The following is a 51,111-nucleotide window of genomic DNA, read 5'->3' on the forward strand; positions in this document are numbered from 1 at the left end:
CCTTGGGAATCAAGATTTATTGCAAAATATTGAGGAAGGAAAAGCCTTCTTTGGCGAAATTTATTACTGGTACAAATCGAAATTGAACGAATATCTTTTGACAATTCCGTTTAAAGATTTGAACTTTGATGAATTGTTCAAACAGTTTAGAAATCTTTTCTTGAAAGAACTAAAAAAATTAGACAGCGCAACCTATCCGATAACTTTTGAATGGTTAGATGGTCAGTTTAAACGAGTTGTCTATGATCCAATCTTTGTTCAGGCGATTGAGCGAATGACTGAAGTGAATCAAGAGCGATCCTACTTTATGAACTATGTCAAAAAAAGACAATGGAATGTGACAGAACAATTTTGGTCATATCTTCAAGAATATGGTGAAGTTCGTGTAACGGAAATCAACTCCCCATATGCTGAAAAGCTAATCCCAATCGATTTTGTAGAAAAGTGTCATTTGAAAATTGTTAAATAGTGATTGTCTAAAATTGAATAAATGATTTATAGCAACGTCCTAAGAAGTCCCATTCATAGAACGTTGCTATTTTTTGTCTAAACAAGGTGGTGAGCGCCTTTCATCAGGTAAGAAATCGAAGTCCCTAAGTGAACTCGAATGGAAAAATACCAAATATTATTGGAGGATGTTTATGAAAACGAAAATCAGTAGAATCATTGTTTCGCTCGTGATGATCGTCACGCTGCTTACGCAAATCACTCCAATTCAAGCGATCACGGCTTATGCGGAAAGCACCAGTGCAACTCAAGTACAAAAGAATGAAGCGAAACCAAAGTCCACAGAAGCCTCGAAAGCTGATCCGGTTGAATCAATCAGTGAATCAAGCCAAGAAACCTCGGAAAGTACCAGCAGCACGGAGTCTTCTGAAAGTACAAAAGAACAAGAGAATGTGGAATCTGGGGATAAAGAAGAGATACAAAGAGAAGTAGCCTTGGATGGGAGTGTCTATGGTTCTGGAGCTGGTGTTCCTGGTGATCCGGTTCTTTTCCGAAGTGTGAGAGCATTATCGGCAGATTTACCCACGTTTTTCGGTATTTCTACAAAAGCAATTAACGCTGAATTGACTGCTCACCAAAATGATTCCTTCTATCTGGGGACCCCTTATCGTGGACTGTATTTAAATCCAGACGAAGCCTATTGTTTGAGTCCAAACGGGGCACCGACAAGCTATGGACCTGGGATGAACTGTACCGGATTTGTGGCTACCGTTATTCGTAGAGCTGGAGGCGATATTTCAAGAATTACGAATAATAGCACGGGATTTGGTGGTGCGGCGAACGCTTATAACTGGCGTGATGTTTTACGAGCGACTACTTATGCAGATACGTACAATACGGTTTCTGAAATGTTAGCGAGTGGCACCATGCGTAAAGGGGATATTATTTATTTTGAACCGGATGTGTCAGTAAGTAACTACGATTGCCATATTGGATTCTTCTGGGGAAATACTCCTAGCGACAATAAATTCTGGCATTCTTATTATCCTGATGGAAATATTATTTCTGATATTAAAACGAAGTCACCCGCTGAGAAAATCTATGTCTTCCATAATGCGAAGGAAGAGGGCTATATTTCACTGAAAAAAGTGAATGATAAAGGCGATAATATGGCTGGAGTTTCTTTCAAATTGACTGCGGATGGGAAATCAACCACCGTAAAAACAGACGCAAATGGGAATTTAAAGTCACCAAATTATCCTATCGGTACTGTGGTGGAGTACGAAGAAACGGCTACGATCGCTGGTCATTATATTGATTCTGCGTCATCTAAAGGCAAGATCACCATCAAGGAAGGTTCTAATGAAATCAAAGTAACCAATCCTCGGTTTGCGAATGTTACGCTGAACAAAAAGAATGATGTCGGACTTAACCTTGAAGGGGTTCAATTCAAACTGACTTACAACGGAAAAGATCATAGCGTCAAGACCGACAAAAACGGTCAAATTCAAGTAACGAATGAATTGAAAAATAATACCAAAATTGAATGGGAAGAAACAGCAACGATTGCTGGTCATTACATTGATACAGCCAATGCGAAGGGATCAATGGTTGTAAAATCTGGTTCTAACACGATTGATGTAAGTAATCCACGTTATGCCAATTTAACACTGATTAAACAAGATGATAAAGGTGCAAATCTTGAAGGTGTAGAATTCAATCTTCACTACAACGGGAAAGATCACAAAGTGAAGACGGATAAAGATGGGATAATCAAGATCACCAATGACTTGAAGAACAACACAAAAGTCGACTGGGAAGAGCTTAAAACCATCAAAGGTCACTACATTGATCCAGAAAAAGCCAAAGGATCGATCGTAGTGAAATCTGGAGAAAACACGATTAAAGTAAATAATCCAACGCTTAATTTTGGGTTGACTTCTCAAGCAAGTAACCAAGACGGGGCACAATTTGTGAATCCAATGATCGGGCAAAAGCTGCGGGATGAAGTGATGATCCAGGCGAACCAAGCACCTGCAAATGCGAAACTACGTCTGACTTCTGATTTTGTCGAGTTTGGAACAGGGGAGCAGCTTGGCGAAGAATCCTTGAAACAAGTGAATGAATTCGAAGCGAAACAAGCTCAATTCGTTAAGAATGTGTATTTAGATTTTGATGCCACAGGAATGCATGGTAAAAAGGGCGTTTGGATCAATGTCTTAGAATTCTACAATCCTTCAACGGGTGAGTGGGAAGAAGTCGCTCGTCATGATGATTTGACGAATGAGGCAGAAGCGATTCAATTTGTGACTCCAGAAATCCATACCGAGTTTTTCTTCTATGATCAGAACGAGAACGAAACGAAGCTATCTGATCCATTGGCAAAAGTGAAAGGATTTGACCGAGTATTCTATAAGAACCTTATTTCAGGTCAAACCTATAAATTTGACCTAACCATGATGGATCGTGAATCTGAAAAAGAATTCAAAGACCCGAACGGAAACAGCGTTACTGGATCAATCACTGTTGTTGCTGGGAAGGATGGCACCGTCACTTCTACTATCAATGCGAGAGAATACTATGAAAATCTTGCCAAAGAAGAGGCTGAAAAGGAAGAATCAAAAGAAAACGATAGCGACAAAGAAAAAGAAACGAGAAAAGATTCGGATGGATCAAAAGAAACGATTCAACCAAAAGCAGCCACGCAAGAAGTTGTCGATACCGAAGAACCAGCAGATGACATGGAAGAACAAGAAGAAGCGACTGAATTTTCAACACTGAGTGACGTTGAACTTTTGGAAGGGCATGTCGATGTTCCGTTTGAAGCCAACTTATCCGCTGCGAAAGGAAAAGTCTTAGTTGCTTACGAGCAGTTATCTACAAACGACACACCAATTGCCGATGAAAAAGAACTTGATAATGAGAAACAAACAGGGAAAGTAAGAAATCCCAAGATTGGTACGCAAGCTCTCGTGAATGGCAAAGTAGAAGTCACAACTGACGGCAAAGTGACATTGACTGATAAGATCGCTTTTGAAGACTTAACGCCTAACGTTGAATACGATCAAAAAGTGACTTGGATGGATACACGGACTAAACTACCTGTCATGATTGATGGAAAAGAATTGACTTCAACCATCAAGTTCACACCAAAAGAAGAAACAGGAACGGTCACCGTGACGATTGAAGATGTCGTTGTTCAACAATTATTTGGTAAGGACAGTAAGATCCAATTGGTTGCTTTTGAAGAAACAACTTATAACGATGAGCCTGTAGCTTCTGAAAAAGACTTCAACAATAAAGGCCAAACCATTACAATCAATAATCCAGTCGAACCAGCAAAACCGACTAGTCCAGCAGGTACGTTGCCTCAAACATCAGGATCATTAGGAAGTCCAGTGACTTGGATTCTCTTAGGTCTTGTGTTCGCCGCAAGTGCTCTTTTTATTGTTGTAAACAAGAAGCGTCAAAATAAAAAATAAGCTAGATCAACGAAGCGTCCATACCAGGGCGCTTCCATTTTTTAGAGGAGGGTATCGTGAAAAAGCTATGGAAGAACCTACCATTTCTATGGATCGTTTTAGGGGTTGTGATTTCTTGTGCCAGTTACTACGGGTATCACTTATTACTACAAGCCAATGACCAAGCAGAACAAATCAAACAACCGATTGATTTGAAACAAAGCAATCGAGATAAACAAAAAAAGAAACTGCAAAAAGCGACTTACTGTCCACGTCAAATCAAACCAGTTACGCCCGCTGCTTACGCGAAAGCTCAGTTGCGGTATGCCGAGATCGTGAATCAGTGGGGCGTAGGGGCGTTGTATATCCCCAGCGCTGATATTCATTCGAAAATTCTTGCAGGAATCGACAATCAGAATCTAATGGTTGGGGTCGGAACGTACTATCAGAATCAGCAGTTAGGAAAAGGCAACTACGTACTCCTTGCTCACAATCTGGTTCAAAGTGGCGGATCGCTTGGAAATCTGCCGAAAACAACCTTGCAGCAAATCTTTTATTTAACTGACTTTACGAAAGTTTATGAGTACGTGGCGATAAAAAATGATGTCGTTGATCAAAGCCGTGGCGACTTGATGGCAATTCCTACGGATGATCAGACACCAATTGTGACACTTATCCGTTGTGAAGGTGGACTAAACACACCCAAACGAGCGGTCGTACAGGGTGAATTCTTGAAAGAATATCCGGCAAGTGAAGCCAGTAAAGAGGTGAAACTTGGTTTGGGGCTAATTGAAGGGCGCTGGATCAATGATGAAAAAATCTCGAACCAACAAAGGGCTAATGCTAGTGAAGAACCCACGATACGAATACGAACGCATTCAGTTGAAACATCCAACGAACCGATTTACTCACTGTTTCAAGTTGCCTGCATTTATTTGTTTACGATTCTAAATGAGGTACCTATTGTAATCGGGATCGGTTATTTAACTGGGCTTCTAGCTTTGAGCCATGTAGCCACACGAAAACAGTATGAAATTTAACGTAAAAAGGGAGTTGTGTATGTTTTGGATCATCGTAGCCTTTATGATCGGTGCTTTCTTCGGTGTGATCATTATGGCAATACTGAGCGCTGGAAAATATGACGATATGGTAAACAACAGAATTGAATGAGAAAGGATGGACTAGATGAAGACATTTTCGAGAATGGTTTCGGCCTTTATTTTTACGTTACAAGCGTTTCTTTCGACACCAATGGCAGTCTTGGCAAGTGACATGCCCTCAACCAAAGAAGAGACAGAACAAGTCCAAAAAGCTACCGATACCACAGAAACATCAGAAAGCAGTACCGCTTCTACAGAAGAGTCTTCGACAAAAGAATCTACCGAAAGCAGCTCTTCAAGCAGTGAATCGACTACAGAATCAACTAGTAGTGGCACGAAACCTTCGGAATCTTCGACACCGAGTGATCAAGAAACTCCGAAAAAGGAAGAACAAAAAAAAGAAACAGAGAAACCGGCAGCACCAAAAGAAGAATCAGCGCCAGAACAATCAAACCAGATTTCTCAAGAAGTCCCAACACCAGAAACGATTGTCGATCAAGAAGCGACCGTTGATCTATCACGAACGGTTCCTTCAAGTATCGTGACACAAGATGGATCGATTCATTTTGAAAAAAATGAATCCGTGGATCACTTTATTCGTAAGATCGGTGAGTCGGCTCGAAAGATAGGGAAGGAAAAAGAGTTGTATGCATCTGTGATGATCGCTCAAGCCATCTTGGAATCGGCTTCGGGTAAAAGCCAGTTAGCCCAGGAACCAAACTATAACTTGTTCGGGATTAAAGGAACACACAATGGGAAATCCGTCTCAATGGCAACACAAGAAGACTTAGGGAACGGCACGCTTTATGCGACCCAAGCAGGTTTTCGGGTGTATGAAAATTATGAAGATTGCTTCAATGATTATGCCACACTTTTAAAAGAGGGAATTACTGGTGATTCCAATTATTATGCAGGCGTTTGGAAATCAAATGCGAAAACCTATCAAGAAGCAACAAAGTATTTAACAGGACGATATGCCAAAGATACTCAGTACGATCGAAAACTGAATGGTCTTATTGAAACTTATGATTTAACAGACTATGACAAGGATCTTCAAGGACCAATTATTAGTAGCTCAGGCTACAAAACTCCTTTGCAAAATTACACTATTTCGAGTGTGTTTGGCAATCGCAATGGCGAGTTTCATCGTGGGTTAGATATGGTGGCAGCTCAGGGCGAACGAATTTATGTGGTGAAGTCCGGTAGAGTGATCAAGGCAGAATTCCATACCTCTTGGGGGAACTATGTGGTGATCCAACACGAAGATGGTACAACCGCTCTATATGCACATCAACAACAATCTATCGTCAAAGTAGGCGATACTGTCTCGCAAAGCCAGATAATCGGTTATGTAGGCAGTACCGGAAACAGTACAGGTAACCATTTACATTTTGAACTTTGTAAGGACAGCAGCCTTTCTCAAGGCATGTTGGTTGATCCACAAAGTGTATTATTCGGAAACTAAAAATGAATCATTTGAATTCAAGAGACTCACTGGAGCCTCTTTTTTTGTGGAGGTGACGCATGAAAATGGAATTTATTGGAGAACCAATTGGTGAAGAGGATTTTATTGAGCACTACATGTATCTGTTTGAGTCTTCGATTCGTCAACTATGTTCAATTGATGAATTCTTACCCAAGGAAAAAGAATACCTGCAAGCAGAGTATCGTTGCGCCTGGTTGTTGTATCAAAAGTTTGAAGCAGAACAGAAATGTCCGCCGGACTACCGTTTCCTAAGCGATAGCGTGACGAATGCCGTGATCGCTCGTGAATACCTATTCCAAGAACGAGAAAAGAACATCATGAATTCGGAACACTTTGCGGAACGGTATATTGTCCTTTTACGATCCGAGGGGTTACTCACACCTGTGGTTTTTGGAGCGGCTGATTTTGCCTTCATCATGGAAAGCGAACGGCATCGAGCAATCAAACGTTATGACGAGGAAGACACCTTTACCGAGGGGTATGAAATGATGCGTATTCAGAATAATCGTTTTTTGCAAAATTTTGTGATCCAGCAATTGGCCGATGGATTTCTTGACCATTATTCGGTGTATATGAAGAAACGACAGGAGGGATAAGAGGATGCATCAATTGATCCTATATACAGTGGTCGGATTTTTCATAGTCGGTTTTATTCGGCAGTTTTTGGGTGCCAAATTTGAATGGCTACAGAAGAAGGATCGTTTGGCTTGGAAGCAAGGTTTCAAACGAAATCGGTATGAGCTATTCCTAACATTTGATGATGGACGTTTTGCGTGCTACCAGTTATTTGCCAATTATACAAAGTATCAAGCAGCCGACTTATTGCTCAAGCTTTTTGAAAGTAACCCATTTGTCGGGATTGAAGAGAATGGACGAGTCTTCTATTATCGCTATTCTCAAATTGAAAAGATAGAATCCGAAAAATATCCGCTAAAGCTGGGAAAGAAAGGTCTGTTTTGATGTGTCTGATTTTTTAATCTGGTATGAGCATGATCAGTTTCAAGAGTTTCACCAATTGATCGAGTCTGTTTTAACTACGGTGAAACCAAAAAATGAGCCATTCGGTGGTTTACCAAAAGAAATGAAGAGGAAGTATAAGAATGAACCAGTAATGTATCAACGCTATGTGAAGCAACGGGTACGCTATATCAATGAGAGGGAGCAGCAGCGGCAACGATTTATCAACTGGTGCAGCAAAAAAGTCATTGAACAGTTTACCCAACTCTATCCAGAGGTGGGGCGGGTACAAATTGTGTCGGAAACCATTTTTGGATTGAATCAACTATTTTTAGAACATTATGAAAGCCAAACTACGTACTCGTTAGAAATAAATTTTTAGTGAATGGAGAATGGAACATGAAAAAAAGAATGATCACAACCTTTGCAATTACCAGTGTAACTTTATATGGCTTACAATTTGGAAGTTCGTTTGTACAAGCTGGTGAGGTAGATGTACCAGTGGTAGAACATGGAAATCAAGCTGAACTTGATTCTACGACAGATGGCTTGAATGAAGAATTACCAACAGACCCAGAGCTTCCGATCGATCCAGAATTACCAGAAACACCGGAGGTTCCTGAAACACCAGAAGTACCGGAGACACCCGAGGTTCCCGAAACGCCAGAAGTACCGGAAACACCAGAGATTCCCGAAACACCGGAAGTCCCTGAAACGCCAGAGAAACCAGAACAGCCGGAAAAACCTAGTAAGCCAGAAATACCTGTTCAACCAGAACAACCACAGACACCCACACCATCCAATCTAGGAAGCCAGCCAGGAACGGATGTTGTATTGAATCCAACAGTAGATGCGCCTGTGGAAACGGCGACTGGTGAACAAATTATTTCAGTGAAAGACGGCGTAGCCTATAAACAAACAGCAGCCGGATTAACACCCATTGAAAGTGAAGTCACTGCCTTACCAAATGGAAACATTTCTATCAAGGTTGCGGATGGATCGACAAAAGTTTTACCAAATACAGGCGAAGCCTCTACCGGAAGTTTATCTGCTTTAGGTCTAGGGTTAATTTCAATGGGTGGATTGATCTGGAAGTTTCGATTTTTCAAACGGTAAGATGGCTCAAATAATCAAAAGGAGCTGTCTATTGAATGAAGGAACGGCGAATTAAAAAGAAAGATAAAACGACTAGTGAAAAAATCCCGAAAGTACGAAGAGTTCAAACCAAAGCAATGAGACGATTTTTCTGGGCAGGAATCTTTCTTCTAAGTATTTCTGGAGTGTTGGCCTTTCTTCAAACGCAAGGCTTACGAGTAAAGGTGAGTTCACTAAACAAAGAGGTCACCACTATTCAACAAAGAAGCCAAAAAGAGGCTAGTAACTCGGTCGTGCTTACGCCTGAAATTGAATCCTTTATGAACCGATTTGTCGCATTGTACATGGCGGTTTCTGATGATAGTGAGACTCAAAAATTGAGACAAAAAACCTTGATGAATGATTACTTTGCACAAGGAATCAAGGAAGGTAACTCGATCTTTTCAGGGAAGCGTACGTTAAAGGCAGCCGCTTTTATCTCGTTGAAAAAAGTGGCAGGTGTCTCGACTGCTTCTTACAAAGTGACGTATATTATCGAAACAAAGGGAGAGGATGATCAACCAAAGGAAGTCACGGCTAGTCAGTTATTGAATATTCCTTTTCAAACTTCTAAGGAAGGAAGTCGAGTGATCTCTTATCCCTATTTCACTGCGTTAAGAGAAAACAAAGAAAAGGCGAAAATCTTAGATTTTGATCCGAATGATTTTGAGTCGGTTGATAGTCATATCCGTATGAAAGTAATGGTATATATTGAGGAATTTTTAGAGAAGTATACGAAAAGCTCTTCGGCAGATATGCGTTATATGATGGATGATCCAGAAGGGCTACAAGGTTCAGCCAGCGTTGATGAAGTAACAAGCCAAGTATTTAAGGAAAAAGACTATTTTGTAGTGAAAGCTGCTGTCAAGTTCAAAGACAAAGGAACAGATTTGATTTGGCAAGAAAATATGTCTTTTGAAGTGGTAAAAAAATCGGACAAATACTATGTCCAGAAATTAAACCATACATGGTAGAAATGAGGGAGACACAAGATGGGATTAAAACAACTGTCTGATTTTATACTGGAACAAGGAAAATATGCGATTATCATGTTGGTCGTCTATTTAGCTTCCAAAAACTTTGCGAAGTCGAAAGTCGTTCAGATTATTTCTGCCTTTGTAGGTGGAGCAATCGCTTATTTCTTCTTGAATGATCCAGAAAAAGTATTTGATGGCATGGGTACAATCATAGAAAAGTTGTTTGGTGGCTAATCATGAAATGGGAACCGTACAATTACTCAGTAGCATTTAAAGAACCGTATCGCATACAAGATTTAGGAAATTTGGGTCGCCTGCCTGCACCGATAGCAGTGGTGAATATTGGCAGCTTCCTTTTTGTGTTGGGATTAATGTGGGGCGTTTTTCGAGAATCGATTCAACGAGGTTCAGAAATTCTTCCTTTTTTACCAGCCTTATGCTATATAGGAATTCCGGTAGCAAGTGTGTTGTTGTTAAACAAGGTTCAACCAGATGGGAAGAAGCTTCATTATTATCTCTTTGACCTGATAGTTTATGTGATAACAATCCAGTGGCAAGATATTGTTTTCTTCAATGGGAAAGCTTATAAAAAAAAAGAGTCCGATGAAATTATAGACTTTTGACAGAAGTTTATTGATCATTAAAAAAAGCAGACAATAGGCGTATAGAGTAGGTAGTATACTGATCATCTGAAAAAATTAACTTTGTTCATCCGTTTCAAGAGAATCTGATTTAATGTAAGTACAGTCAAAATTAATTTATTTTAGTTCTCTTAAGTTAGGTTTGATGGACTGCTATTTAACAACTAGCTAGTTGTTAAAATAGTAATTCCAGAAAAGTATACTCCCAACTAATCGAAAGAAAAAAGAAAACTAAACGAAAATTAAAACAAAATAATGGTTGCGCGTTAACGTCTTGTGTAGTAATATGAAAGCGTAGACAAAACGAAACGAAATTATTTGAATTTTATACGAAAAAGAGGTTTGAGTATGGAAAATTTTGAGCGGTTAGGTGATATTGTTTCTTATCTTCAACAAGAGCAACGTGCAACAACTAAGGAATTAGCAAATCGGTTTGGCGTGACAGAGCAAACGATTAGAAATGATTTATCCTTTCTCGAAAAAGAGTCGAAAGTCATTCGAGTGCACGGGGGAGCTAAAATAACTGAGAATGAAACAAAATTTGACGATCGGTTGACTGAAAATGTTGAAGAAAAAAGAAGATTAGGAAAATACGCAGCTACACTAGTTGAAGAAAATGACATCATTTTTCTAGATGGTGGAACAAGTATACTGTATTTGATCGAGTGTCTACCCCAAGATATTCATATCAAAATCATTACAGCAAGTTTACCGATAGCTGATAAGTGTACAATTCTGAATAATGCTGAGATTTACTGTCTAGGTGGAATGTTAAACAAAAAAACTAAAGAGATGTATGGGCCAAAAGCATTAGAAGATATTTCAAATATGATTGCGAATAAAGCCTTTATTGGAATAAGTGGTTTTTCATTAGAAAATCAATTCACAGAAAATAATGTTTTATCCTTAGAGGTCAAGCGTAAAATACTGCCAACTGTCAGTCAAAGCATCATAATCGCCGATTCAAAGAAAGAGAATAAGATCGGTATTCAAAGAGCGTTTAGTTTTGATGAAATAGATATTTTGATAACGGGTTCAGAGGTGTCAAAAAAATTCGTAGAAAAAGCAAGTAAATCATTAAAAGTAATGAATATTTGAAATTGAAGGGGGGTGGAAATATGTACAGCAAATTGGTTATACCAGAACTGGTTTTCTTTGGAGAATCTTTTGATGATCAAGAAGATTTTTTCAAAAAATCAAGCAAAAAACTTTTAGAATTGGGCTATGTGACGGAGGGATATTTCAAGGCTGTGGTCGAAAGAGAGGCAAGCTATCCGACTGGATTAGCGCTAGAAAATATCTCTATTGCGATCCCACATACAAATCCAGAGTTTATAGTGAATCCATTTATTGCCGCGTATCATTTAAGGAATGCAGTCGCGTTTACGCAAATGGCGACACGAGATGTAACAATACAAAGTGAATTGATTTTAGCGCTTGGGATCAAGGAGCCACAGGAACAAGTTGGGATGCTCTCGAAAATAATTGAAGTGCTTAATGATCCAGAGTTTGTCAAGGAATATCAAAGTCTTTCCAATCAGGAGCAATTAGTTAAGTTGCTAAAAAGTAAATTCTAATAGAAAAGAGGAATTATCATGAAAAAAGTGATTGTAGCATGTGGTAGTGGTGTAGCGACATCTCAAACGGTCGCATCGAAAGTGGGACGTTTATTATCTGAACGAAATATTGATGCAAAAGTTGAAGCGGTTGATATTAAGTCGTTGAAAACATTTATTAATGATGTTGATGCTTATATCTCAATCACACCTGGGGGGACAGAAGAGTTCAATATTCCAAAATTTGACGGAATCAAATTTTTGACTGGAATGGGGCAGGAAGAAGAACTTGAAAAGCTTATTAAAGCGCTTGAAAAATAAAGGATTTGAAAGGAGATTACTTTGATGGATATTCTTGTTAGCGTGATCCAATATATTTTGGATATGGGTGCGAGCGTGTTTGTCCCGATCTTGATGTTAATTATCGGGCTTGTCGCTCGAATGAAGTTTAAAGATGCCTTTAGCTCGGCACTGATTTTTGGTGTTGCGTTTGCTGGTATGAATCTTGTTGTCAATTTTTTGCTAGAAAATGTTTCGCCAGCGGCTAAGGGATTCGCTGAGAATACAGGGATTAATTTAACCGCAGTCGATGGAGGGTGGACAACAGGAGCCAGTTTAACTTGGGCCTGGAAATACGCCTTCATTGCTTTCCCTATAGCGATTGGAATCAATGCCCTAATGCTAGTTTTAAAATGGACCAAGGTATTGAATGTTGATATGTGGAATGTTTGGGGAAAAGCCTTTACCGCTTGTATGGTGACGTTCATTTCAGGGAACATCTATTTAGGTTTTGCGGTTTGTGCAATCCAAACAGTTGTGGAATTGAAAGTTGGAGATTTATGGGCACGAGAGATCCAAGAATTGACAGGAATCCCCGGAGTTACCTTACCTCACCACATGACATTGATTGCATGTGTTTTATATCCGATTGATAAGTTGATGGACTTGATTCCTTTCTTTAATAGAAAAATGGATGTCAATACGTTGAAACAAAAGATTGGTATTTTTGCTGAAAATCATGTCATGGGTTTTTTAGTAGGAACGGCGCTCGGGTTAGTAGCTAAATATGATATTTCGGATGCGCTTGTATTAGGTGTAAACGCCGCAGCCGCACTTACATTATTTCCACAAGTATCAAAATTATTCATGCAAGCTTTATCACCAATTTCGGATGCGATTAGTGAGATGATGAAGAAAAAATTCTCAGGACGTGAAATCTATATAGGACTTGATTGGCCGATTTTAGCTGGTTCCAATGAGATATGGGTGTTGGCGATAATCCTCGTGCCATTTGAGTTATTATTTGCAGCTATTTTACCAGGCAATCAAATGCTTCCTTTTGCAGGATTAATTAATCTTTCAATTATCGTTGCTGCTTATTTGTTAGCTCGCGGAAATATGATTCGGATGATTGTCTATGGAATCATCACGATTCCTGCCTTCCTTTATATCGGTACCTGGTTTGCTCCATGGATTACAAAACTAGCACAAGAAACTGGCGCAGTAAATGTGGAACCAGGAACGATGTTAGGCTGGGCAACTATTGAAAATGGAGAATTTCGATGGGCATTTGCGAGTGCTGCACAAGGAAATTGGTGGGGAATCATCGCAGCGGTTGTATGGTTAGCCTTGTTCATCATTTTTTATAAAGGACGGAGCAAAGAAAATGCGAAACGTTACGCAGAAGCAACAGAATAAACATTTTTTTCTAAAATTGTTCTGGTATTGCTCTTTGATACTTGCTCTATTGTTATTAGTCAGTGGTTATTTTCAAAAAAATACCATTTTTACGATAGTAGCTTTAATCATTGGAATCTCATTTCGCTATTTCGGAGATACTTTAGTATTCACAGATATTAACAAACGAATCGAAAGGAGATTAACTAAGTAAATGATTTATACGATAACCTTAAATCCAGCAGTTGACACTGTCTTAAAAGTTAGTAAAGTACTCACTCGTGGAGAAAATAATCGTGTACAAGAGCGCACCTTAGATGTAGGTGGCAAGGGAACCCATGTTTCTTGTGGTCTTTCATTAATGGGACAAGAAAATATCTGTACCGGTATCATTGGTAGCAACGGCAAAGAAACTTTGATTGGTCTCTTAAAGGATTATGGTGTAGAGGCTAGTTTTTTAGAAGTTGAAAATGAATCAGTCAGAGATACGTTCGTAGTAACAGACGAAAGCGGAGAAGGCTCCTATATGATTACGGAGTATGGTTTTGAAATTTCTAGAGAACTCATTGATCTACTGGTTTCCAAGAAATTAAGAGATTTAACCACTGAAGATACGGTGGTTCTGTCAGGAAATCCTTCGCTGCAAACTTCTACTGAGGTCTTTAATTATCTTCTTGACTATTTGGAAGAACGAGGTGTTAGATTAGTTGCCGATGTTTCAGGTGTGTACCTTCAAGAAGTATTGAAACGGGAAATTTTTCTAATCAAGCCGAATCAATTTGAATTTGGTGAAATAGTTGGATCAGAATTGAATAGCCTGGAAGATTGTATTGAAGCCTATCAAAAGAATAAGGACTTACTTTCGAATATTAAAAATATCAGTGTGTCAATGGGAGGTTCAGGTTCTGTCTTTCTAACAAAAGAAGAAGTTTACCTTTTTACTCCTCCGAAAATTAATGTTATCAATGACACAGGATCTGGTGATGCCTATGTCTCTGGCTTAGTATATGGCTTATACAACCAATACGCTATTCCGAAAGTTGGGAAGATTGCAACTGCAATTGGTGCTGCAAAAGCAGAGGAAGAATTGAGTACAGGTTTTGACATTCGTCGGGTAGAAGAATTGGAACACCAAGTTATTTGTAAAAGAATAGGGGAGTGAACGATGCTCTATTATGAAGAAAGAGTAAAGCTGACAAAGTTTGTAAAAACGATGTATGACCGCAAATTTTCGAATGAAGCTGGAGGAAATGTTAGTGTTAAAGTAAGTGATAAACATTTCATAATGACACCTACGCTGGCTAGTCAAAACTTTTTGTGGGACTTGAGACCGGAACAGATTTTAGTCATCGACAAAGATGAACAAATTATCGAAGGAACAGGGAAAGTAACACGTGAAGTGAATATGCATATGGCCGCATTTCAAGAATGCAAACAAATTGAATGTGTTATTCATGCGCATCCCTTTAACTCTTTAGTTTTTGCTAGTTTGGGATTAGAAATGCCGAACTTAACGGAAGGGACACAAAAGCTAGGACAAATAAGTTGTTTAGAATTTGCCCCAGCGACAACGCCTGAATTGGGTGAAGTTGTTAGAGAAGCAGTAAAAAAAGATCAAGCTATCCCAAAAGCATATTTGTTAAGAAAACACGGTGTCTTAGTGGTTGGAAGCACTCTTGAAAAGACATTTGATATGCTTGGACGATTGGAATGGAATGCCAAAGTTGCCAAAGAATATCTTGTGCTTAAACAAATTGGTGTTGAAGGAATAGATGATCTTTCGACATACAATTATAACACAGAAGAATAAGTTAATAAAATTTATAAGTACAGATTTAATTGTGGTATTTTTGCTATGGAGAGGTACTCTCATTAAAATCTGTACTTTTTATGATGCTTTTTAGTGAGACTTCTAATGCGTTTATGTTTCTTTTGTACTTAGAAGCTTTCTCCATGAGTTTAAAAACGTTTGATAATTACGGATATAAGAGCGACACAAATAAAGTTTTCAGTAGAAAATATTCTTAATTCGTGGCTTTGGACAAACTTCGACACTTATTAATCCAAGCAAAAGTTCGTTCAACTATCCAACACAGGTAAAGGAACATCAAGGTTTGTAAGTTTTTGGTCACCATAGAATGTGGATTTTCGGACATAGAAATACCGAATAATTTCTGATTTTAGTTATTTCACCCGGTATAACTTGACAAGGAACCTTCTTGGATAAGAATACGAGCCTTTAAAAGCCTTAATTTAAAAGGATTCAGGCTCGTTAGAAGGGTATCATATCCAAGTTCCTAATCAAGCAATACCTAGCAGATGTTATCTACCAGCCTACATTCTGCTTACCTACATTCGTGTCCAAAAAGGGGGTGCGGATGTTTTTCTGGACCTTTTTAACCAATACATCCTTGCTTCTTCCGATATTGAAGAGGACTTAGTCCCCCTAAAGATAACTTAATCCGTTGATTATTATACCAATAGATATAGTCATCCAATTGATTCATAAACTGGTTAATTGTCGTGTTTTTCCAGTCACGTTGGTAAAACACCTCATTTTTTAATCGTCCAAAGAAACCTTCGCACGCTGAGTTATCTGGGGAGCAACCTTTTTTAGACATGGAACGAGGCAAGTTCGCTTTGTTCATTCGTTCGATCCAACCGGGCCATCGGTAATGAGCACCACGGTCAGAATGAACGATTGGACGCTCCTGGTCTTGAAGGGTAGCGAGTCCAGCGTCTAACATAGTATTCACTAATTCTGCATCAGGTTTTGTTCCAATAGTCCAGCTAATAACGGCGCCATCATAGCAGTCAACCAATGGGGATAAATAGACTTTCCCTGCGGGAATCCTAAACTCGGTAATATCTGTTAGCCATTTCTCATTTGGCATTTTTGCTTTGAAGTTGCGATTCAATAAATTAGGTTGTGCAGGAGTAATCTCCCCAGCATACGAAGAGTATTTTTTTCGTCTAGAAAATTTAACAAATAGATTTTCCTCGAACATCAATTTACGTACGACTTTTTCAGAAAGGATTTTCCCCATATTTTTTAAAGCTTGATGAATTCTGCGGTAACCATAAGCGCAGAAATTACTGTTGAAAATCGTGACAATTAATTGGCGTTCTTCAAAATACTTATCCGGTTGCTCAAGTACCTGTTTTTGATAAAAGTAGCTACTTTTAGACAACTGGAGCTGTTGAAGAAGATCTTTCAAGTTGAATTGATTTCGTAAGGCATCAATCAATAGAGTCTTTTCTTGATTTGATAGACGAAGTAGATTGATGCCTTTTCCTTTTTTTAGTAGTTCAGCTGCTCCTTCGAGTAATGCTTTCTCAAGCTGCAATTGGTGTACTTGTTCTTGTAACTCTTCTACTTCCTTTAAAAGTAATTCTTTTTGTTTTCCTTGATTTTTTGAAGTCATGCGCAGAGGGAAATCCTTTCCAAGATAAGTGGCCTTCCATTGATATAGAGCAACCCTACTGATTCCTTCAGCTTCAGCTAAGCCTTTTCTGTTGGTTTGAGGTTTATAGAACTTTTTCAACACGTCTTCTTTTTGATCTTTGGTTAACTTTACCGCACTTTTTCGAAGTTTTCTAGCACCTGGTGCGAGTTCTTCACACCATTGTCGTAAGGAGCCTTTATTTGGGTAACCAAGCATTCGAATGGTTCGTGCATAACATTGACCATATTCAAAATAATGATTCACAGCGACTCTTTTTTGTTCTTCAGAATACTTTGACTTCTTCCGGAGTTCCTGATGGAGCTCTCCAGATACCAAATATTCTTTATACCATTGACGTAGTGCTCCAACGGACGGATAACCTAATTTCCGAATGGTAGCGGCGTAGGAGCAATCATATTTTAAAAATAACTGAATTGCTTTTACACGTTCTTCGTGGGAAAACATACGGATATTCCTCCTAAGTTCATTTTTAGTCCAGGATTATGTCCGCACCCCCAAAACGACATTTTTAAATGTCCGTTGACACAACACATAAGGAATACGCCCCACGAAGTGGTTCTTTAGCAACTATATTGATCGTTTTATTTAAAAATACGATTATCTGAGTGACGGTTGTCCCACGATAGCCTGAATCAGTTGAAATTTTTTATTGACTTGAAGCGCTCTTTAAAATAACGCAACCAACAGTGGTGTCGTACCAATTAAAAGGGCATAACAACAAGGATATGTCGCTTTCGACTATTTACTTTGTCCTCCATTCATTGTGATATCCTCAGAGTTATAGATAGTTTTTACAATCTGGGAGTCAATAATCCCATAACTTGGACTTTCATTTTCACAATCTCTTTTGTAGAAAGACCACACGGTTTTATATGGCGGAAACTCCTGTGACAACATACTTCATTGGCATACAGATTTAAAAAAATGAAGAACAACATACATCAATACTCACGTTTCCTGTGTCTGTCTATTTCCATACTTTCCGTTATCAAAAAAAAGTTTGATCTTTTGCCATTGCCTATCTGTTAAGTCAGAAAGATGTGCCATTTAACACATCTCTTTTTGACTTATCTTATCAAGAAGCTATTTCATGAAGACAGCTTCCTATTTGCTAACAATATGTGTAAAGAGACTGGAGGATATAAGATGACTAATATAAAAAGTCCCATTCGGACATTAAAGGGAAATTTATTGCTAACATACGATAATGACATCTGGGCATACTACCAAGTATCCCCAAAAACGATTTCGCAAAATAATCCTAAAGCGATTCAAGAAAATAAAGAGCAAATGGCAAATCTAATGCAGCTTCTGGCACCTTATGAAGATGTAGAATTGATCATGTTCCCACGCACCATGAATTTATCTAATCGATTTACTAAATTATCAGAAGGATTTGATCAGAACAATCCCGATATTGGTAGTTATTACGCTAAGGAAACAGTCAATCTACTGGAAAGAGAAGGTACGATTTATCGGCCTTCTTTTTTGTTGGGTTTGAAAGTAAAGGATCAGTACATTGCTGAAAGTTTGAAGGAGGCATTTAAGAAAATATCCAATGAATTAGCAGATGAGGTGTTAGGATTCGCTGGGTATGAACGAACTGACGGTGAAACGATCCTCAAAAAAATCGTCCCAGTTTCAAATGAGGTCTCTCAATTGTTGTATTCTTTTTCGATCCGCCCTTTGGCAAAAGAAGAAATGATCTATGTGAATCGCCTGCAATATATCAGAGGGATGCCTCATAAAATTGAAGATGAAAATCATTGGCAAGATATTGAGGATATCCAATCTGCGATCATTCGCCCGGTAAATAAAGGAAAAGGTATTTTGAAGGTCGAGGATGAACTCGGAGAAAGCTACTTATCCATTCTTCCGATCGGAACTTTCCCAGAGAATATGAGCAATATGAGTATCTTTCAGTTTGCGCAAGATTTGAATTTCCCAGTAGAATTTCGGATGAAGCTTCATTATCCAGAACTGGGAGGATCACAAGGACTCCAAATGCGAGCAGGATGGTTAAATAATCGCTTCAAGGATGAACAAAATGATCAAGAAAAACATGGGGATGAACCTACGGATCGTGTTCTGACCATTCGCTATTTACTAAAACATATGCGAGAACGTATGAGTAACAATGAGCCAATCATTGACTGGCTGGGCTGCTTTGTTGTGTATGGGAATACGAAGGAAGAAGTTCGGCAGCGTAGTTTATCCATTATCAAACTATTGAGTCAAAGTGTACGAGTCTGTCGTGGGAAAAATGATCAAGTAAAACTATTCTATAAACTGTTAATTGGACAGCCGTTAGGAGGTCAGATGCATTGGAAGCAACGTACAAATGTTGATGCTATTGCAGAATTGCTTTTTGGGACGATCACAGAATTGGGAATGGATTCGGGTTGGTATATTGGCCGTCAAGATGTTGTCGGATTGAATGGTTCCAAAGGTGAAAAAACGGAGCTGGAAGAATTAATTTATGCCTCTAATAAGTATGTCTTTTTGAATCCTTTAGCAATTGCGGAAGGAATTAGAGGTGCGCTTTATGATGCGCCACACATGGCAGTTACAGGGAAAACCGGTAAAGGGAAAACCTTTCTTGTGGGATTAATTTTCCTCTATAGTTCCTTTTTAGAAGCCCAAAGCCTTCTGATAGATCCCAAAGGCGAAAAAAGAAAATGGTTCAAGAAACTGGTCAACAATCCATATTACCAACAGAACTACCCATTATTCGTACAACATTTAAATAGCATTAATTACGTGACATTGGATGCAAAAAAGAAGGAAAACTACGGTGTGTTAGACCCACTAGTTTATCTAGATCGAATTGATGCTAAACAAGTGGCACAAGATATGATCAATGAATTGAGTCCGTTAGGAAAGGATCACAAGCTAAAAGGAGCGGTACTAGAAGGAATTCAAAAAATATTGACTAAGCGAGAAAATGGTGAGCTAGTGGGATTAATGCATGTCGTTGATTGGTTAGAAGAACATGCGGATGAAAAAATTCATGAATATGGTCGCTTCCTGCATTTAACGATTACTGATTCGATCTTGCGTTTAGGTTTTAGTTATGGCGAAAATAATGGACTGGATTTCAAAGAGAAAACAACCGTGCTGGAAATCCAAGATTTAACGTTGCCCAAAGATGATATTTCACCTGAATTATACTCTGATGCCGATAGAAAGTCCTTGTGTTTGATGATCAGCTTGGGACGTTTTTGTGAGATGTTTGGGAAACGTGACATTGAGCAGAAAACAGCCGTCTACTTCACGGAGGCTTGGGTCTTTAATAAATCGAATTCCGGTCGAGCAATTATTTCATCGATGGCTCGTGTAGGGCGATCTCAAATGAATCAATTGGTGTTGGATACTCAGTTTATTGATGATCTAGGCACAGAGGACGAAAAAGGAAACTATGGGATCGTCTTTGCTTTTGACGAGGATAGCGAACGAGACAAAATACTCACTCACTTGAGTCTTGAATGTAATGAAGAGAACCGAAAAGAAATGAAACGGATGATCAAGGGGCAATGTTGGATGCGTGATATTTATGGCCGTGTTGGGAAATTAAATGTTCACAGCCTGTTTGAAGAGTTCACGGAAGCGTTGAAAACAACAGAGAAAACGAGTAATAGTGAAGCAGAAGAACAGGTCGCATAGATCAATTCCTTGTAGACAAATGAAATCATTCATTGCTATACTTTTATGCAACTATTTAAAAGGTTGGGGTAAAATGAAAAAATATGGGATGGCTGCGTTACTATTTTTGACTTGTCTTCTTATGGCAGGCTGCGGTAAATCCATGAATAAAATGGATGATCAAACAAAAATTGCTGTGAAAACAGTCATGGATTTTAAGAGTAAATACAACAAGAAAGATAATGAGGAACGAAAAGATTATGATTTTGATTCAGGTTATTTTCCGACTGATTTATCTGAAAAAGATGCATTGCAAGTTTATTTGATGAAAGCAAAAAATGATGAGAACAATGTTTACTATATCAAGTATAACGAAACGGAGTATTCTGATCCTGACTTGAAAAAGAAAATAAAAGATCATGTTCGTGAATCTGCGGCAACTTCAAATGGAAAGGAATTCGAACCAATTTCTGAAACGGAATTTATCCAAGCGATTGAACAAGAAAATGTGACGAAAGTTTTTGAAGCAAAAGAATAGTTTATAAAAGGGTCTGGAAGCAGACTCTTTTTTGATGTCTAAAAATAAAAAAAAGGAGGGATTTAAAATTGGTCAGAACGAACAAACGAAGGCTGTTGTTTATCTTACTTCCCATCCTTTTGATCCTGCTTCTATCTGTATCAGCCTATGCAAAGTCGGATAAAGAAGCGATCTATACTGTGGGCAAATACCACCTTGATACTTTCTCTTCGTACATAGGTGATACAGAATTTTCACTTGGAAAGATGTTATTTGGAAAAAACGGGACAGACTTTATCCAGATGATTACTAACATGTCGTTTAGCACGAACAAAATTATTTGGCAGGTATTTGATTTTATTATCGAAAAACTCTATAAAGGAGCGGCAATGGATGGTCTTATCCATACCTTTTTCCAATTCTCTAAAAATATCTACGATAAGCTATTTAATGTGGTCGGTCTAGGATTAACTGGAGGATATGTCGTTTATATCTTCTATTTGAAGGTTTGTAGAAGTGGAAATCAGGCAAAGCGAGCCCTTGTCCGCTTTTTATGTGTAGTTGGTTTTTCAATTCTTTGGTTTGGAAATGGCACAGTAACCAGTCAGGGTGAAAAAATGACGAAGGATTTAAATACCTGGTCAACTGCTGTTGAAGGGTTAATTTTTGAAGCGACCAACGGAATTGATGATCTAAGTGTTGCGACCACCAGTGAGGATGCGATCAAACAAATTCGTGAAATGTATTATCAGAAGGCGGTTGTCGATCCGTATCTATTATTAAATTATGGAACGACTGATATTGAAGAGTTAGAAAAGGCTGGTATCAAACCAACAGAGTTCTTGTCTGAAAGTATCAAAAGTGAAGCCTTAAAAAATATCTCTAATGTTGTGATCGATGCGGCAAAAGAAGATGATGAAAAAACAGAATCTTATCGTGCGTTCATTCAACCAACAAAGAGTATTTACAAAATGATCGTGGGATTAATGAGTCCAAGTTTAAATGTATCTGTTGGAATTCCTATCTTGATGATCGGAATGGTTCGTTTTTTATTCCAGTTAGGAGTGCTGTTGATGCTGTTGGCAATCGCTTTTATGTTGATCGTTTCCTTCTTTCCAGGCATGGATTATATGATTTTTCGTGGGTTAAAAACGTTTGTGGGATTTGTCTTTCAAAAATCGATTTATAGTGTGTTAATTCTAGTGGCGTTCCTTGTTTTCAATATTATTGATGATTTGATTCTAATGAATACCGTAGCTGGTTTTATCGGTAATATGTTTGTTCGAGGGATTGTTTCGTTGACCGTATTCGTAAAACGGAAAGATATTTTAGCAAAGCTGGGATTAGGACAAGCGGATCGTACATTAGCTGAGGCAAAATCCAAAGCACAAACTACGACAAGAGAAGTTAGCCGAACCATTCATCGAGGAAAAGATTTAACGGAACGAGCAATTTTAAGAGGAGAGAATGTTGCTGGGAAGATCCATCCAGGTATATTAGCGGCAAGTCAGTTGTTCCAACGAACAAAACAGCAACACGCCACACCAGTAAAACAATCGAATGCCAAGCCTTCGGAAATTGCTTATGGCAGAAAAAAACAATTGCCATTTGAAGGAGAGAAATTACTTGTGGAAAATAAACCAAACATTGGACCACCGCCTGTAAAAATGCAACGTCCACGAAAGACGATAGAGCCACCCAGCGTACAAGTAGCAACTCCAATTGGTGATCCCATTCCATTATCTGTTTCTGCTTTACCAATTGATAAATTGATTAAAAATGGCAAAGCTGGTGGAAAAAGAAACCGAAAAATGAGCTTGGTACAACCATCAAAGAATTATGTTGGTCAGTCGGTACCGTTAACTCAGAAAACACCAAAATTAATTGCGAATGATTCTTTGACGCAACAAATTACACAATTGAAGCAATCACGATCAATGATCACCAATCAAAACTCGTTACAATCGATGCAACAAATAAGTGGTCACACAAAAAATAATCGAACAATAAAAATGACGGGAAGCTCAAAAGAGCAGATTCATGTCGATCCAGGTTCAAGTGACCACTCGAAGTCTATTGTACTCGATCAATCGATTGAAGGAAAACTGGGTAAAGATTTTTCATTACCGGAAGGCAGAAGCCCACAGTAAAAGATAATATATTTCACTAAGAAGTTTACAGTATAAAATAATTAAGGTGTCAATTAAGAACCATTAAATTGGCTTTTATTGATAGATATTATTCGGATTTGACCAATTGTTTTGGACAAATTGAGTATTCCAATTTTTTACCAATTTGTAATAATAGTTACAAGAGGTGAAAGACATGGAAATAAATGATCAAATTAGGCATGAACGAGAAATAAGAAATTTATCACGAGATGAGTTTAAAGAATCCTTGTTTGAAACAACCGGACTCAATGTGAGTTCAAAAACTATTCAACGGTGGGAAGAAGGTGTTTTACCTAACATTATTGAATTACAATGCTTAGCAGAATATTTTGGAATAAAAGCTTCAGACTTGCTTGATGAAGAAAAGGACCCTTTTGTATTATCGAGAAATGAGTTGTATGATTTTGGAGAAAATTTACTAGGTTATTCATTAATGGATAATTTTACTGATTTAATGAGTGTTTACTATATCACCAAAAAGAATAATAGTGGATTTGAATCTGTTCCTCGCTATGATATTGAACTTCAAGGTGCAAATTTTCTTTTATCATCCAGTCAGAGTTATTCTGAGGCAATACGCTTTGCTAATCATTTTTTTGATTGGATTGAACGATGCCGAAAAATTTATTCTTCAGAGAATGAAAAAGGTAATGAAATTTTTCTTCATGATGATTCAGTAGGATCAAGAAGTTATTTTGATCCTCGGACAATACTAGATGCAGAGGAAATGATTTTAATAAAAGAAGGGATTATTTCAGAATTATATTGGTTCAATCAAGAAATTTCTGAGTATCTCTATGATAAATTCAATGGGAAAATGAGTAGTAACTTGAGCTTTATTAGACGAAAAATTTATTCTTAGGGGGTAATAAGATGGATAGACAATTAGTCATTGCGAACAAGTTAAAAGAAGCGCGATTAAATTTGAGGATCACACAAAAAGAATTGTCTGAAAAAATAGGTGAATCTCAAACGAATATTAGTAAATGGGAAAATGGAAATTCAATTCCCCAAACAAGTCAGTTGAATGCTATTTGTTCGTGTTTGGAAATAAGTATAGATGAGTTGCTTGATAATCGCTTGATTCATCTTAAAAAGAGTGAAAAGCAATTTGGTAAAGATATATTTGAGTTAGTTAATGTAAATACGCCTGAGGAGTTTTACGCTAACTATCAGCTAGTAAATAAAGAGCAAATTTTGGTTTTTCCTGAAGCTGCCTGTGCAGAATTATTAAAAGAAATAGAAAAGGAGACCATGCGGATTTGTGCAGATATTGATGATGGACTCTATTATCTCCTTGTATGGGATAGATTTGCTGATAGATGGTTAAGTTCAAATGTATTTAAAAATTTGAAAAATTACTTGGAAAAATCCAATTACAAAAAGAGAGTAAAAGGAGGTGATTTGGATGGTTCTATCATTGACGGACTAACAAAAGATTCTGCACTTTATCGAATGGTAAAAGAATTTATTACATTCTGGACATGGGTAAATCAAATGATTGTTCTTTTAGCCAGTGATTTAACCGAAAATGGATTGCGTTCAACAATTGATCCAATATCAGATGAAGAGTTTTATCTGAACAAAGAGTATTTTCCTTCTAATCCTGGAGTTTTCGTATATCGAATTCTACTAAGGAGATTTTATAATGGTTTAGTTTCATCTGGGATGATTATTGAGGGAGAATATGAAGAAGAGTTTATTTATCATCTTGAAGATGTAAATGTATTGCGATATTTCAATTTTGCAAAGGAAAAATTCAACTATATAAATAAAGTTAAGTTTTATTAGAAATATAAAAAATATGCATTACTTGATAATATGCACATTTAACCCTAGAGAAAATCAATCTCTAGGGATTTTTCTTTTTAGAGAGGATTGCTGGGATGGAAGAAACCAGAAAAAGACGAGGCTGCGGATGTGGCTGCCTAGGGTGTCTGATTCCAGTTTTAGTCGTTGCCTTTTTGTTCATTTTGGGAATGTACATTATGGGCGTAGACGATGAAAACCTTTGTGAAGATAGACCTAGTGCAGTATCTATTAATATTGATAATGCTGGATCAGAAGAAAATGCAAAAGCTATTTACGATTTTTTTATAACAGAATTGGAGGCAACACCACAAGGAGCAGCAGGACCAATGGGATGTATGGATTTTGAAAGTGGTGGATTCAATCCAGATATTGAGAATCCATCAAGTGGTGCTTTTGGATTAGCGCAATGGTTAGGTTCTCGTAAAGAGGCGCTACGATCGTTTGCGGCAGAAAAAAGGAAAGAGATGTCAAACCTAGGTGTCCAGTTGGAATTTCTCAAAAAGGAACTAGAGAATCCTTATTACGCCAAAGCGAAAGCTGCGCTACAGTTGACCGATGTTCATGAAGCTCAACATCAATGGTTGCTCTGGTTTGAAGGTCTCAGCCAAGATTCTTCTCAATGGCATTCAGAAGAACGGAATGCTAGGGCAGACAAATGGTTTGCGAAGTTTGGCAGCAGCGATCCAATTTCAGGGGCTGCTATGGAAAATGCAGCAAAAGGCCAGTTAGAAAATTTAGCAGCAAAATGTGCGTCAGTCAGTACCGGAGATGGCGGTGATATTCTTGAAACTGCAAGAGAATTAATAGGCTACTTCAGTTATTCCCAAGAAAGACGGACTCAATTTGGGACGATCGATAATCCTGATAAAAATGGTTTTACAGATTGTTCCAGTTTTGTATGGTTTGTACTGACTAAAGCTGGATATAAGACTCCTCAAGTACCGTGGGCGACTCCATCCATGACAAGTGATGCACGAGGATTAAAACAATATCTTCAAGAAATCCAAGAAAGTGAAGCCAAGGCAGGTGATATCATTGTGGTCAATCTAGGTGGAGGTTTCGGGAATGATGGACACACCGCAATTCTTGCAGAAAACTATTATGGAACTGCTACAAAGATCATTGAAATAGGTGGTTATGGCACAGATTCTGTTCATATAGGGCAAATTGATACTTCCTTTGGATATTTATTATCTGGGGATGTTTGTTTTGCCCGCGCTGTAGAAGAATCATAAGAATAAAGTAGTAAAGGATAAAAAGTTCATTTAGTTCTTTGGATCAGATTAATCGATCGGCAGGGAACGTTGTTTATTGGATTAACTTCAACAGCAAGAAGTGCATCTCGACAAGAAACAATCCTCAAATGGTTTCTGTGTCTGTGATCAAGATACTTGTTATGGACATCTTTTGATAAGGAACGAACTGAATGGAGAGTGGGCGGTAAAATTGTATAAAGTTGGATTGAGTAAATGACAACAGTTAGCGATGAGGATGCTACGATCTCATTGGCACTCATGATGGATCTTTTGAGAGGCAAAGATACTCAAGCACATAGTATAAAAAAATGACAAAAGGTGAAGAAAATTACACGTACCTTCAAGGCACAGTGAAGTTTATTAAAAAGGTTTATCAAAATGTATGAAACTCTAAGTATACTCTTAACGAACAATTATTTTTTTGAATGGTATCTATATCATTGAGGAAGTTTGGTATAATGTTTTCGAGATGGAAATCAAAGGAGAAAAAAATGAAAGAAATGTTTAGGGAATTTTATCATAAGGAAAAGATTGACTTTCGTAATCTTTCTGAAGATACACTCATAGTGATTGACACCAATGTGTTATTGCATATTTTTAGATTTTCTATTGAAAGTCGAAAAAAATTATTCAATTCTTTGGAAAACGTTTCAGATAATTTATGGGTTCCGTATATAGCTGCACTTGAGTTTCATTTTAATAAACAGTCTGTAATTAGAGGTATTAAGATACAGAAAAAGAATTTTGGTAACAAACTGGAAAGTAATGTTCCAAAATTAACTAAAGTTTTCAACGAAGAGATGGATAGTTTTGGTTCACTGATTAGAAGCACTGACGAAAATGAAGTAAGAAAAAATATAAAAGAGAACTTTAGTAAGGAACTGAATAAATTTGTAAACTCCTTTATTCAAGAGGAGGTAGAAAAAGAATTCTCATTAATTGGTGATGTTGAGGACACAAGTAATCAATTGGCTGAATTAATGTTTGCTAAAATTGGAGCCGCTCCTTCTCAAGAAGATATAAATTCCATAGAGCTTGAAGGGAAAGAAAGATATAAAATTAGCTTCCCTCCAGGTTATATGGATGAAGCAGAAAAGGGAGAAGAGGTACGAAAGTATGGAGAGATAGAATATCATACAAAATTTGGAGACCTTCTAATTTGGAAAGATATTATTGGGAAAGCTAAAAAAGGTGATTATTCTAATGTCGTTTTTGTATCTGATGACTTGAAAGAAGATTGGATTTATCAGACTAAAGGGGAGAAGGTAGGACCTAGAGCAGAACTAAAAAAAGAGTTGTATGACGAAGCAAATGCAGATTTATACACAATGGGATCTGCTAGGTTTATTTCTGAAGTTACCGGTGAAAAACAAGATACCAATATTACTAAGAGAACATATTACAATTCTCAGCATTCCTATTTGAATTTTAAGAACAAGCTCCTTGCCAACATGATACAGACTGAACTATTCGATTTGGAAGAAACAGACCCTGAAACAGCAGATCAATTAAAACAATTTAGTTTATTTGATTCTAGTTCATTAATTGAAGATGAAGAATCCAAAAAATTTTATATTAAATATAGTCATGATAGCTACTTAAATGAACTTAAGGATACTTCTAGAGAATGCAAAAAAATTAGGGGGTTAATAAGAGAGTTCGAAGATCATTTGATGAGAAGTATGGATAAAAATAAGGATATTGGAAAAAATAGACGTAGCTTTTTTAATAAAATTAAAGGATGGGAATTGGACTTGCTAGCTCTTCAGGACGCCCTCGTAAGCGATAAGGCAAGGAATGATAAAGATTATGGCAAAGAGCTGATAGCAAAGTTTTATAATATTAAATTTGAATTTGAAGATTTGATAAGTAATTTACGCCGGTCCAATTTCGATTAAAAAGGATCATGAAAAGAGTGAAATATTAACTGTGTAAGTAGCCACTATTTCTGAATAGGAGGTTATTTCACAGTTTTTCTTTTTTTAAATAGACAAAGCGGTAAGTACACAAAGGATAAAAAGAGGCCTATTCCATGATTTTAGTCGAACTTATTCTGAATACTTATCATGTAGAATCTGTAAATGGCAAGAATGAATTTTAAAAGATATGAGAATGTATTTGAAGTTTGTTAAAAGGAGCAAACAATGTGAAAAAACATATATTGATTGAATTAGTTTTAGTTTCAATTATTTTCGGTTTTTGCTTTTGGAATGTTAATCGTCAACAAGAGAATATTGATCTGTTGAGGACTATTGAAAACCTCAGAGAAAAACAGAAAGAACAAAAAGTAGTTCTAGAAATTCTAAAAGATGAGAATGAAAACTTATCAAATGAATTGGATAAGTTCTATGCATCATTAAAGAATAAGGAACAAATAACAACGATTACAGATACCGACGATAATATATGTGTCGAATATGATCTGGTAGTTAAAAAGGTATTTGAAGCAAACTTAAATTTTACTCCAGATGACATTGAGAATAAGAAAAAAGAAGTATCATCGTATCTATCCGATGAGCTTAATACGGAATACTTTGGTCAGGAAAGAAAGACTTATCAAGATGCAAATGATACGTTTTCCGAGTTGGTGTGGCTTGAAGTTTATCAAAAAGGTATAGAAAACAATAAAGTTGAGGGGGTGGTAGTCGTTTATCATAGGAATAAAAAAATTGGGCTATCATGGAAGAGTGGAATGAATCTTTTTAAGGTAGCTTATAATACTGAAACGAAGAAAATTGTAGAAATTCTAAATTTAGGAAATAGTTTTATAGGAATAAAAATAAAACAATGATATCGAGAGTGTAATATAAACCGTGAAAGTAACCATTAATCCTAGGCAGGTGGTTGCTTCGCGGTTTTTCTTTTTCTAAAATAAGATCAAGAGGTGATTACACGATGGCTAGAAAGAAAAGAAATCCTGATGCCGAAAAGTTAGCTGAATCCATTCTGAATGCCTATCAACCTGAATCTGTCGATGACATGTAAGATGCTTTGAAAGATGTGTTTGGGCCCCTTTTTGAAAAAATGCTTCAAGGAGAATTGAATAACCATTTAGGTTATGATGCCCATTCTAAAGAGCCTAAGGAACACGATAATCGTCGAAATGGCTATGGAATAAAACGCTTAAAACCATTTTTGGTGAAGTGGCTATTGATGTTCCTAGAGACCGAGAGGCTTCCTTTGATCCAGAGTTAATTCCTAAGAGAAAACGAGATGTCTCCGACATTGAAGGGAAGGTTCTTTCCATGTATGCACGAGGAATGAGTCAACGTGATATCGTAACAACCGTCGAAGATATATGTCTTTGATTTTGATAAACTGAAAGCGCGTGGTGTCGAAGATGTCTTTTTCATTTCGATGGACGGTGTTTCTGGCCTCGAAGAAGGCGCAAAAGCGATCTTTCCATCGGTAATTGTTCAGCGCTGTATTGTTCATCTTGTTCGAAATGCATTGCGCTATATTCCAAGTAAGGACTATAAGGAAGTCTGCCGAGATATGAAAAAGTTCTACGGTGCTTCTTCTCTAAACGCTGCACATGCTGCTTTTGACAGTTTTCAAAATCGGTGGTCTCATTATTCTGGTGCTGTAGATGTCTGGAAACGGAACTTTGCACATGTTGAACAACTATTTGATTATGGTAGTGCCATTCAAAAAATTATGTACACTACCAATGCGGTTGAAAGTGATCACTCCAGCTTCAGAAAAGTCACAAAAAAAGGAGCGTTCTCTAATGAGAATGCACTCCTAAAACTACTTTATTTACGCACGAAAGAATTACACGCGAAGTGGTCAGGTGGTCGAATTCAAAACTGGGCTATGGTGCTTAATCAGTTAATGATCAACGAGACCTTCTCCTCTAGAATTGAAAAGTATGCGATTTACCTTCCGTAACAACGGTAGGTTTATTCAACTACGTGTCCAAACAAAATTTGTCTGATTTCAAAAATAGTCAATAAAATTTTGTTTGTTAGAAACTCTTAACTATTTAACTTCCACAGTTTAATTGACAAACTTTGTGAAATCCATTAACTTATTGAAGTTTCAAATTCAGTGTTCCTCAAAGAATAAAACTATCATGAAAATAACCCTCTTAGTCAGTACGCAAAATAAGTACTTCAATAGCCAAAATATTATTTTTATTAAAAGTACACTTGTATATCTGCCACAACTATTTTGTTAAATTGATAGCATTATGAATTTTTTCAAGACTAGGTGTTGGATCCTCATTACTCATAGTAATAACTAGAGTGAATAGAATATCTATGATTAATGATTGTGAAAATCTTCTAGTATATATTCCTGAGTTTTTATATTTTAGTTCCTCTGAAGGTGCTATAAACAGATGATCCGCTGCCTTAGCCAAAGTAGTGTTTGTAAAACTTGATATCACAATGATTGGAACTTCATTTTCCTTTAGCAAATTTGTAATTCTTAATATATCTGAGTTCTCTCCACTGTGAGAAATAATAATGGCACAATCAGATTTAGACATTCTACCGGCCATAAGTAGTTGCATATGGTAATCGTTAATATAATCAACTTCTAAAGGTGAACGTAAAAATTTATGAAATGCATCCAATGCTACAGGTGATGAACCTCCTAAAGAAAATAGAACTGTTCTTTTTGAACTCGTTAATAATGATACAGCTTCAGGTAATTGTTCAAAATCAATCAAAGTGGCCGATTTAGTAATTGAGGAAATTGCTGAATCGACTACTTTTTTTGTAATGGCTTGAATGCCGTCTTCTTCGTAGATTCCTTCAAAAACATTTTTTTTAGAGCTGTTAGATAATAGGACTGTAAGTTCTTTAAAACCTGAAAGCCCGATTTTTTTTGAGAATAAAAAAACTGTTGATTCAGCTACTTCACATATTTCAGCAATTTCAGAAATTGTTTTAGATTTTGCTTCGTCTGTATGATTCAACAAGTAATCTGCAATTCTCCCTTCTTTTTTCGTTAGTGTAGGGTAACTAGCTTGAATAGTATTCTCTAAATAACTCATAATAACCTCCAATTATCGAAATATTTTTATAAAACGTATTTACAAATCAAAAAAATTCTATATAATAAAAATATATCGAATTATCGATCTCGTTTTTAAAAATATTTTTATTTCGTGCTATTAGTATAACACGAATGTGAAAAAAAATAAAAATGAAATCGGTATCAAAAGGAGGAACTTTTATGATAAAAGCTGGATTAGTTAGGGTAGATAGCCGTTTATTACACGGCCAGGTGGTCACACGATGGATTGGACAAACAAATGCGAAAGAAGTAATCATTTTTGATGATGCATTGGCAAATGATGATTTCATGATCGAAGTTTTTCAAATGGCTGCACCTAGTGGTGTAACACTAATTGTGAAATCAATTGATGAAATACCTGAGTTTTTAAGTGATCGCGGTTTAAATAATTCAATAATTCTATTCAAAAGTATCCCTATGGTTTTAAAGGCAATGACAACTGGTATAAAATTTGAACGACTTCAAATTGGTGGTATCGGTGGCGGACCAGACAGAACAGTAGTTTTTAAAAATATCACTTTGACAAAAGATGAGTTTGATGAATTGATTAAGTTGCAACAGGATGGTACTGATATTTATCTTCAAACAGTACCTGAAGAAAGAGAAGTGAAATTAGAAGATATTAAAAACAAATTTTAGGAGGTTAAAAAATGAGTGTAGCACAAGCAATTATATTAGGTGTTCTTTTCTGTTTTTGTCGTATGGGTATTTTATACACTTGGCCAAAGAACATTCCACTTTTCGGTGCGCTACTAATCGGAATTGTGTTAGGAGATGTTCCTCAGGCAATGATTATTGGTGCAGCGATTCAAGCTATTTACATGGGTGTCATTCAACCTGGTGGAAATATCCCGACAGATCAAGTACTAGCCACATTTATTGCATTGCCAATTGCAATTCAAAGTAATCTTTCTCCAGAAGTAGCAGTAACATTAGCAGTTCCAGTTGGGTTACTTGGGGTTTTACTTGATTACATTAGACGAACAGTAAATGCTGCATGGGTTCATATGGCTGATAAGTATGCCGAAAATGCAAATGCAAATGGCGTTATAAGAGCCCATTTTTTATATCCAACTTTAGCTCTTATTCCTATCTACATCATTCCAGTAACGATTGCCATTTATTTAGGACCAACTGCTGTACAAAATTTTATGGATTTCGTTCCCGATTGGATAATGACTGGTTTACAAGTTGCAGGCGGGATTTTACCAGCCTTAGGATTTGCGATAACAATTTCTGTTATTGGTAAAAAAGGGATATTGCCTTATTTTATACTAGGATTTTTCTTATTCCAGTATGCCCAACAAGTAAACACAATCGCCTTTGCCTTATTAGGAATTTTTATGGCATTTATGCATATAACATTTACTAATAACAAAACATCAGAAGAAACGGGGAGTATTTAATGGCTGAAAAAATTGTAGATACTAAACATTTATTGTCAAAAAAAGATATCCGACGTTCGTGGATGATGTGGTTAGGAACATGTGAGTTATCTAATTCATTTGAACGATTACAAAGTTTATCATTTGTTGCCTGTATAGCGCCGATACTTAAGAAGTTATACAAAGAGGATTCTGAATTGAGTAGTGCTCTTAAAAGGCATCTGACTTTTTTCAATACAGAAGGTATTTGGGGAAGTTTGATACCTGGTATTGTAATTGCAATGGAAGAAGAGCGTGCCAAAGGTGAAGAGATCTCTGATGATATGATTACAGGTCTAAAAACTGGATTTATGGGTCCTTTAGCAGGAATTGGAGATACAGTTGACTGGGGAACAATAAGACCAATCATAATCGGCTTATTTTTACCTCTTGCTTCTGCAGGTAGTTGGATTGCAGGGATGGGACCATTTGTGGTTAGTAGTCTAATTACATCAACAATAAGTTACTACCTATTTCAGTTAGGCTATAAGTTCGGACGTAAAAGTATTTTACAGGTTCTAAAAGACGGTAGAATCAACCAATTTATTACAGCATCTAGTATATTAGGAATGTTTATGATGGGAATACTTTCTTCACAGTATGTAAAGTTGGAGCTTAAACCTAAACTGATAGTAAATGGTGAATCCACTGCAATACAATCATATGTTGATCAAATTTTGCCAGGTTTACTACCATTTGTCGCTGTTTTCTTACTATATTACTTAATAAAAAAGAAAAATGTGAAGTATACAACAATTCTATTAGGCGTATTAGCAGTGTCTCTTTTAGGAGCACTAGTAGGATTATTCTAGGAGGACAAAATGGACACAGGAATAAAGAAAACAATATATAGCACAGTGAATAAGCATAAAGAAAATTTGATAAGTATTAGTGAATTCATACATCAAAACCCAGAACTCTGTTATGAAGAATATAAAGCTGTTAGTAAGTTGACAGGTTACTTAAAGAAAGAAGGGTGTGTAGTAAAAGAAAGATTTTGTGGAATTGATACTTCCTTTATCTCAACCCATACAGTAGGTAATCCTAAATATCATTTTGCCATTTGTGCTGAGTATGATGCTCTACCCAAAATCGGTCATGCTTGTGGACACAATATAATTTGTACGGCTGCATTAGGTGCTTATCTAGCTACAAAAATTACCATGGACAAGCATGGCATTGAAGGAAAAGTTTCATTAATTGGAACTCCGGCAGAAGAAGGCGGCGGTGGAAAAATAAAAATAATAGATAATGGCGGTTTTACCGGCGTAGATGCAGCAATTATGGTACATCCAACTTCTGGGACTACTCGAATTGCTGGACGGTGTACAACAACACATTCCTTTTCTATTCAATATAAAGGAAAATCTGCTCATGCTGCAAGTCAACCATTTAAAGGAATAAATGCATTAGATGCCGCAAATTTATTCTTTAATGCTATAGGATTTCTTAGGCAACAGGTTACTTCAGATGTAAGACTTTCAGGCTACATTTCTGAAGGTGGTGTAGCAACTAATATGATACCAGATAATACAAAAATAGAGTTTAGTATTAGGTGTTTAGAGGAAAATGAAATGGCAAGTTTGATTAATCGTGTCAAGAATTGTATTGAAGCAGCTTCTTTGGCAACCGGATGTGACGTAACTATAGAAGAACAAAAAGGATATGCAGCACGAACTTTTAGTGAGACTTTAGGTAATATTTGCCGTGAATCCTTTGAGGAAATGGGTGAGAAGTTACTTCCCGATTTTCCTGATGATTTTGGTTCTACAGACTTTGGTAATGTTAGCCAGTTGATGCCAACAACTAATCCTTATTTTAGTTTGAATCCTACTAGAGTCTCACTTCATACACCAGAGTATGAACAACTAGCTATTAGTCCAATTAGTCATATCGCTATCGAAAGATCGGCAAAAGCAATGAGTCAAACAATTATTGAGTGCTTTACGAATCCATCATTACTAGATAAAGCAATAAATGAAAAAAAGGACAGTTCTGAAGTCAATAAGAGACCAAGGTAATTTTTTCAGATTTCTATTAATAGCAAATAGTCCAAATTATAGTAAAGTGTTTCTTTCGTTTGTTCGAAAAGGAACACTTTTTTTTATAATATGAAAGTTGAATATGCAGTTTACTATACATAATCGTCATTGAAGACAATTTATAAATGTGCTATCGTTTTCACAAGGATTCTATTTCCATCGTTAATTATTTACATGGATATTCAACTAATGAATCATACTATTTTGAAACACTCTAATAAAAATGAGGAGGGAAAGCTATGTATAGAAAAGATAAGGTATATAATTTTTTAGAGCGTTGTGTTAGTCATATTGGATATGCTGAGATAAAAAATGGTTTTAATGGAATCGGAACTACTGAAATATCTGAAGCAATTAATATCGATCGTACTAATTGTAGTAAAGAACTAAATAAACTTGTAAAAGAAGGTAAATTAATAAAAATTGATGGAAGACCTGTAAAGTATTTTCCTATTGATAAGATAAAAGAGATTTTTGGTGTGAATATTAACAAAACTAATGTAGAGAATCTTAGTGAATTTTGTAAAAAAGAACCAACATTAAATGTATTTGAGAGAATAGTAGGGCATTCTGGGAGTTTGAAATTAGCTATAGAAAAAGCAAGTGCTGCTATGATATATCCTCCACATGGTCTTAACACCATTCTTTCTGGAGAAACAGGAACTGGTAAAACTATGTTCGCAAACTTAATGTACAAATTTGCTAAATCTCATGGGATCTTGAACGAAGATGCTCCATTCATAATTTTTAATTGTTCCGAGTATTCTGAAAATCCACAACTCTTACTGTCTACGTTATTCGGATATAGAAAAGGAGCTTTTACTGGGGCAGAAAGTGATCAACATGGTCTGGTGTCCAAAGCTAATGGAGGTATACTTTTTTTAGATGAAATTCATAGGTTACCCGCTGAAGGTCAGGAAATGCTTTTTCACTTAATTGATACTGGAAAGTACAGAAGATTAGGAGATAATGACAATTATCATTTTTCAAAAGTATTAATTATTGGAGCGACCACAGAACCAATAGAGTCAGTTTTATTGGCTACATTTCTACGAAGAATTCCAATGGCTATAGATTTGCCTAATATTAATAATAGAGGGATAGATGAAAGGCTAGAATTGATTAGTATTTTTTTCAATTTAGAATACGACAAGATTCAGAAACCCATTATTGTAAAAAAAGGAGTCATCAAATCTTTATTAGGCTACCAATGTATTGGTAATGTTGGCCAGTTGAAAGCTGATATTAATTTAATATGTGCAAGAAGTTATCTGGATTCGATTACTTCTCATAACGAAAAAATTACTGTATCAAAAAAAGCTTTACCAAGTTATATTTTAGAAGGAATTCTAAATGCGGATAAAAATCGAGAAATAGACTATTTAATTAATAGTTTAGAAGGAGAATTCATTTTCGATGGTTCATCAACGCCGGATACTCTTTTAAATAGTCAGATGTGGTATAAACGTGTTGATAAGGATGCGAGCTTAAATACTATAAAAAAAGAGTTAGAACAAAGCATTTTAGAAGAATATCCTTCGTCACCATATAATCGAACTGAGAATGAGAATATTTTTAAAATAATTGAGCCCAGTGTGTATTATGAGGTGAATGTTGTTTTAAAAATTGCAGAGAGAAAATTAAATAAGCGATTTTCTAAGCGTACATATGTTGCATTTGCAATGCATGTGAATTCTATAATAAATCAATCGACTGGACATTCAACTCTAAATATAGATATTGATGAATTGAAAAAAAGGTATGAAGAAGAATTGAAAGTGGCTCAAATAGTGAAAAATCATTTAGAGTACGAGCTAGGAATTGATTTTTCTCCTCAAGAAACATACTTATTTACTTTATTTTTGGCAATGGATGAACAAAATAGCTTAAAGAAAGATAAAAAAAGAGTAGGACTTCTTTTAATGGCACATGGAAGTGGCATTGCAAAAAACACAGCAAAAGTGGCTAACTCTCTTTTAGAAACAGAGCATACACATGCATTGGACATGCAACTTGAGAAACGAGTAGATGAATTTTATGCGGAATTTGAAAAAACCGCAGATGAAATTAACGAGGGTAAAGGTATATTGATAATGACGGATATGGGTTCTCTAAACTCATTTGGAGAGCTCTATACAGAAAAGACGGGAGTTCCAACAAGAACTATTGACTTTTTGTCCACTCCTTTTGTTTTAGAAGCCTTACGAAAAACTTTAATAATTGATTATGAACTTGATGAAATATACTCAGAAGTAAAAGAGATCATGTATTCGCATTTTAACCAGAAAGTAAAGAAGAGAAAAACTAGTATTGAGTCAAAAGAAGTAATTATCACCACCTGTTTAACTGGCCAAGGTGCCGCAATTGCATTAGCAAATTTTTTAAGAAATTCGGTTTCTATGATAGCGAAATATAATATCGAGTTATTTCCAACAAACAATCAAGATTTCCGTATTGGAGATTTCAAAAATAAAAAAATATTGGCTATAGTTGGTATTGATAATCTTAATGTAGCTCAGGTTCCATTTATTCCTTCTGAAAAGATTCTGTTAGAGAATGGCTTGTTACAGTTGAGAGATTTAATAAGTAGCTATTATTCTAATAACGATGAGGAGAATCTAATTGAATTTAGTAATGAAAATGGATTAATGAAAATCTTAAATGAGTCACTGACATTTTTAAATCCACAAAAGACGCTAAATATTCTACTCGATTCATTTGAGTATGTTAAAAATGAAATTGAGATGGGGGACAATCAAAGTCGTTATCTGATACTGTTCGTCCTCCACTGCGCCAGTATGATCGAAAGAGTATTACGTACAGAATCAATAAATTATCCTGAAATAGAAAATCGAATTCAGGAGGATGAAGAGCTCTATTCTGTTTTGAAAGCTGGAATAAAGGTAATTGAAAATAATTATATGTTGGAAATTCCAAATTGTGAAATGGGATTTTTGATGGATATTTTTGACACAAAATGACACAGTAAATCGTTTTGAGATTTAAAGTCAAAAAAAAAGAAACATGGTGGAATCAAAGGTTGATTTCATCATGTTTCTTTTTAACACAATAATATTGGCATAGTAATTGCATTATTAAAAGTGTACAAGATTTTTGATATTGATAAAGAGCTACGGGGAGGATGTGAAATCAATTTTTTATCACAATTAAGTTGGTACATTATTTAGAAACGAAAGGAAGAAAGTGCTATGGGAAAAATCAATTTAATTAGAGCGGATTTTCGGTTAATTCATGGGCAAGTAATTACTAAATGGCTCAAGGAATGCAATGCTGAAAAAATTGTAATTATTAATAATGAGTTAGCAAAGGATAGTTTTTTAGCAAACATTTATACAATGGCAGCACCACCAGGAATAAAGGTTGAAGTCACTTCAATCGAAGAATCAGTTAAACAATGGGAAGAAAATCAATTTGGATCCGAAAAATTATTGATCCTTTTTAAAACGGTTAAGGATATTTATGAAGCTCAACGTTTAGGATTTCCAATAGTTGAATTACAAATTGGTGGATTGGGTGGTGGTCCTGGTAGAACTAACGTATTGAATCAAATCTCACTTGATCAAACAGATGCAGAACTATTAAAAGAGGTTCAAGCAAAAGGAACTCATGTGTACTTACATGTTTTACCAACCGAACCTAAAGTAGAATTGGATGCAGCTTTGTCGAAGATGAAATAGAAAGGAGAAAACCTCATAATGGATTCAAATTTTGGAATGGCTCTAACAGCAGGATTATTATACTTTATCGGGCACTGTAAAATTGGTTACTGGTTCTATGATGTACCAGGACAGCCCTTGTTTATCGGCATGATATTTGGATTAGTCTCAGGAGATTTAAAAACGGGATTAATGTTGGGTGGAACAATTCAACTCGTTTATTTAGGAATGATTATGCCTGGAGGGAACTTACCATCAGATCCAACACTCGCTTCAGTAATTGCAATTCCAATTGCTTTAAAAACTGGACTTACAGCAGAGCAAGCAGTTGTTCTAGCAGTACCCTTTGGAGTTTTAGGTGTTTTTATTGATCAAATTCGTCGAACTATGAATGCAATGTTTATTCATAGAGCAGATTCCTTTGCTGAAGAAGGTAAGGATAGAGGTATTTTTCGAGAAGGTGTGATTTACCCTATAATTCAAGGATTTATCTTAAGATTTCCAATTGTATTTCTAGTGACACTTTTCGGTTCGGATGTTGTAAACAACATAATGAATTTTTTACCAGAATGGATAATGCATGGCTTAGAAGTTGCAGGTGGGTTATTACCAGCTCTTGGTTTTGCAATAGTAGTCTACACAATAGGGAAAAAATCTATTCTCCCATATTTTATAATTGGTTATTTTGCAGTAGTTTACTTAGGGCTAAATACAATGGCTACTGCAGTATTCGGTTTATGTATTGCGATTTTAGTAGTTAGTACGAAGAAAATGGAAAGTGAGGGAGCTTAATATGGAAAATAATGTTGTAGATAATGATAATGCGAAACGATTATCCCTTTCGAAAAAATCATTAAAAAAGACATACTTCTGGTGGATATTCACTGCTGAATTAAGTAATTCATATGAACGATTACAAGCACTTTCTTTCTGTGTCAGTATGCTACCTTCATTGCGAGAGCTATATAAGGATGATAAAGAGGAATATAAGGCTGCATTAAGACGACATTTGCAGTTTTTCAATTCCGAAGGGACTTTTGCCGGTCTGATTTTGGGGGTCATTTGTTCATTAGAAGAAGAGAGAGCAAGCGGTGCTGATCTTCCAGATGAAATGTTTTCTGGTTTAAAAACAGGACTTATGGGACCAATGGCAGGTATTGGGGATACGATAATCTGGGGCACACTGCGACCTATTATTTTTTCAATTGCCGTCACATTAGCACAATCCGGTAACATATTAGGTGGGATTTTCCCGTTTCTATTTCCTATTATAAGTCTGGCATTGGGTTATAACTTATTTAAATTTGGATATAAAGTTGGTAGGGACTCAATTCAGTCTTTATTAGGGTCAGGGATGATCAATAAAGTAATAACAGGATCGAGTATATTAGGTCTGATAATGATGGGAGCGTTATCTGCGAGTTACGTTAAATTATCTATTCCAATAAAGATTAAACTAGCAAATGCGGATCCAATTGTTATCCAAGAATTACTGGATCAAATATTACCTGGTATGCTTCCACTTGTAGTGATTGCAGGAATTTACTGGTACTTCAGTAAAAAAGGCCAAAGCTACAACTTAGTTATTGGAATTATTATCATTTTGTCTCTATTGGGTTCATTAATTGGGTTATTCTAAAAAAATGAATCTTAAGTGAGGTACAGATGATAAAAAAACAGATTTTTGTAAACAGTAATATTCAGTCTATAGTGCACTTGGTTTTAGGAAATTTTATTCTTTCATTAGGATCGGGACTTTTTATCGTACCTAATAACGTAATTACAGGAGGGGTAGCAGGAGTAGCAGTTTTGTTGAATCCATTCATAGATATTTCTGCAACAACAACCGTTTTATTGTTGAATATTTTCTTATTTACTATGGGTTTTGTTTTTCTAGGAAAAAATTTTGCGTTGAAAACTGCAATCAGTACTGCTCTATATCCTTTCTTCTTATCATTGGTCACCTCATATACTGGTGGAAACACTATTGTTTCGGATCCAATTATTGCATCCCTCTTTGGTGGGATTTTAACGGGCGTTGGAATAGGGATAGTCTTTCTTGTTGATGGCTCAACTGGTGGAATGGATACTATCCCTCTGGTTATTAATAAGTACTCTGGTTTTTCTATCTCTAAGCTAGTTTTTATTACGGATATGTTCACGATTGTCTTAGGTTTTTTAATATACGGAATTGAACAAACTTTAATAGGAACAATTTCTGTTTGGATTGGTTCTGTGATGATAAACAAGACAATGTTATTAGGAGCTACTTCTGCCAGACAAATTACTATAATCAGTAAGATGTACAAAGAAATAAATGAAGTGTTAGTAAATAATTTAGGGCGTGGTAGTACGATCTATAATGGTAAAGGCGGTTATTCAGAAGAGTGTACAGATATCATTATGATTGTAATACCAAACAAACAGTATATTACACTTCAAGAAATAGTCTATAGAATTGATCCTTCAGCATTTGTGGTAGTATCTGAAGTTCAAGAAGTAAACGGACTGGGATTTAGTTATGATGAATAAATTGATGTAATTGGAGGATAAAATGAAAAAACATATTCTAGTTTTAACTCATGGAGATTTTGGAGCGAGTTTACTTAACTCAGCTCAAATGATTATTGGAGATTTAGATGATGTATCATCTGTCTCATTGGTACCAGAAGACTCGGGCGATACCTTTTATGAAAAAGTAGAAAAGGAAATTTCAACAATTTCAAAAGACATTGTTTGTCTAGTTGATTTATTTGGAGGCAGTCCTTGTAATACTGCGCTGAGATTATCTCAGAATAGGAAGATCGATATTGTATGCGGACTCAACCTACCAATGTTTATTGAACTTTATAATCAAATTAGTATTTCTGAAGATTTTAACAGTGAGGGACTAATCTCTACTGCAAAAGATAATATTTTTGATGTTGTCAAAAAATTTTCAGCAAAAAATGGCTAAAGTCGAATATCTATGAAGAATGAGGGTAGTTGTATTGAATTTTAATATTGCGATTGTAAATTCGAGTAGTTTTGGAAAAATTTTTCCAGAACATATCGATGATTTAAAGAAAATTGGAAAAGTCAAACGATTTGAAGTAAATAGTGAAATTAGCGGCTTAGAGTTAGCAGAATTATTGAAAGGGTTTAACATAATTATTTCCAGTGTTACACCATTTTTTACAAAAGAGTTCTTCGATAATAAAGATGAGTTACTACTGATCTCAAGACACGGAATTGGCTACAATAACATTGATTTAAACGCAGCGAAAGAACACGAAACTGTAGTAACAATTATTCCAGCATTAGTTGAAAGAGATGCAGTAGCAGAGAATAATGTTTCGAATCTGTTAACAGTATTACGGCGAACTATGGAGGCAGGAACTGGAGTTAAAAACGACTGTTGGGAAGAAAGAGCATCGTTTGTGGGCAGAACACTTTTTAATAAGAAGGTAGGGGTTATTGGTGTAGGTAATACTGGTAGCTGCGTAGTAGAAATTTTGCGAAATGGATTTCGTTGTGAAGTACTTGCATATGATCCATATAAATCAAACTTATATATCGGATCTTATGGCGCAAAAAAAGTTGATCTCGAAGAATTACTGAGATCATCAGATATCATATGTCTCTGTGCCAATCTTACTGAAGAAAATTATCATATGATTGATGAAGCTTCGATAGAGAAAATGAAGAATGGAGTATATATATCAAATAGTGCTCGTGGGGCATTGGTTAAGGAAACTGCAATTATTCAGGGTATAAAGTCTGGTAAAATTGCAGGATTTGCTACAGACGTTCTAGAGGAAGAGCCTGGTAGAAATAATCATCCTTATCTTTCGTTTGATAATATCGTACTCACTCCTCATACTGCAGCTTATACAAAAGAGTGTTTAGAGGAGATGGGGAAAAAATGTGTGAAGGATGTCCAGGATATTTCAAAAAAAATATTACCTGAGCGTTCCGTTCAAGCATTGAGCAATTATTTGTGCTAGCACATCCATAGATATGTACAAAGTAATAGAATCAAAAAGGAGGATTTTTACATGAAATGGAGTTTTAGATGGTATGGACAAAGCGATACTATACCACTTAGCAATATTAAACAGATTCCAGCCATTGACGGTGTAATCGGCACTTTATTAGGTAAGATGCCTGGGGATGTTTGGCAAGTTCAAGAGATTCAGGATTTAAAGAATTCAATTGAAAATGAAGGACTTAAGTTATTAGGTATTGAAAGTGTGGCAATTCATGATTCAATTAAAGCAGGTTCTGAAGAGCGAGATTATTATATTGACAACTACATTCAAACTATTCGTAATTTAGGAAAATGTGGAATAGATTTAGTTTGCTACAGTTTTAAACCAATTTTTGGTTGGGCTAAAACTGACTTGAATTTTCAAAATGAAGATGGAAGTAATACACTTATGTACGATCAAGCTGTAGTAGAAAATATGCAGCCAAGTGAAATGTATACTTTGATTAATAGTCAATCAAAAGGTTTTAAGTTATCTGGTTGGGAAGAAGAAAGACTGAATAAGTTTACTAATCTCTTGAAACTTTATGAAGGAGTAACAGAAGAGAATCTTTTTGATAATCTGAAATATTTCCTTGAACGTATTATCCCTGTTTGTGAAGAGGCTGATGTCAGGATGGGAATCCATCCCGACGATCCACCTTGGGAACTTTTCGATTTCCCAAGAATTACCAGAAATCTAACTGACTTGCAAAGAATTATTGAGTGTGTTGATTCTCCATACAATGGAATCACTTTTTGCACGGGAGCCTTAGGCGCTGATCCGAAAAATGATTTGGTTGATATGATTCATAAAGTTGGACATCGTATTAATTTTGTTCATTTCAGAAATGTAGAATATTTAGGAAATAAAAAGTTTAAAGAAACGGCTCACCCAAGTACAGAAGGCTCATTAGACATGTATGATTTAATGAAAGCTTTAATTGAAGTAGGTTTTGATGGGGTTGTTAGACCGGACCATGGAAGAGCGGTGTGGGGAGAAATAGCACGCCCTGGTTATGGACTATACGATAGGGCCATGGGATTAACTTATATGCAAGGACTTAATGAAGCGATAATGAAAAATAAAAAAATGAAGAAGGATTAGTCATGTCTAACAATTCTATTTTAGATGAAATAAAAAATACAAAATTGTTACCCTTGTACACTGTTACCAATTTAGAATATCTTACTAAATTGGAAACTCTGTTATTAAAAAATGATGTTCGTTTAATCGAAATAACTTTTCGAAGTAGCTTAGCAATAGAAGCGATAAAAAACTTATCAAAATCAGGTAAATTACTTGTTGGTGCGGGAACTGTGAGGAAATTGTCAGAAGCTAAAGCAGCAATTGATAATGGTGCTAAATTTATTGTTTCTCCAGCAGTAATACCTGAAGTAATTAACTATTGTCAGAAAATGAATATTCCTGTATTCCCAGGAGTTGCAACGCCTTCAGATATTCAAGAAGCTGTTGAACTTGGTATCAAAACTGTCAAATTTTTTCCAGCAAATATTTATGGCGGACTTAATGCGATTGAAGCGTTAAGTGGTCCCTATTATGATGTCGAGTTCTTGCCCACTGGCGGAATTGATCAAACGAATTATCTAGATTATTTATCACATCCCAAGATTGTGGCCGTAGGGGGTTCCTTTATCATATCAGAAAGTATTATAAAAAAAGATAACGGTAAATCAGCAAATTCAACGCTATCAAAACTAATTAATGGTTTGTTGAAAGAGGATGTTTAAGAAAAGAATAATAAACGAAAGGACTACTTATTAATGAACGGACCAATTATTGATACAAAAAAGGGAAAAGTTCAGGGAATAAATGAAAATGGAGTGAATAAATTCTTAGGAATTCCATTTGCAATGCCGCCAGTAGGTGAAAGAAGATTTCTTCCTCCTTTTGAAAATGATTCATGGGAAGGGATTCTCGATACTACTAAATTTAAGGCAAGTCCGATGCAGTTGCCAGGAAGCTCTGAAGGTTCTATGTATCCTCCAGAAAAAAGAACTTCTCCCAGTGAGGATTGTTTATATTTAAATGTGTACACTCCAGAAAATTCACAAAAAAAGAACTTACCAGTAATGGTATGGTTGTACGGTGGACACTATATGAATGGTTCTTCAACTTCTGAAGGATGCGAGGGTAGTAATTTCGCGCGTAATCAAGATGTTGTAGTAGTAACATTCAATTATCGTGTTGGTATATTTGGGTTCATGGCACATCCAAAGTTGCATGAGAAATCAGAGAAGTGTACAAATGCTGGATTAGAAGACATGCTAGCGACATTGCGATGGATAAAAGCCAATATTGAGTTTTTTGGAGGAAATCCCGATAATGTTACTTTATTCGGTGTTTCTGCAGGTTCTTCTGCTATTAATGTGTTATTAACTTGCCCAGAAGCTAAGGGATTATTTCATGCAGCTATCACTCAGAGTGGGTCACCGTTCAATCATGATGAGTGGGATATCGATGAGTTGCAAGAACAGAAACGCTGTAAAAAATATTTGGACAGTGTAGGGATTGATGATGAAGATCTCTTTACGGCCACAGTAGATCAATTATTGAGTAAACCTGATGAATATGAAGCCTCAGAGTTTTGTCCATATGTTGATGGACGATTAATTCCAGATCGCTTGGAGCAATCCTTTTTGAAAGGAAACATTCATGATATTCCAATTATTCTTGGATGTACTGCAGATGAAGCTTTTATCTTACTTGGTGATCGCGAAATGGTTGAAAAAGAGAGATTTGAGCGTACTGTGACTACCAAATATCCTAATCATAAGAAATTTATCTATGAAAAATATGGAGCATACTTAAATGATTCACCTGCATATGCTCTTGGACGATTCAGATCTGACAACACAATTGCAAATATGAGATATTTTGCTTCTTGTTTAGTAGAGAATCGATTATCACCAACTTTCTATTACATTTTCCAAAGAGTGACTCCTGGTAAAGAACCCTATTATTTTGGTGCCTATCATGCTAGCGAAAACGCATATCATTTTCAAAATCTTAGTAGTAAATTTATAAATTATGGAGAAAGTGATGTTCGTGTTAGTAATACAATGGCTAAGTATTGGGCTAACTTTGCTAGAAATCATCACCCTAATACATCAGATCTTCCTGAATGGAAACAATTCGACCCGGACTCAAACATGATAATGTATATAGACGACCCCAGTGAATGTGTTCCTTTAAAAAGTAAATCGCTAACTATTGAATTACAAAAAATGCTTGAAGAGCGAACCGAGAAGAATAATCCGGGTCTAGGACTCAATCACTAGTAAAGAGTAAAAAATTCAATTTATATTTTATTATTTTCACTTTAATTTTTTTAACTAAATGGACATCTTGACTTCGAAAGTGGTTTTACAAATAACTACTTTTGAGGTCTAAGATGTCTTTTTTATTTATGATCTTGAATAGTTAAATATTTTGTATGATGGAATGCTGAACCTAAGCTATGATAAAATATTTACAAACAAAAAGGAATAGGGGATTACGGTGATTAATAAAAAAGTCAGAGTATATCAGACTCCTTTGGAAAGGGCTAACACATCATATGATACAGAGGTACATAAAGAAATTATTCATAAAGAGAAAAATTTTTACAATGTACTTTTTGATAATATACAAGTAGGAAAGGTAATAGAACGGCGTTTTCTAATAAAAAAAGATGATTGTCCTATAGCATTTATAAAATCTCTTATTCCGTGTATCCACTCAAATATTAAATCAAATGAATGTGTTAACCTAGAAAAAGAAGTAGATGATTTACTACAGGTTAAAATAGTTAAAAAGGAGTTTTCATTAACTTGGCCAACGAATGAAGAGGCGGAAATACTGCATATCATTGGTGATGGTCAAATAATAGTTGAGAAACAATACTTATTGAACCGCGAAAATAAAATAATCAGATATGAAGAAGAAAGTTCAAGTCCAGAGACATTCATTTTTGAGGAATAGTAGGTGATTGCATGGGAAAATTTTTATATCAAAAAGCTCGAGAAGAAATAATTTCTTTGATACAGGATGGAGATATTAAACCTAGTGAAAAAATAATGCCTGAGCGAGAGTTATCAGAATTACTTGGATACAATAGGATGACTATAAAAAAAGCAATCAACTCATTAGTTGCTGAGGGTGTTCTTATGAAAAAAAGGGGAGCGGGTACTTTTTTGTTAGGTACAGATAATTCCAATAAGTTTGATATCGGAGATGAGGCACCTATTTCTTTAAGTCAAGGCATAAAAGTAAAAGGTATGATTTCTTCTAGTTTCGTTGAATCCTTTAAGATTATCTATGATACTCCTGAATTGATGACTATTTTCGGTGATTATTTTGAGTTCTTTGAGTTGATTCGAGTAAGAGAGGCTGATAGTGAAGCAGTGTCAATACAAAAAGCATATTTTCCATTTAGATTATTTAAGGATGCACACCGTTATGATTTTAGTCAATTTTCTCTTTATGACTACATGGAATATAAAAATAAACGACCAATAATATTTAAAAAAAGGTTTTTCGCTCGGCGTGTTGAGAAAAATATGAATTTAGAAAAAATTGGTGCTCGTGCTGGTGAGTATGTCCTATGTATAGAGTACTTAGGTTACACAGAACAAAATGAGCTCGTTGAATATACACAATCATTTTTTGATTCCAACAAGGTAAACTTAGCTATAGAAATACCAAGATGATTGGTTCCTTAATTGGTTCCTAAAAGAGACCTATTTTGAAAATTGGTCTCTTTTTTATTGTTTTAAAGCGTTTTCCAACATATTATTAAGATAAAGAAAGATAGAAAAAAATAAAAACTGGAGGACAAAAATGGAGATAGTTTTAGCTAGTCATTCCAACTTATCCGTTGGAATGAAGGAAACCACTGAGTTTATCATGGGAAAACAAGATAATCTTCATGCAATTGCAGCGTATGTTGAAGAAGGGAAAAGTGTAGGTGATCAGTTAGAAGAATTGGTTTCTAGTCTCGCAACAAATGAGGTGATTTTTATAACCGATTTAAAGGGAGGTAGCGTAAATAGTGCAGTGAGTGAGTATATGATTGGAAAAGAGAAATATTTCCTGATTTCAGGAATGAATCTTGCTTTAGTATTAGAATTGTTATCAGTATCATTCAAGGAAAAAAGAGAAGAGGTGATAAAACAATTGGAAGAAATCGTCGTTAACTCGGCTAGTGGAACTGAAGTAATCGATGTAAATAATTTGGGAACCCAAATAGATGAAGATTTTTAAACTTAGGAGGTTTTAAAAAAGATGATTAAAATGACAAGAATTGACTACAGATTATTACATGGACAAGTAGCTTTTGCATGGACAAAGAACCTATCAGCAAATGCAATACTGATCGCAAACGATGATGTTGTAAATGATTCGTTTAGAAAACAAACGTTAAACTTAGCAAAACCGAATGATACGAAGCTTATTTTTAAAAGTATAGAGGATTCAATTAAAGCAATAAAAAGTGGTGTTACAGATAAATATAGTGTGTTTATCGTAGTCGAAAATGTTCATGATGCTTATAGATTAACTAAAGCTGTCCCAGAGATTAATAAGGTCAATTTAGGTTTATCTGCTAAGAGAGAGAATACTGAAAACATTGCCAAAGCTGTTTATGTTACAGAAACTGAGATTAAGGAATTAAATGAATTAGTTGGTTCAGGAGTAGAAGTCTTAGTAAAACAAGCACCAAACGATGCGAATGTTGAATTTAGATCACTTTTGAAATAGAAAGAAGGAGATGAGTTCTATGGTTGTACAAACGATTGGAATATTTTTAATTGCCTTGATTGCAAATATGCAAGACTTTTTGGGAGCCTCATTTATTGGTAGACCCTTGGTTACAGGTCTTTTTGTAGGATTACTTTTTGGTGATATAACACAAGGATTGATCATGGGAGCTACTTTAGAATTAGCTTTCTTAGGTTTGATGGGGGTAGGTGCAACAGTTCCCCCAGATGAAATCATTGGAGGAATTTTAGCAACAGCACTTGTTCTAAAAAATGGATATGGCGTAGATGTAGCATTAACACTCGTTTTACCAATAGCCGCTTTAGGATTAGCAATCAAAAATATTTTATACGTTATCATTTTTCCAGCGATGACACATAAAGCGGATAAATTAGTTGAACAGGGGAAAATTAAACAAGCAGCAAATATGCATCTAATCGCATCATTTACCAGAATTATTATGATGACAACCGTAACCACAGTTGCATTTGTTATCGGTAGTAGTACTGTTGATATGATTTTAGATTTGATTCCACAAGCTTTTATTGATGGTATGAACATTGCTACTAATATTTTACCAGCGGTCGGATTTGCAATGTTAATTAATATGACTTTTTCAAAAAAAGTTGCACCCTTTTTCTTCTTGGGATTTGTTTGTTCAGCTTATCTACAATTGGATATGATTGCTACAGCAATTGTGGGAGCAATCTTTGCAGGAATTATGTATATTATCTTGGATACCATTGAAAAGAGCAAAGGACAAAATAACAACGGTGGAGAGGAGCAATACGATGACTTCTAAAAACTTAACTAAAAAAGATTTAATGGGAATTTTTTGGAGATCTATGCCGATGGAGGCCTCATTTAACTACGAACGTATGATGAGTTTAGCCTTCTCTTACTCAATGAGTGGAGTAATTCAAAAGCTTTATTCCGACGTTAATGATCAAAAAGCAGCAATGCAAAGACATTTAGAATTCTTTAATTGTACTTCTGCGACATCTCCATTTATTGCTGGTGTAGCTGCTTCAATGGAAGAGAGAAAAGCAAATGATCCTTCATTCGATGAAAGTTCGATTAATGCGATGAAAGCTGGTTTGATGGGACCGATTTCAGGTATAGGTGATTCAATTTTCTGGGGAAGCTTAAGAATTATCGCAAGTGGGATAGGTATTTCACTAGCAAAGCAAGGTAGTATTTTAGGTCCTATTCTATTTTTAATAGTGTTTAATGTCCCAAATGTATTGGTCAGATATTTTGGAACATTATGGGGATATAAAGCTGGAGTCACATTTATAGAAAAAATGTCTAGCGGTTTAATGGAAAATATTACGTATGCGATAAATATTCTCGGTAATACCGTTATTGGAGGTATGGTAGCGTCAATGGTAATCATTAACATCCCTGTAAAACTAACCAATGGGAAAGATGCTCAAACTATTCAAGGCTTACTAGATTCTATGATGCCTGCACTATTACCGTTACTGATTACTTTCTTGTTTTGCAGACTGTTAAAGAAAGACGTTAAAGTAATTTATATCTTACTAGCTATTTTAATTGTTAGTGTTCTAGGTGCTATTTTTGGATTTTTATCTGTATAAAAAGGAGAGTAAATTGATGTATTTCAAATCAGAAAATTTTGTGAACGATTACCAAAAGGTTGTAACCCAGTTTAATGATGTAGAAAAAATTGCTAGAAATTTGCAACAAAGAAATATTACAAAACTTTACCTAATAGGTTCTGGCGGAACATATACAAAGTTTGTTGATATGCGGCCAATGCTTTTTGAAAAAATTGATATTCCATTTTTAATTGTCAGCCCAGAAGAACTGTCTGAGTTATATTTTGATCAAATTGATGAAAATACATTGCTGATCGTGGGAACAAAGACTGGAGCTACTGAAGAACTAATTGATGTTTTGAAGAAAGCGAAAGAAAAAATTCCTGAAGTTATGATTTATGGATTTATTGGTGATGACGAGACAGAGTTAGATAAATTAAATATTTTAAGCTATCGTACTAGTTCTGTGGATACAGATGTACATTTAGTTCTTTTTGGTTGGTTCATTCTATGCTTTACAGAGAATGATGATATCATTTTATCTGAATTCAAAAAGGAGTTAGAGTTAGTAGGAGAAAAGGTAGCTTCAGAAATTTCGAGAAATGAGGAAACCGCTATTAACTTAGTACAATCTTCAGATCCAAGCCGCATGCAAATGTGGGTTACATCTGGGCGATTATGGGGTGAAGCGTGTTGCTTTTGCAATTACATTTTGGAAGAAATTCAATGGATTCAGGCACAAGCTATCCATTCATCAGAATTCTTCCATGGTCCTTTCGAATTGATAAGTGATGACTTTCAGGTAAATGTGGTTTTGAATTCTAGAGAAACTCGAAATCAAGATCTTCGTGTAAAACAATTTATTGATCAACACTCAACTGCTTCAAATACAATTGATATGAAAAATTTCAACATCGAAGATTTTGCTGATGAGTTAATCAAATTTATTGAGCCATGGTTGCTAAATCATTATTATGACTTACTACTACGTATCTATGAACAAAAAACAGGAAAGTCAGCAAAAACTCGTCGATATTATCGTGTAATGGAATACTAATGGACGTTTATACCCTCTTTGAATTTCTATCGATTCATTTTCAAATCATCCATTTTCAAAACAAAAAGAAAAAATTTGTTAAATGGTTTAGTAGTGTATTTACAAATGATTCGATAACTCAAAAAAGTCCTAATTTTTTTTATCGAGATGAGTCAACAAAGACAATTGTTGTGAATATTACTACTCCAGAATGGAGCATATTTGGAGATCGTTTTCAGACACAAAAAAATAGAGAAAGATATTTGAAGAAGTTAGG

General features: G+C 35.8%; 48 protein-coding genes and 2 pseudogenes. 48 read left to right on the forward strand and 2 right to left on the reverse strand.

Annotated elements, in window-relative coordinates; genetic code table 11:
* The 17 genes from OMU_RS23350 to OMU_RS06855 all read left to right on the forward strand — a co-directional run.
* Positions 1-469 (forward strand): hypothetical protein (locus tag OMU_RS23350; protein ID WP_016179211.1); only part of this gene is annotated, 469 nt, incomplete at its 5' end.
* Positions 470-641: 172 nt separating this feature from the next.
* Positions 642-3,929, forward strand: coding sequence for a VaFE repeat-containing surface-anchored protein (locus tag OMU_RS06780; protein ID WP_016179212.1), 3,288 nt, complete (start codon positions 642-644; stop codon positions 3,927-3,929).
* A 56-nt stretch (positions 3,930-3,985) separates the two neighbouring features.
* On the forward strand, positions 3,986-4,948 hold the full coding sequence (locus tag OMU_RS06785) for a class A sortase (RefSeq protein ID WP_016179213.1): 963 nt from the start codon (positions 3,986-3,988) through the stop codon (positions 4,946-4,948).
* Positions 4,949-5,093: 145 nt separating this feature from the next.
* Positions 5,094-6,473 (forward strand): glucosaminidase domain-containing protein, encoded by a 1,380-nt coding sequence (locus OMU_RS06790; RefSeq protein ID WP_016179214.1) that lies wholly within the window; start codon positions 5,094-5,096, stop codon positions 6,471-6,473.
* 59 nt (positions 6,474-6,532) lie between these two features.
* Positions 6,533-7,090, forward strand: coding sequence for a hypothetical protein (locus OMU_RS06795; RefSeq protein WP_016179215.1), 558 nt, complete (start codon positions 6,533-6,535; stop codon positions 7,088-7,090).
* Between the two features lie 4 nt (positions 7,091-7,094).
* The gene (locus tag OMU_RS06800; protein ID WP_016179216.1) at positions 7,095-7,454 is read left to right on the forward strand and encodes a hypothetical protein; all 360 of its coding nucleotides are present in this window, start codon (positions 7,095-7,097) and stop codon (positions 7,452-7,454) included.
* A 55-nt stretch (positions 7,455-7,509) separates the two neighbouring features.
* Entirely contained in the window at positions 7,510-7,833 is a 324-nt protein-coding gene (locus tag OMU_RS06805; RefSeq protein ID WP_248620884.1) for a hypothetical protein, read from the forward strand.
* Between the two features lie 17 nt (positions 7,834-7,850).
* The gene (locus OMU_RS06810; protein ID WP_016179218.1) at positions 7,851-8,567 is read left to right on the forward strand and encodes an LPXTG cell wall anchor domain-containing protein; all 717 of its coding nucleotides are present in this window, start codon (positions 7,851-7,853) and stop codon (positions 8,565-8,567) included.
* Positions 8,568-8,602: 35 nt separating this feature from the next.
* Positions 8,603-9,559, forward strand: a complete 957-nt coding sequence (locus OMU_RS06815; RefSeq protein ID WP_016179219.1) for a conjugal transfer protein — start codon at positions 8,603-8,605, stop codon at positions 9,557-9,559.
* Between the two features lie 18 nt (positions 9,560-9,577).
* The gene (locus tag OMU_RS06820) at positions 9,578-9,796 is read left to right on the forward strand and encodes a TcpD family membrane protein (protein ID WP_010743153.1); all 219 of its coding nucleotides are present in this window, start codon (positions 9,578-9,580) and stop codon (positions 9,794-9,796) included.
* A gap of 2 nt (positions 9,797-9,798) precedes the next feature.
* Complete coding sequence (locus OMU_RS06825; RefSeq protein WP_016179220.1) at positions 9,799-10,185, forward strand: TcpE family conjugal transfer membrane protein; 387 nt, start codon at positions 9,799-9,801, stop codon at positions 10,183-10,185.
* Between the two features lie 366 nt (positions 10,186-10,551).
* On the forward strand, positions 10,552-11,301 hold the full coding sequence (locus OMU_RS06830; protein WP_016179221.1) for a DeoR/GlpR family DNA-binding transcription regulator: 750 nt from the start codon (positions 10,552-10,554) through the stop codon (positions 11,299-11,301).
* A gap of 20 nt (positions 11,302-11,321) precedes the next feature.
* Positions 11,322-11,780 (forward strand): PTS sugar transporter subunit IIA, encoded by a 459-nt coding sequence (locus OMU_RS06835; protein WP_016179222.1) that lies wholly within the window; start codon positions 11,322-11,324, stop codon positions 11,778-11,780.
* An 18-nt stretch (positions 11,781-11,798) separates the two neighbouring features.
* Positions 11,799-12,080, forward strand: coding sequence for a PTS sugar transporter subunit IIB (locus tag OMU_RS06840; RefSeq protein ID WP_016179223.1), 282 nt, complete (start codon positions 11,799-11,801; stop codon positions 12,078-12,080).
* A gap of 24 nt (positions 12,081-12,104) precedes the next feature.
* Complete coding sequence (locus tag OMU_RS06845) at positions 12,105-13,457, forward strand: PTS galactitol transporter subunit IIC (protein ID WP_016179224.1); 1,353 nt, start codon at positions 12,105-12,107, stop codon at positions 13,455-13,457.
* A gap of 193 nt (positions 13,458-13,650) precedes the next feature.
* Positions 13,651-14,598, forward strand: a complete 948-nt coding sequence (locus tag OMU_RS06850) for a 1-phosphofructokinase family hexose kinase (RefSeq protein WP_016179226.1) — start codon at positions 13,651-13,653, stop codon at positions 14,596-14,598.
* Positions 14,599-14,601: 3 nt separating this feature from the next.
* Positions 14,602-15,246, forward strand: a complete 645-nt coding sequence (locus OMU_RS06855; RefSeq protein WP_016179227.1) for a class II aldolase/adducin family protein — start codon at positions 14,602-14,604, stop codon at positions 15,244-15,246.
* 586 nt (positions 15,247-15,832) lie between these two features.
* Here OMU_RS06855 and OMU_RS06860 read toward each other — a convergent pair.
* Positions 15,833-17,347 (reverse strand): IS3 family transposase, encoded by a 1,515-nt coding sequence (locus tag OMU_RS06860; protein WP_016179228.1) that lies wholly within the window; start codon positions 17,345-17,347, stop codon positions 15,833-15,835.
* A 702-nt stretch (positions 17,348-18,049) separates the two neighbouring features.
* On the opposite strand from OMU_RS06860, the gene OMU_RS06865 reads away from it, so the two are divergent.
* The 9 genes and pseudogenes from OMU_RS06865 (at position 18,050) to OMU_RS06905 (ending at position 30,192) form a co-directional block, all read left to right on the forward strand.
* On the forward strand, positions 18,050-20,566 hold the full coding sequence (locus OMU_RS06865) for an ATP-binding protein (RefSeq protein WP_016179229.1): 2,517 nt from the start codon (positions 18,050-18,052) through the stop codon (positions 20,564-20,566).
* Positions 20,567-20,639: 73 nt separating this feature from the next.
* Positions 20,640-21,083, forward strand: a complete 444-nt coding sequence (locus OMU_RS06870; RefSeq protein WP_016179230.1) for a hypothetical protein — start codon at positions 20,640-20,642, stop codon at positions 21,081-21,083.
* A 68-nt stretch (positions 21,084-21,151) separates the two neighbouring features.
* Positions 21,152-23,212 carry a CD3337/EF1877 family mobilome membrane protein gene (locus tag OMU_RS06875; protein ID WP_016179231.1) on the forward strand — a complete coding sequence of 687 codons (2,061 nt, stop codon included), beginning with the start codon at positions 21,152-21,154 and terminating at the stop codon, positions 23,210-23,212.
* A gap of 175 nt (positions 23,213-23,387) precedes the next feature.
* Positions 23,388-24,095, forward strand: coding sequence for a helix-turn-helix domain-containing protein (locus OMU_RS06880; protein WP_016179232.1), 708 nt, complete (start codon positions 23,388-23,390; stop codon positions 24,093-24,095).
* Positions 24,096-24,106: 11 nt separating this feature from the next.
* A complete protein-coding gene (locus tag OMU_RS06885; RefSeq protein WP_016179233.1) occupies positions 24,107-25,024 on the forward strand; it encodes a helix-turn-helix domain-containing protein in 918 nt (305 codons plus the stop codon).
* A gap of 95 nt (positions 25,025-25,119) precedes the next feature.
* Positions 25,120-26,280, forward strand: a complete 1,161-nt coding sequence (locus tag OMU_RS06890) for a phage tail tip lysozyme (RefSeq protein WP_016179234.1) — start codon at positions 25,120-25,122, stop codon at positions 26,278-26,280.
* 512 nt (positions 26,281-26,792) lie between these two features.
* Positions 26,793-28,199 carry a PIN-like domain-containing protein gene (locus OMU_RS06895; protein ID WP_016179235.1) on the forward strand — a complete coding sequence of 469 codons (1,407 nt, stop codon included), beginning with the start codon at positions 26,793-26,795 and terminating at the stop codon, positions 28,197-28,199.
* 248 nt (positions 28,200-28,447) lie between these two features.
* The gene (locus tag OMU_RS06900) at positions 28,448-29,092 is read left to right on the forward strand and encodes a hypothetical protein (protein ID WP_016179236.1); all 645 of its coding nucleotides are present in this window, start codon (positions 28,448-28,450) and stop codon (positions 29,090-29,092) included.
* Positions 29,093-29,196: 104 nt separating this feature from the next.
* A pseudogene (locus OMU_RS06905) lies at positions 29,197-30,192 on the forward strand (IS256 family transposase).
* 277 nt (positions 30,193-30,469) lie between these two features.
* On the opposite strand, the gene OMU_RS06910 reads toward OMU_RS06905, so the two are convergent.
* Entirely contained in the window at positions 30,470-31,303 is an 834-nt protein-coding gene (locus OMU_RS06910) for a MurR/RpiR family transcriptional regulator (protein WP_016179239.1), read from the reverse strand.
* Between the two features lie 182 nt (positions 31,304-31,485).
* On the opposite strand from OMU_RS06910, the gene OMU_RS06915 reads away from it, so the two are divergent.
* The 22 genes and pseudogenes from OMU_RS06915 to OMU_RS23555 form a co-directional block, all read left to right on the forward strand.
* On the forward strand, positions 31,486-31,965 hold the full coding sequence (locus OMU_RS06915; protein WP_016179240.1) for a PTS sugar transporter subunit IIB: 480 nt from the start codon (positions 31,486-31,488) through the stop codon (positions 31,963-31,965).
* Positions 31,966-31,976: 11 nt separating this feature from the next.
* Positions 31,977-32,732, forward strand: coding sequence for a PTS mannose/fructose/sorbose/N-acetylgalactosamine transporter subunit IIC (locus tag OMU_RS06920; protein WP_016179241.1), 756 nt, complete (start codon positions 31,977-31,979; stop codon positions 32,730-32,732).
* Positions 32,732-33,562, forward strand: coding sequence for a PTS system mannose/fructose/sorbose family transporter subunit IID (locus OMU_RS06925; RefSeq protein ID WP_016179242.1), 831 nt, complete (start codon positions 32,732-32,734; stop codon positions 33,560-33,562). The genes OMU_RS06920 and OMU_RS06925 overlap by 1 nt, the downstream gene beginning before the upstream one ends.
* A 9-nt stretch (positions 33,563-33,571) precedes the next feature.
* Entirely contained in the window at positions 33,572-34,771 is a 1,200-nt protein-coding gene (locus OMU_RS06930; protein WP_016179243.1) for a M20 family metallopeptidase, read from the forward strand.
* Positions 34,772-35,031: 260 nt separating this feature from the next.
* Positions 35,032-37,773, forward strand: coding sequence for a sigma-54-dependent transcriptional regulator (locus OMU_RS06935; protein ID WP_016179244.1), 2,742 nt, complete (start codon positions 35,032-35,034; stop codon positions 37,771-37,773).
* A gap of 228 nt (positions 37,774-38,001) precedes the next feature.
* Positions 38,002-38,490, forward strand: a complete 489-nt coding sequence (locus tag OMU_RS06940) for a PTS sugar transporter subunit IIB (protein ID WP_016179245.1) — start codon at positions 38,002-38,004, stop codon at positions 38,488-38,490.
* An 18-nt stretch (positions 38,491-38,508) separates the two neighbouring features.
* Positions 38,509-39,261: a PTS mannose/fructose/sorbose/N-acetylgalactosamine transporter subunit IIC gene (locus OMU_RS06945; protein WP_016179246.1), complete on the forward strand. Its 753-nt coding sequence runs from the start codon at positions 38,509-38,511 to the stop codon at positions 39,259-39,261.
* 1 nt (position 39,262) lies between these two features.
* Entirely contained in the window at positions 39,263-40,108 is an 846-nt protein-coding gene (locus OMU_RS06950) for a PTS system mannose/fructose/sorbose family transporter subunit IID (protein ID WP_016179247.1), read from the forward strand.
* Between the two features lie 26 nt (positions 40,109-40,134).
* Positions 40,135-41,001 carry a YitT family protein gene (locus OMU_RS06955; RefSeq protein ID WP_016179248.1) on the forward strand — a complete coding sequence of 289 codons (867 nt, stop codon included), beginning with the start codon at positions 40,135-40,137 and terminating at the stop codon, positions 40,999-41,001.
* A 22-nt stretch (positions 41,002-41,023) separates the two neighbouring features.
* Complete coding sequence (locus OMU_RS06960) at positions 41,024-41,425, forward strand: PTS sugar transporter subunit IIA (RefSeq protein ID WP_016179249.1); 402 nt, start codon at positions 41,024-41,026, stop codon at positions 41,423-41,425.
* Positions 41,426-41,444: 19 nt separating this feature from the next.
* Positions 41,445-42,455, forward strand: a complete 1,011-nt coding sequence (locus OMU_RS06965) for a D-isomer specific 2-hydroxyacid dehydrogenase family protein (protein WP_034876939.1) — start codon at positions 41,445-41,447, stop codon at positions 42,453-42,455.
* A 51-nt stretch (positions 42,456-42,506) separates the two neighbouring features.
* Complete coding sequence (locus OMU_RS06970; RefSeq protein WP_016179251.1) at positions 42,507-43,583, forward strand: mannonate dehydratase; 1,077 nt, start codon at positions 42,507-42,509, stop codon at positions 43,581-43,583.
* Between the two features lie 2 nt (positions 43,584-43,585).
* Positions 43,586-44,227, forward strand: coding sequence for a bifunctional 4-hydroxy-2-oxoglutarate aldolase/2-dehydro-3-deoxy-phosphogluconate aldolase (locus OMU_RS06975; protein WP_016179252.1), 642 nt, complete (start codon positions 43,586-43,588; stop codon positions 44,225-44,227).
* 33 nt (positions 44,228-44,260) lie between these two features.
* Positions 44,261-45,778 (forward strand): carboxylesterase/lipase family protein, encoded by a 1,518-nt coding sequence (locus OMU_RS06980; protein WP_016179253.1) that lies wholly within the window; start codon positions 44,261-44,263, stop codon positions 45,776-45,778.
* Positions 45,779-45,998: 220 nt separating this feature from the next.
* Positions 45,999-46,460: a hypothetical protein gene (locus OMU_RS06985; RefSeq protein WP_016179254.1), complete on the forward strand. Its 462-nt coding sequence runs from the start codon at positions 45,999-46,001 to the stop codon at positions 46,458-46,460.
* An 11-nt stretch (positions 46,461-46,471) separates the two neighbouring features.
* Entirely contained in the window at positions 46,472-47,188 is a 717-nt protein-coding gene (locus OMU_RS06990; RefSeq protein ID WP_016179255.1) for a GntR family transcriptional regulator, read from the forward strand.
* A 130-nt stretch (positions 47,189-47,318) separates the two neighbouring features.
* Entirely contained in the window at positions 47,319-47,741 is a 423-nt protein-coding gene (locus tag OMU_RS06995; RefSeq protein WP_016179256.1) for a PTS sugar transporter subunit IIA, read from the forward strand.
* Positions 47,742-47,762: 21 nt separating this feature from the next.
* Positions 47,763-48,236, forward strand: coding sequence for a PTS sugar transporter subunit IIB (locus OMU_RS07000; protein WP_016179129.1), 474 nt, complete (start codon positions 47,763-47,765; stop codon positions 48,234-48,236).
* A gap of 19 nt (positions 48,237-48,255) precedes the next feature.
* A complete protein-coding gene (locus OMU_RS07005; RefSeq protein WP_016179257.1) occupies positions 48,256-49,038 on the forward strand; it encodes a PTS mannose/fructose/sorbose/N-acetylgalactosamine transporter subunit IIC in 783 nt (260 codons plus the stop codon).
* Complete coding sequence (locus OMU_RS07010; RefSeq protein ID WP_016179131.1) at positions 49,028-49,837, forward strand: PTS system mannose/fructose/sorbose family transporter subunit IID; 810 nt, start codon at positions 49,028-49,030, stop codon at positions 49,835-49,837. The genes OMU_RS07005 and OMU_RS07010 overlap by 11 nt, the downstream gene beginning before the upstream one ends.
* Before the next feature lie 16 nt (positions 49,838-49,853).
* Positions 49,854-50,855: a hypothetical protein gene (locus OMU_RS07015; RefSeq protein WP_016179132.1), complete on the forward strand. Its 1,002-nt coding sequence runs from the start codon at positions 49,854-49,856 to the stop codon at positions 50,853-50,855.
* Positions 50,855-51,111 (forward strand): annotated as a pseudogene (locus tag OMU_RS23555) (hypothetical protein); the annotation flags it as partial. The gene OMU_RS07015 and the pseudogene OMU_RS23555, both read left to right, overlap by 1 nt.

Origin of the sequence: Enterococcus avium ATCC 14025 (assembly GCF_000406965.1) — a bacterium.
Lineage (GTDB): Bacteria > Bacillota > Bacilli > Lactobacillales > Enterococcaceae > Enterococcus_A > Enterococcus_A avium.

Bases quoted from the DNA above. Each gene is read 5' to 3' on its own strand.
- OMU_RS06780 (WP_016179212.1), top strand. From the start codon at position 642: ATGAAAACGAAAATCAGTAGAATCATTGTTTCGCTCGTGATGATCGTC.
- OMU_RS06790 (WP_016179214.1), top strand. From the start codon at position 5,094: ATGAAGACATTTTCGAGAATGGTTTCGGCCTTTATTTTTACGTTACAA.
- OMU_RS06795 (WP_016179215.1), top strand. From the start codon at position 6,533: ATGAAAATGGAATTTATTGGAGAACCAATTGGTGAAGAGGATTTTATT.
- OMU_RS06800 (WP_016179216.1), top strand. From the start codon at position 7,095: ATGCATCAATTGATCCTATATACAGTGGTCGGATTTTTCATAGTCGGT.
- OMU_RS06810 (WP_016179218.1), top strand. From the start codon at position 7,851: ATGAAAAAAAGAATGATCACAACCTTTGCAATTACCAGTGTAACTTTA.
- OMU_RS06815 (WP_016179219.1), top strand. From the start codon at position 8,603: ATGAAGGAACGGCGAATTAAAAAGAAAGATAAAACGACTAGTGAAAAA.
- OMU_RS06820 (WP_010743153.1), top strand. From the start codon at position 9,578: ATGGGATTAAAACAACTGTCTGATTTTATACTGGAACAAGGAAAATAT.
- OMU_RS06825 (WP_016179220.1), top strand. From the start codon at position 9,799: ATGAAATGGGAACCGTACAATTACTCAGTAGCATTTAAAGAACCGTAT.
- OMU_RS06830 (WP_016179221.1), top strand. From the start codon at position 10,552: ATGGAAAATTTTGAGCGGTTAGGTGATATTGTTTCTTATCTTCAACAA.
- OMU_RS06835 (WP_016179222.1), top strand. From the start codon at position 11,322: ATGTACAGCAAATTGGTTATACCAGAACTGGTTTTCTTTGGAGAATCT.
- OMU_RS06840 (WP_016179223.1), top strand. From the start codon at position 11,799: ATGAAAAAAGTGATTGTAGCATGTGGTAGTGGTGTAGCGACATCTCAA.
- OMU_RS06845 (WP_016179224.1), top strand. From the start codon at position 12,105: ATGGATATTCTTGTTAGCGTGATCCAATATATTTTGGATATGGGTGCG.
- OMU_RS06850 (WP_016179226.1), top strand. From the start codon at position 13,651: ATGATTTATACGATAACCTTAAATCCAGCAGTTGACACTGTCTTAAAA.
- OMU_RS06855 (WP_016179227.1), top strand. From the start codon at position 14,602: ATGCTCTATTATGAAGAAAGAGTAAAGCTGACAAAGTTTGTAAAAACG.
- OMU_RS06860 (WP_016179228.1), bottom strand. From the start codon at position 17,347: ATGTTTTCCCACGAAGAACGTGTAAAAGCAATTCAGTTATTTTTAAAA.
- OMU_RS06865 (WP_016179229.1), top strand. From the start codon at position 18,050: ATGACTAATATAAAAAGTCCCATTCGGACATTAAAGGGAAATTTATTG.
- OMU_RS06870 (WP_016179230.1), top strand. From the start codon at position 20,640: ATGAAAAAATATGGGATGGCTGCGTTACTATTTTTGACTTGTCTTCTT.
- OMU_RS06880 (WP_016179232.1), top strand. From the start codon at position 23,388: ATGGAAATAAATGATCAAATTAGGCATGAACGAGAAATAAGAAATTTA.
- OMU_RS06885 (WP_016179233.1), top strand. From the start codon at position 24,107: ATGGATAGACAATTAGTCATTGCGAACAAGTTAAAAGAAGCGCGATTA.
- OMU_RS06890 (WP_016179234.1), top strand. From the start codon at position 25,120: ATGGAAGAAACCAGAAAAAGACGAGGCTGCGGATGTGGCTGCCTAGGG.
- OMU_RS06895 (WP_016179235.1), top strand. From the start codon at position 26,793: ATGAAAGAAATGTTTAGGGAATTTTATCATAAGGAAAAGATTGACTTT.
- OMU_RS06910 (WP_016179239.1), bottom strand. From the start codon at position 31,303: ATGAGTTATTTAGAGAATACTATTCAAGCTAGTTACCCTACACTAACG.
- OMU_RS06915 (WP_016179240.1), top strand. From the start codon at position 31,486: ATGATAAAAGCTGGATTAGTTAGGGTAGATAGCCGTTTATTACACGGC.
- OMU_RS06920 (WP_016179241.1), top strand. From the start codon at position 31,977: ATGAGTGTAGCACAAGCAATTATATTAGGTGTTCTTTTCTGTTTTTGT.
- OMU_RS06925 (WP_016179242.1), top strand. From the start codon at position 32,732: ATGGCTGAAAAAATTGTAGATACTAAACATTTATTGTCAAAAAAAGAT.
- OMU_RS06930 (WP_016179243.1), top strand. From the start codon at position 33,572: ATGGACACAGGAATAAAGAAAACAATATATAGCACAGTGAATAAGCAT.
- OMU_RS06935 (WP_016179244.1), top strand. From the start codon at position 35,032: ATGTATAGAAAAGATAAGGTATATAATTTTTTAGAGCGTTGTGTTAGT.
- OMU_RS06940 (WP_016179245.1), top strand. From the start codon at position 38,002: ATGGGAAAAATCAATTTAATTAGAGCGGATTTTCGGTTAATTCATGGG.
- OMU_RS06945 (WP_016179246.1), top strand. From the start codon at position 38,509: ATGGATTCAAATTTTGGAATGGCTCTAACAGCAGGATTATTATACTTT.
- OMU_RS06950 (WP_016179247.1), top strand. From the start codon at position 39,263: ATGGAAAATAATGTTGTAGATAATGATAATGCGAAACGATTATCCCTT.
- OMU_RS06955 (WP_016179248.1), top strand. From the start codon at position 40,135: ATGATAAAAAAACAGATTTTTGTAAACAGTAATATTCAGTCTATAGTG.
- OMU_RS06960 (WP_016179249.1), top strand. From the start codon at position 41,024: ATGAAAAAACATATTCTAGTTTTAACTCATGGAGATTTTGGAGCGAGT.
- OMU_RS06965 (WP_034876939.1), top strand. From the start codon at position 41,445: ATGAGGGTAGTTGTATTGAATTTTAATATTGCGATTGTAAATTCGAGT.
- OMU_RS06970 (WP_016179251.1), top strand. From the start codon at position 42,507: ATGAAATGGAGTTTTAGATGGTATGGACAAAGCGATACTATACCACTT.
- OMU_RS06975 (WP_016179252.1), top strand. From the start codon at position 43,586: ATGTCTAACAATTCTATTTTAGATGAAATAAAAAATACAAAATTGTTA.
- OMU_RS06980 (WP_016179253.1), top strand. From the start codon at position 44,261: ATGAACGGACCAATTATTGATACAAAAAAGGGAAAAGTTCAGGGAATA.
- OMU_RS06990 (WP_016179255.1), top strand. From the start codon at position 46,472: ATGGGAAAATTTTTATATCAAAAAGCTCGAGAAGAAATAATTTCTTTG.
- OMU_RS06995 (WP_016179256.1), top strand. From the start codon at position 47,319: ATGGAGATAGTTTTAGCTAGTCATTCCAACTTATCCGTTGGAATGAAG.
- OMU_RS07000 (WP_016179129.1), top strand. From the start codon at position 47,763: ATGATTAAAATGACAAGAATTGACTACAGATTATTACATGGACAAGTA.
- OMU_RS07005 (WP_016179257.1), top strand. From the start codon at position 48,256: ATGGTTGTACAAACGATTGGAATATTTTTAATTGCCTTGATTGCAAAT.
- OMU_RS07010 (WP_016179131.1), top strand. From the start codon at position 49,028: ATGACTTCTAAAAACTTAACTAAAAAAGATTTAATGGGAATTTTTTGG.
- OMU_RS07015 (WP_016179132.1), top strand. From the start codon at position 49,854: ATGTATTTCAAATCAGAAAATTTTGTGAACGATTACCAAAAGGTTGTA.